Origin of the sequence: Burkholderia sp. RF7-non_BP4, assembly GCF_001521935.1 — a bacterium.
Taxonomy (GTDB): domain Bacteria; phylum Pseudomonadota; class Gammaproteobacteria; order Burkholderiales; family Burkholderiaceae; genus Burkholderia; species Burkholderia diffusa.
This window is the reverse complement of the sequence record NZ_LOTA01000010.1, coordinates 569,678-627,348: the sequence shown is the minus strand read 5'-3', so window position 1 is coordinate 627,348 and position 57,671 is coordinate 569,678. Positions and strand designations below refer to the sequence as shown.

32 protein-coding genes and 1 pseudogene (2 of these 33 running past the window's edge) are annotated in these 57,671 nt (G+C 66.6%); 6 read left to right on the top strand and 27 right to left on the bottom strand.

What is annotated here, in order from left to right; genetic code table 11:
- Positions 1–11,029 carry the 3' portion of an LWXIA domain-containing protein gene (locus tag WS49_RS06465; protein ID WP_059525514.1) on the top strand. It extends 1,310 nt beyond the left edge of the window, so 11,029 of the gene's 12,339 nt are visible here — the last part of the coding sequence; its start codon lies off the left edge, out of view; its stop codon occupies positions 11,027–11,029.
- Positions 11,030–11,078: 49 nt separating this feature from the next.
- On the opposite strand, the pseudogene WS49_RS36475 reads toward WS49_RS06465, so the two are convergent.
- From WS49_RS36475 to tssJ, 18 genes and pseudogenes are all read right to left on the bottom strand, one after another.
- Positions 11,079–11,348: pseudogene (locus WS49_RS36475) on the bottom strand (hypothetical protein); the annotation flags it as partial.
- A 263-nt stretch (positions 11,349–11,611) separates the two neighbouring features.
- Positions 11,612–16,360 carry an RHS repeat-associated core domain-containing protein gene (locus WS49_RS06455; protein ID WP_059525736.1) on the bottom strand — a complete coding sequence of 1,583 codons (4,749 nt, stop codon included), beginning with the start codon at positions 16,358–16,360 and terminating at the stop codon, positions 11,612–11,614.
- Between the two features lie 15 nt (positions 16,361–16,375).
- Positions 16,376–17,641 carry a hypothetical protein gene (locus WS49_RS06450; protein WP_059525512.1) on the bottom strand — a complete coding sequence of 422 codons (1,266 nt, stop codon included), beginning with the start codon at positions 17,639–17,641 and terminating at the stop codon, positions 16,376–16,378.
- 15 nt (positions 17,642–17,656) lie between these two features.
- Positions 17,657–19,861, bottom strand: coding sequence for a type VI secretion system Vgr family protein (gene tssI, locus WS49_RS06445; protein ID WP_059525510.1), 2,205 nt, complete (start codon positions 19,859–19,861; stop codon positions 17,657–17,659).
- Positions 19,858–22,548, bottom strand: coding sequence for a type VI secretion system ATPase TssH (gene tssH / locus WS49_RS06440; RefSeq protein WP_059525508.1), 2,691 nt, complete (start codon positions 22,546–22,548; stop codon positions 19,858–19,860). Before tssH ends, tssI begins: the two co-directional genes overlap by 4 nt.
- 12 nt (positions 22,549–22,560) lie before the next feature.
- On the bottom strand, positions 22,561–23,685 hold the full coding sequence (tssG, locus tag WS49_RS06435; RefSeq protein WP_059525506.1) for a type VI secretion system baseplate subunit TssG: 1,125 nt from the start codon (positions 23,683–23,685) through the stop codon (positions 22,561–22,563).
- Entirely contained in the window at positions 23,682–25,553 is a 1,872-nt protein-coding gene (gene tssF / locus WS49_RS06430; RefSeq protein WP_059525504.1) for a type VI secretion system baseplate subunit TssF, read from the bottom strand. Before tssF ends, tssG begins: the two co-directional genes overlap by 4 nt.
- A gap of 4 nt (positions 25,554–25,557) precedes the next feature.
- Positions 25,558–26,106, bottom strand: a complete 549-nt coding sequence (gene tssE / locus WS49_RS06425; RefSeq protein ID WP_059525734.1) for a type VI secretion system baseplate subunit TssE — start codon at positions 26,104–26,106, stop codon at positions 25,558–25,560.
- Between the two features lie 16 nt (positions 26,107–26,122).
- Complete coding sequence (locus WS49_RS06420) at positions 26,123–26,614, bottom strand: Hcp family type VI secretion system effector (RefSeq protein ID WP_059525502.1); 492 nt, start codon at positions 26,612–26,614, stop codon at positions 26,123–26,125.
- A gap of 59 nt (positions 26,615–26,673) precedes the next feature.
- Positions 26,674–28,191, bottom strand: a complete 1,518-nt coding sequence (tssC, locus tag WS49_RS06415; protein WP_059525500.1) for a type VI secretion system contractile sheath large subunit — start codon at positions 28,189–28,191, stop codon at positions 26,674–26,676.
- On the bottom strand, positions 28,184–28,738 hold the full coding sequence (tssB, locus tag WS49_RS06410) for a type VI secretion system contractile sheath small subunit (protein ID WP_059525499.1): 555 nt from the start codon (positions 28,736–28,738) through the stop codon (positions 28,184–28,186). The genes tssC and tssB overlap by 8 nt, the downstream gene beginning before the upstream one ends.
- A gap of 59 nt (positions 28,739–28,797) precedes the next feature.
- Positions 28,798–29,928: a type VI secretion system protein TssA gene (gene tssA, locus WS49_RS06405; RefSeq protein ID WP_082725470.1), complete on the bottom strand. Its 1,131-nt coding sequence runs from the start codon at positions 29,926–29,928 to the stop codon at positions 28,798–28,800.
- Positions 29,915–32,257 (bottom strand): serine/threonine protein kinase, encoded by a 2,343-nt coding sequence (locus tag WS49_RS06400; protein ID WP_059525497.1) that lies wholly within the window; start codon positions 32,255–32,257, stop codon positions 29,915–29,917. Before WS49_RS06400 ends, tssA begins: the two co-directional genes overlap by 14 nt.
- 65 nt (positions 32,258–32,322) lie before the next feature.
- A complete protein-coding gene (gene tagF, locus WS49_RS06395; RefSeq protein WP_156437139.1) occupies positions 32,323–33,018 on the bottom strand; it encodes a type VI secretion system-associated protein TagF in 696 nt (231 codons plus the stop codon).
- Positions 33,000–36,629, bottom strand: coding sequence for a type VI secretion system membrane subunit TssM (tssM, locus tag WS49_RS06390; RefSeq protein WP_059525492.1), 3,630 nt, complete (start codon positions 36,627–36,629; stop codon positions 33,000–33,002). The genes tagF and tssM overlap by 19 nt, the downstream gene beginning before the upstream one ends.
- Before the next feature lies 1 nt (position 36,630).
- The gene (locus WS49_RS06385; RefSeq protein ID WP_059525491.1) at positions 36,631–37,950 is read right to left on the bottom strand and encodes a DotU family type VI secretion system protein; all 1,320 of its coding nucleotides are present in this window, start codon (positions 37,948–37,950) and stop codon (positions 36,631–36,633) included.
- A gap of 15 nt (positions 37,951–37,965) precedes the next feature.
- On the bottom strand, positions 37,966–39,348 hold the full coding sequence (gene tssK / locus WS49_RS06380) for a type VI secretion system baseplate subunit TssK (RefSeq protein ID WP_059525489.1): 1,383 nt from the start codon (positions 39,346–39,348) through the stop codon (positions 37,966–37,968).
- On the bottom strand, positions 39,345–39,860 hold the full coding sequence (tssJ, locus tag WS49_RS06375) for a type VI secretion system lipoprotein TssJ (protein WP_059525486.1): 516 nt from the start codon (positions 39,858–39,860) through the stop codon (positions 39,345–39,347). The genes tssK and tssJ overlap by 4 nt, the downstream gene beginning before the upstream one ends.
- 631 nt (positions 39,861–40,491) lie before the next feature.
- Between tssJ and WS49_RS06370 the strand changes: the two genes are divergently transcribed.
- Both WS49_RS06370 and tagH read left to right on the top strand, forming a co-directional pair.
- Positions 40,492–40,878, top strand: a complete 387-nt coding sequence (locus tag WS49_RS06370; RefSeq protein WP_059525484.1) for a TssQ family T6SS-associated lipoprotein — start codon at positions 40,492–40,494, stop codon at positions 40,876–40,878.
- 47 nt (positions 40,879–40,925) lie between these two features.
- Positions 40,926–42,338: a type VI secretion system-associated FHA domain protein TagH gene (gene tagH / locus WS49_RS06365; RefSeq protein WP_059525482.1), complete on the top strand. Its 1,413-nt coding sequence runs from the start codon at positions 40,926–40,928 to the stop codon at positions 42,336–42,338.
- A 168-nt stretch (positions 42,339–42,506) separates the two neighbouring features.
- On the opposite strand, the gene WS49_RS06360 is transcribed toward tagH, so the two are convergent.
- From WS49_RS06360 to WS49_RS06320, 9 genes are all read right to left on the bottom strand, one after another.
- Entirely contained in the window at positions 42,507–43,952 is a 1,446-nt protein-coding gene (locus WS49_RS06360) for an NAD-dependent succinate-semialdehyde dehydrogenase (protein ID WP_059525480.1), read from the bottom strand.
- 161 nt (positions 43,953–44,113) lie between these two features.
- Positions 44,114–45,433 carry a c-type cytochrome gene (locus WS49_RS06355; protein WP_059525477.1) on the bottom strand — a complete coding sequence of 440 codons (1,320 nt, stop codon included), beginning with the start codon at positions 45,431–45,433 and terminating at the stop codon, positions 44,114–44,116.
- Positions 45,434–45,448: 15 nt separating this feature from the next.
- Positions 45,449–47,671, bottom strand: a complete 2,223-nt coding sequence (locus tag WS49_RS06350) for a xanthine dehydrogenase family protein molybdopterin-binding subunit (RefSeq protein WP_059525475.1) — start codon at positions 47,669–47,671, stop codon at positions 45,449–45,451.
- A 1-nt stretch (position 47,672) separates the two neighbouring features.
- Positions 47,673–48,128 carry a (2Fe-2S)-binding protein gene (locus tag WS49_RS06345; RefSeq protein ID WP_059525474.1) on the bottom strand — a complete coding sequence of 152 codons (456 nt, stop codon included), beginning with the start codon at positions 48,126–48,128 and terminating at the stop codon, positions 47,673–47,675.
- 136 nt (positions 48,129–48,264) lie between these two features.
- Positions 48,265–48,564, bottom strand: a complete 300-nt coding sequence (locus tag WS49_RS06340; protein ID WP_059525472.1) for a putative quinol monooxygenase — start codon at positions 48,562–48,564, stop codon at positions 48,265–48,267.
- A 93-nt stretch (positions 48,565–48,657) separates the two neighbouring features.
- Positions 48,658–49,716, bottom strand: coding sequence for an NADP-dependent oxidoreductase (locus WS49_RS06335; RefSeq protein ID WP_059525470.1), 1,059 nt, complete (start codon positions 49,714–49,716; stop codon positions 48,658–48,660).
- Positions 49,717–49,919: 203 nt separating this feature from the next.
- On the bottom strand, positions 49,920–50,540 hold the full coding sequence (locus tag WS49_RS06330; protein WP_059525468.1) for a TetR/AcrR family transcriptional regulator: 621 nt from the start codon (positions 50,538–50,540) through the stop codon (positions 49,920–49,922).
- Between the two features lie 123 nt (positions 50,541–50,663).
- A complete protein-coding gene (locus tag WS49_RS06325) occupies positions 50,664–51,674 on the bottom strand; it encodes a DNA-binding protein (RefSeq protein ID WP_059525466.1) in 1,011 nt (336 codons plus the stop codon).
- A 380-nt stretch (positions 51,675–52,054) separates the two neighbouring features.
- Positions 52,055–52,726, bottom strand: a complete 672-nt coding sequence (locus WS49_RS06320) for a TetR/AcrR family transcriptional regulator (protein WP_179949246.1) — start codon at positions 52,724–52,726, stop codon at positions 52,055–52,057.
- A 514-nt stretch (positions 52,727–53,240) separates the two neighbouring features.
- Here WS49_RS06320 and WS49_RS06315 point away from each other — a divergent pair.
- The 3 genes in view from WS49_RS06315 to WS49_RS06305 are tightly spaced (each overlapping or abutting the next) and all read left to right on the top strand, a layout consistent with a single transcriptional unit that may run on beyond the window.
- Positions 53,241–54,362 carry an efflux RND transporter periplasmic adaptor subunit gene (locus tag WS49_RS06315; RefSeq protein ID WP_257127653.1) on the top strand — a complete coding sequence of 374 codons (1,122 nt, stop codon included), beginning with the start codon at positions 53,241–53,243 and terminating at the stop codon, positions 54,360–54,362.
- Positions 54,359–57,523, top strand: coding sequence for an efflux RND transporter permease subunit (locus WS49_RS06310; RefSeq protein ID WP_059525461.1), 3,165 nt, complete (start codon positions 54,359–54,361; stop codon positions 57,521–57,523). Before WS49_RS06315 ends, WS49_RS06310 begins: the two co-directional genes overlap by 4 nt.
- A protein-coding gene (locus WS49_RS06305) for an efflux transporter outer membrane subunit (protein WP_059525730.1) crosses the window boundary here: on the top strand, positions 57,523–57,671 show its 5' portion. Its footprint extends 1,318 nt past the window's final position; only the first 149 of its 1,467 coding nucleotides appear in the window; it begins with the start codon at positions 57,523–57,525; its stop codon lies beyond the right edge, outside the window. Before WS49_RS06310 ends, WS49_RS06305 begins: the two co-directional genes overlap by 1 nt.

The following is a 57,671-nucleotide window of genomic DNA, read 5'->3' as shown; positions in this document are numbered from 1 at the left end:
GCGGCTGCAGTACACGAAGCAGCAGGTCGCGCGGCTGATGGAGAATCCGGGCAGCAATCCGGGCGCGGCGCTTCAGGTGCTGAAGACCAACATGAACGCGTCGTTCTCGCTGGACGAACGCCAGACGCTGTGGACGCAGGCGGGCCAGCCGCATTTCAACGCGAACTTCATCCATTCGCAGATCGATCCGCTGATGCAGAAGCCCGATTCGCAAGCGACGGACCAGGCCAGCATGCAGGCACGTGTCGACGGCCGGATGAATGCCGACAAGGCCGGCAAGTGGATGCAGGACATCCTCGCCAATGCGCCGCCGGAATTCGCGGGCGTCGTGCTCGATACCGTCGAGAAGGATTTCGGCAACAAGTGGACGCAGTCGAACACGGGCAGGCCGCAGCCATACGGCGATGGCATCGAGTTCTACAAGGGCCTCAGCACGGCGGTCGGGCTCGCCGATCAGCAGCCGACCGCGAGCGGCGTGCCGGTGCATCGCGAGGACGACGTCGCGAGCTGGCTGCTCGACGCCAACGGCAACGCGAAGACGATGATCTATACGTTGCGCGGCGGCGACGCCGGCTACGGGTTCGACGGTGTGCGGCAGGCGCTGTCGTCGGGCGTCGACCCGACGTTGTCGAAGGCGCTGCTGTCGAAGATGCAGAACGACGACCGGTTCCGTTCGGGCTTCGCGAACGACTTCCAGCTGCGTTACGACCAGGGCACGAAGAATGCCCAGGACAAGCAGAACAAGGACACCGCCAACGCCAGCTACAAGCTGTTCCAGGCCGATCCGGACAAGCAGTTGAAGGCGTATTTCGACGACTTCCAGAAGCACTTCGACGACAAGTCCTATACGTTCACCACCGGCTCCAATCAGATGACGAACTTCGTCGGCGCCGGGCTCGGGATTCAGCCGGACGACCCGGGCGTGACGCCGACCGACCGGAACGACGTGCCGTCGATGGCGATGCTCGAGCAACTGATCGTCGGCAACGGGCAGTTGCCGAGCGGCACGGCGGTTAACAGTCAGTCGCTGTACGCGAGGAATTCGGCCGCGACGCAGATGATCCAGACCGTCGTCGATCAGATCCGCAAGGTCGGCGGCGACCACGCGGTCGTGTCGCTGGTGCCGATCTACTACGTGTCGAAGGGGACCGGCACCGCGCCGAGCGCGCTGTTCAAGGTGCAGGTGGAGGGGCATCCGGACCAGTACAAGCTGATCGACGATCGCGGCTGGAAGTACGACTCCGTCGACGACTACCAGCACAACAACGCGCTGTCCGACGACGGCAAGCTGTACGTGCCGAAAAGCCTGACGAACGGTCCGGCATCCGGCGGTTTCTCGCAATACCAGCCGATCGACGCGCACAAGACGGAGTGGTACCAGCACGCCGAACACATCCTCGAAATGGGCGCCGGCATTCTTGCCGCGGCCGGCGGCGTAGTGCTGGTCGCGAGCGGCATCGGGGCGCCGGTCGGCGGCCTGATGCTCGGCGCCGCGTGGACGGCCGTCGGCGCGGGCATGGCCGTCGGCGTGCCTGCCGCGATCGGCGACCTGAAGAACCTGAGCGATCACGGCCAGTCGATCGGCTTCGGCAACGAACAGGCGCGCGGCGACTGGATCAGCCTGATCGGCAGCGGCGCGGGCATCGCCGGCGGCGGGCTCGGCGTGGCGGCGAAGTCGCTCGCGGAGGCATCGTCGCTGCTGCGCACGACGGGGCGGGTCTCCGACCTGTTGACGGTCGCATCGCGCGGCGACGGCGCCGCGGCCGACGTGGCAGGCCTCGGCCGTTTCACGCAGGAAGCCGACGCGTTCCAGTCGCTCGCGCAGACGACGGGCAAGACCGCCGGCGTATTCAATGTCACGGGCGGCGTGATCGGCGGCTACCAGATGGCCGACCAGGGCGTGTCGCTGGTCAAGAACTGGGACGCGATGTCCGATTCCGATCGCGCGCAGCAATTGCTCAACCTCGGCATCGGCATCGCGCAGATGGGGCTCGGCTCGCACACATTGATGGAGCGGCCGATTCGCGCGATCACGAAGACGCCCGCACCGTCGACGATGTCGCGGCCGGTCGCGATCAACGTCGTCGATACGTTGTACGGCAACGGGCTGGCGAACCAGCGTCTCGCGGTCGGCGAGATCGGCAATCCGTGGCAGCACGCGGAGGAGCAGGCGAACAGCTTCGGCGAACCGATCGACGACGGCGGCGCGGTCGCGCCGGCCGACAAGGGGCTGCGGGCGCGTATCGCGTCGTGGTTTCGCGCGCACCGCATGCAGGGCACGCCGGACGACGCCGCGATCGTGCCGCGGCTCGCGCCCGACGGCGAAGCGACGCCGGCCGTCGCCGATGCGCTGGCTGGCGACGCCGCGTCGACGGCCAGGGCCGGCATGCCGGCAAACGGCGCGCATCCTGCGTCCTGGGAAATCCCCGCGCATGTGGCGGCCGATCCGGCGATGCTGAGCGAGGTGGTCGGTGGAATCATCGAGAGCGGCAACCGGCTCGAGGACGTCGAGTACTACGTGTACGCGCTGGAGGACCCGGAAGGTAACGTACGCAACCCCGAGGAACACGGGCTGCCCGCGACCGAAAAGGGCAACATCGTCGACGACCTGAGCGCGGCGCGGGCGGACCAGCGGCGCGCGAACGCGGCCGACGATGCAAAGGCGCGGGCGGCGGTTGCACCCGACGAAGGCGGCACGATCGGCGTGACGCGCTACACGACGTATCACGACGCGCTGATGGTCGGCGCCGACGGCGTGGCGGGCGGCCGCTACCGGATCGCGCTGGTCGATCACGGGGCGCTCGCCGCGGACGGCTCGGTGCCGCCCGAAGCGGTGGTCGGCCACGTCGGGCTGACCGACGCCGGCGATGCGTTCATGCTGTCGATGAACGATGCGTACGACCGCACGCTGCGTGTCGTGTACCCGCGCGGCTTCGATCCGCAGAAGCCGTTGATTCGCTACGAGGGCGGTCGGCGCGTCGACGTGATCAACGCGCCATTCGGCATGCGCGAAACGCAGTGGGCCGCGTATCCGCGCCGCGAAGCCGACCTCGCGATCTATTCGGACAACCCGAGCCAGCCCGAGAACCGGCTGCCGGCGGGCGAGCGGCCGTTGATGCCGGTGCCGCCCGGCTACTTCGCCGTGTACGCGCATGCATGGGCCGACGCCTTCGCGAGCGCGACCGGCAAGGCGATGAGCGCCGAAGACATGGCCGCGCTGATTCGCCAGAGCGGCTGGGACGGCAAGTCGCCGGTCATTCTTTATGCGTGCGGCGCCGGCACGCGGGTGAGTCCGCTCGCGCAATTGCTCGCGAACGTGCTGGGCGTGGACGTGTACGGCGCAAGCGGTTTCGTCGCATGGCGTTCGCCGCGCTATCGGGCCGACGGCAGCCCCGACTCCGGCTATACGGGCGGTATCCTGATCGAGCCCGGCGCGCCCGATCAGGCCGGCGTGCCGGACCATTCGGTCAGCGGCGAACCGCGTACGTACCGGTTCTCGCCGGCGCTGGCGGTCATCGACCAGGGGGCGCATCCGGTCAACTGGAGCAGCGTCGCGCCGCGGCCGGTATCGAACCAGTGGGGCGGCAGCGCCACCACGGGCGATGCGCGCGTGCCGATCGGCGTGTACGTGTGGCGCCTGCTGACGAAGCGCGGCTCGATCATCAATCCGCGCAGCGGCCGGTCGGCCAGCGCGCTCGAGATGACGCATGCGCTGGAAGAGCTGGCGTGGAAAGGCTATACGCCGGGCACGCCGATCGCGCTGGAGGGGCCGCACAGCGGCGCCAATCCCGAGTTGCTGCAGGAATTCGCGGATCTGATCCAGGCGCCGGTATTCGGCCGACTGGGCGACGACGACGCGGCCGGATGGCGGCGCGCGCTCCCCAATCCGGGCCGCCGGCTTGCGCGCTTCGAGATCGAGCCCGACGTGAACGGGAAGTTTTCGCCGGGCGGCGCGCAGCCGGTCCGGATCAATCCTCTGGAACTGCGGCCCGTGCCGGGTTCGAGCATCGTGAACCTGCTTGGCCATGCGACCGCACGCCAGTTCCTGAAGGTGTCGGGGTTCGACATCGCCGAGTCGCACGGCACGGCGCCGCGCGACGTGACGCTGGACAGCGCGGCCGCCGTCACGGAAGGCGGCAAGACGATTTCGCCGCGGCAATTCGCGCGCAAGCTGCTCGACGATCCGGCCTATACGGAAGGCAACGGCGTGCTGCTGACGGGCTGCTATCTCGGCGCCGGCGGTTATTCGTTCGCGCAGGAGCTCGCGTACGAACTGCAGGTGCCCGTGATCGCATCGATCACGTCCAACTCCGTGCGCGGCACCGGTGCGCTGGAACTGCATCCGATCGACGACAAGATCATCCTGCCGGCAAACGATCCCGACGTCGCGACGCGGCTTTATCTGCATCTACCCGAGGCGCCCGACGCGAGCGATCCGCCGATGGTGTTCGCCCAGCGCGGCGAACCGGCGGCGCGCACGGCCGCGCATGGCGATGCACCGGTCGAGCCCGTGCGGCCGATCGACGCGCAGATCGATCCGGACTCGGACAGCGGCCGCCGCGGCGTCGGCGGTCCGCAAGGCGATGGCGGACGCCGGGGCGTGACGCCGGGCGGGCCCGCGCATCCGCGGCTCGCTCCGGATGCGGAACCCGGCGAACCGCCCGTCTACGAGACGACTCCGCTCGTCGAAGTCGGGCCGGGGCAGATCTTCACGGCGGACGAATGGGCCGCGCGCGTCGAGCAGGTCGCCGAAGCCGAGGCCGACGACGGCCTGTCGGGGAAAACGCAGAAAATCTATCCGAAGACCAGCCGCGTCTATACGGACCGCCGGATCGCCAACGACGGCGTCGTCACGACGACGGTTCATGGTCAGTCGGTGCTGCAGCCCGGGTTCGACGACGTGACCGGCGTCGACGCGACGCAACACCCCGAGTTCCTGCGTCCGGCCGATACGCTGCTGATGCCGCCCGACGATCCGCTCCATCCGATCGGCGCGCGCGGGCTGATGTCGCCGCCCGGCCATCACGTCGTGTTCGGCCACGGGATATCGGCGGACGCGATGCTGGGCCCCGAAGGCCGTCCGCTCACGCCGGACGAGGTGGCCGAGCGCGTGGCGCCGCGTCTCGAACCGGGGCAGGACGTCACGCTGTATTCGTGCTTCGGCGGATCGAACAAGCACGATCCGTTGCGCATCGCGCCCGGGCAAGTACGGGCGGCCAGCACGACCTTCGCGGCGGCACTCGCGCAGCGCCTGTCCGAGCTGACCGGACGGCCGACATCGGTCTGGGCGCCGCCGGACATCCTGCTCGTCGAGCCCGACGGTTCGACCACGGTACGCGGCACGCGACTGACCGGCCAGGTCGACAAGGATCGGCTGCCGATGCAAAGCTTCCGCGGCGATCCGGCACGCGCGGGCCGGCCGGCGCTCCCCGCTGGCCGCGACGCGGAGCCGGCCGCGACGACCGCCCGTACCGCGTCGCGCCCGCTCGGCGATCCGCCGCCGCGCCCGACGGTGCCGCGCGTGGCCGATCCGACGTTTGCCGATCCCGACTACGATTTCACCGCGATTCCGGACGACACGTTCGAATCGGTCACGCTCGATCATCCGTTCCGCACCGCGCTGGCCGACCGGCCCGGCGTGATCGGCGACGCGGCGCGCGTGACGCAACCCGGCGGCACGGTGAGCCAGCGCTGGCCGAGCTACTTCCTCGACGGCCCCGAGCCGACCCGCGTGATCGACGGGGTGATGCAGGCGTTCGACGCGGCCGGGCTGACCCACCTGCGCGTGGAATTCGTGACGCACGACGGCAGCATCGAACTCGGCAGCGGCACCGATTTCGGCGCGCTCGATCCCGAGGACGGCTGGTTCCGGTTCAGCGGCACGGTGCCCGATGCACCGGCTACCGCAGCCACGCACGCGCCGGCCCGTTCGGCGGCCGATGCCCGGCTCGCGTTGCCGGAAGGCGCGCGGACGGTCGCGCACGACGATCTCGGACAGGCAATCGATGCCGCGCATACCGGCCCCCGGAACCACGCCTACGTGCAAACCGACGCGTTGCCGGACGGCACCGCGTTCGCACGGGGCGACCTGACGCCGCAGGAACGCGTCGCGGCCGGCGCAGCCGCGAACCTCGCCGCGGTCGAGGGCGCGGCACCGACCGACGTGGTGCTGCTGTCGGCGCTCGGCCACGATCCGGCTCGCGCGCTGCGCATCACCACGCCCGATGGCGGCGAACTGGTCAAGCCGGCCGGCGTCGACATGTACGTCGTGCGCACCCGCGACGCGGCGACCGGCGAGGTGTCGTACCGGCTCGTCGGCATCGATCGCTCGGGCTTGCCGGAAGGCTATACGGCCGTCCACGCGGGCGGCATGCGTGCGGTCGGGGCGACCGACGGCCGCCCGACCTGGCCGACGATCGGCCACGCGGGGCCGGCGGCCGGCCGCCTTGCGGGTACGGCCGGCGAATCGTCCGGCGCGGCGGCGCCTGCCGCCGTATCCGGTCATGCAAACCCGCCGGCCGTGCCGGAGGGCGCCGCGGTGGCCGAAGCGAGCGATCCGCAGGCCGTTGCCGCGACGTGGCTCGACAGCCTCGGCCGGCGCACGCTCACGCGCGTCGACGGCCGGCACGCGCCGACGCTCGACGGGTTGGGGCGCCAGCTCGGCCCGAACGCGCACGTGCTGATCACCGAGCATACCGACGCGCCCGCCGCCGACGCCGAACACGCGGCGCCGGCGTTCGTCGCGGTGCTCGAGACGGACGAGCACGGCGCGCTCGGCCCCGTGCGGATGCTGGACGGCAAGCGCGTGCCGCGCGCGCTGCGCAAGGCGCTCGTGAAGACCGGCAGCAGCGGGCGCACGGCGCGCCGTCAGTTCGATTTCTTCGTGTCGCCGGTCGCGCACGACGAGCTGATGCAGTTCGGCGGCGCGTCGAAGATCGAGACGCGGGACGGCAAGTCGTCGTGGTCCGTGACCGCGTCGGGGCATCCGGTCGATACCGCGCTCGCCGCGGACGTGGCGAAACTGCACGACGCACCGGGTTTCAAGCGGCCGCGTCAGGCCGTGCGTGCCGTCGAGGGAGAGCAGCGCTGGATTCACGTGGTCGAGGACGAGACGGGCAAGGTGCTCGGCTACGCGGAGCGCAACACGAACCACGAATGGAAGTACTACGAGAAGGCGCCGCTCGGCGATACCGAGATTCCCGAGCAGGATCTGCGCACGGTGTTCCGGCGACGGCGCAGGGGCGGCATTCCGGTCCTGCGCTCACCGCGACGCGGCATCCGGTTCGTCGTCAGCGACGTCAAGCCGGAAACCGTCGATCGAATCGGCGGCTTCCGGCCGGCGAAGGAAGCCACCGCGGCAGAGAAACCGCCGCACCGTTCGCTCGGCGATCTTTTCCAGTCGAAGGTGCCGCTTCGCCGGCCGCTCACACAGGCGGAGCAGGGGAGTGAAAGCAACACGGCAACGCGGCCGCCGGTCGATCCGCATTTGCTGCCGTCGAGCACATCCGCGCTCAACGCGGTCGATTTCAGCGGCAACAGCGTGCCGCACCTGCTGACCGCGATCCGGAACGGTGCGGTCGACGGCAACCAGCACGTGATCTACGTGTTCAGGACGGACGGCGCCGTGGCCGAGGCGCTCGACGATCCGGTCGGCGTGATCGCCGCGCGCAACGGCGAGATGCGGTGGTTCGACGCGGTCCGGCACGCCAACAACCCGAATCATCAGGGCGTGCCGCTCGACGAAATGCCGATCGGCAACGACCGGTTCGGCACGGACGTGCATTTCCTGCTCACGCAACTGCCGCCGCGCGCGTTCATGCGGAGTGCGCGGCCGACGCGTGTCGCGGCGCTCGAGGCGCGCGCGAAGGCGCTGCGCGAGCAGTTGACCGACGCGGAAGCGCGTGGCCAGCATTCGGCGCCGTTCAGGGCGCTCGCGGCCCGGACGCGGCACGGTTACAACGAGGTGCTGAACGACTTGCAGCGCTTGCGGCGCAGCGGCACCGCACCCGCGCCGCTGTCGATCGAGCCGTACCAGCCCGGGCTGTCGTCGTCGACCGTCGTCGCGTTCAACCTGCGCAACGGTGCCGCGAAGACCGAGCACTATTTCGCGACGCACGATCAGATCGAGGCCTACAACAAGCAGGCGCAGCGCGCCGGCAACGTGAATCTCGTGCTGAAGGGCGAGCCGCAGGCCGTGATGGTCGATCCGGGCATGTGGCGCACGCTGCTCAACAAGCTGTATGTCGGGCGCGACGTGTCGACATCGGCGTCGCGCTTCCTGCCGGTGCCGGGCAAGCTGCGCGCGCGCACCCGGCGCTTGGGCGCGGCCACCGTCGCCGATCAGCGGATCCGGTATTTCTTCACGCGCTCGAGCGAAGCGTTGCAGGACCGCATGGTGCCGATGGCACGTTCGCTGTCGCTGAGCGACGATCCGGCGCTGATGCGCAAGATCGTCGAGCAATACGGCGGTGTGACGCCGGTCGTCACGCTCGTGGTCGATCCGCATCTGCTCGCGGCCGTGCTCGGCAAGGCGCACGATCCGGATTTCCTGCGCGCGGTGAAGGCGCTCGGCGACCAGAAGCACGCCGTGTTCGACGGCGAGAACGGGATGATTCATCCGGCGCCCGGCACGGACGGGACGGCGCTCGCGCTCGATCACCTCGCACACCTGAATCGCTGGCTCGACGAGGCGGCGCGCACCGGCTTCGCGATCCGACTCGAAACGGCGCCGTCGCGCGCGCTCGTGTCCGGCACCGACTACCGGTACCAGTCGGGCACCAACGACGCATACCACGACTACGTGCGCGTCATGACGGCGCTCGAGAAATGGTCGAACGAACATCCCGACACGACGGCGCCCAATGTGATGGTCACGTTTCACGGCTGGGACGCGGTGCCCGAATCGGTGCCGGGCGCAGGGCACGAGAAGCTGTTGCGCGCCGTGCTCGAGCGCGAGGGGCTCGAATGGGTCCACGTCGGGCTGTCGCTCGGCACGCACGGCGCCGACTTCATCGGCAACCAGGACCTGACCGGCGCGCTCGCGAAACTGATCGTCGAGAACCGCGCGCGACCGGAAATCATCGATCGCCTGCACGGTGCCGATGCGCTCACGCGCGTGTTCGAGCGCGTCGACCGGCAGACGCTGGCGAACCAGCATCAGCTGCTGTTCGCGGAGGTCGAGCGGATCGGTGCCGCGCAAGGGATGACGCCCGCCGAAGTGGCCGCGCTGCGCAAGAAGCTCTACGAAGGCAACACGACCGTGTGGCTGAACCAGGCGCGCAAGGCGACGATCGAGCATGCGACCGAACACTGGAAGGGCGACGGCAACGGGCCCGGCAACAAGACGGAGAAGGGCGCGCGCACGTTCGCCGCACGCTGGCTGAAGCAATACGGCGACAGCGTGCCCGACCGCGTGACCACGCGCGCGCAGCCATCCGCCGCGGACCCGGCCGAACACTGGCGCGCGGTCGTGCGCGATCCCGCGCTGATCAACGATGGCACCAAGCCGATCGGTACAAGCCGGCGGGAGACCGCACAGCTCGCCAAGGTCGAGATTCCCGACGCGAAGCGCGCGCAGGCGGAGCTGCACGCACTGCGCGTGCACGACGAGCCGATCGGCACGACCCGACGCCCGCCGTCGCGACGGCGGATTGCCGGCGAAATGACCACGGCCACGCTGACCGGCGGGACCGCCGCGGGTGCGCTCGTCGCGACGGGCAACGAGTTCGTGGGCACCGCGACGAATTCGCTGTACGCCGGCCTGCGGGTCGGTCGCGTGTTCCAGGCGCTGCATCACGGCGCGGTCGCCAGCCTGAAGAACGGCGATCCGCGCGCGTTCGATCGGGCCGTCGACCGCCTCGTGCGCGGGCTGCAGAAGCAACTCAAGGCGAACGGGTTCGACGCCGCCGCGCGCGGCACGCAGCTCGAACAGATTGCACACGAAGGCAAGGCCGCCGCCGCGCAGCTGCGCGCGCTCAACGAGGACGGGACGCTGTCGTTCGACGAAACCGCGACGCACACGCAGGCGATCGCTGCCGACATGCTCGCGCAGATGCAGGGCGTGGTCGGCGGGACGTCGCTGAAACTGCTGCACCATGGCAGCCCGCGGCACTCGGTCGGCCGAGTCGGGCGGCTGCTCGCCCTGGGAGGGTACGGCGGCTCGATCACGATCAACGGCGCCAAGTTCCTCCATGGCGACGGGCTGGCCGGCGGGCAGGCCTTGGGCGGGATCATCAGCGCCATCTCTACCGGTATCGTCTACAAGGGTGGTTCGCGCGGCGTGAATGCGGAGAATCGCAGTCAGCTGGCGCGGATCGCGAGCGCGACCGGCGACTATGTGACATCGGCCGTTGGTCTGGCAAGCGGTATTCACGGCGCAATGGCCGCGCATACATTCGGCGAGGGGATGACCGGCATGCTCGGTGCAATGTCCGGTGCGTTGCTGGGCGCCGGGCGTCTGCATACGCAATTCCCGAATGCCACGCCGTGGCTCGCGCGCTTGCCGACCGGCATCGCGCTGTTCCCGGTGGCGATCTTCGGGATCATGCAGGGGTACGGCGTGATCTCGGCGTGGACGGGATCGGACGATAAGAACAAGCATCCTGGTTCCGGTCCGTCGCCGACGCCTTCGGGTTCCAGCAGCACGACGCCGACGCCCGGGGCCTCGCTCTCACCGACGCCCGGGGCGACGACGGCGCCGGCGGCTCAGCCGAGTCCGTCCGCGTCATCGACGCCGAATGCGCAGCCGTCGGGGACACCGTCCTCACCGGCGCAGCCGTCGACGGGTTCGCCGAGCCCGACGCCAACACCGCTGACGGTGAACGTCGTCGCCGGCGATTCGTTGTGGACCATTGCGGAAACTCACGAAGGATCGTTGCTTGCGGCCGCTCGCATACCGGCCGACGAACAGCAGCGGATGTCGGACGGTCAGCGGATCAACGTCGCGTTGAACGAGATCCTGCAGCTCAACCGGAACCTGGCAAGCAATCCGGGGGAGATCAATCCGGGGCAGCAGGTGATTGTCGGGTGAAGGGGCGGATGGAACGCGGGTGGTGTCTTGCCGTCGCACGGCGCATATGCGGGCGCTGTCGACGTGGGAGCCACAAGCCAGCCTCCGTCATCAGATTCCTGACCGTTTCCTTGGCGAGCCGGATGTCGTGGCATTCGTACAGTTTCTCGCAGGCCAGCGTCGGGCCGAAGTCCGCGTAGGGATCGCGGATGATCGTCAGCGCTCGTTGGGCCAACTCCGAATCCAGCCGCTCGATCTGCCGGACCGTCAGGCCTTCAAACGGTCGAGTTCTCGCGTGTTCAATGTCACCAGAGCTTGTTCGGTGCATCGCCAGCTCCATGATCTGACGGGGAGCCGGCAAGCTTACAATGAGTCGAAAAGCGGACATTTGAACTTGGCTAGAAGCGGACATTACAACTTAGCCACTACAACAAAATTTATCGATAATTCACGTTATGTAAAATTAAATAACACTGCATCGTATTGTGGTAAGTCCGGTACGTCAGATCAGCCGCCGTACGGCTCCCGCCTGAGTACTTTCGAGTCCTGCGTCTCTCAACCTCTTTGATTTGACCGCTCTCCGCTTAAAAAAATCGACACATTTCAGGAGGGGCCAAGCTTTTCATAAAAACCGCGTTCGACGAACCAAGCCAACTGATCGCGGGCCGCACAACGTCCTCGTACCATTTTGTAGTTTTTAGTTTCTTCAGAAATTCGTTCTATGACGCTTTTATTGATTGCTACCATCTTTTTGTGGGCCTCTTGCAGTGCTTCTCCCGGCACAGTTATAATCCCCCGCAACTCGTGAGATGTGATTTGGGGAAACTCCACCTCTCGCGCATCCAATTCGCTAAGTGAATGAAAGATCGCGGGCCTGCATACCATTGTGCAAACCCCTGTAGCCAACCATTCTTCTGTTCTATCGCCGTTTTTCTTCGAGCCTTTTCCATAAAATCCTTCAATATCTTCAAATCTGACTGTGTTTTTTGGAATTTGATTTGAATGATTTGCCATTCCAACTAACTCGGCATGTTCTTCTGAATTCAAACTTTCGTAAGTTCCCCCAGATATTGACGCTCCTCCGGGACTTAGAATAGAGATCGTTGCTTTTACTTTATTCGGGGGTGATGAGTATCCATCTTCCCATGGCGTCAATCCCAAAGGGTCAACCCAGTTGAGGGTACTTGGAGAAAATGCGTACAGGTTTACCCCCCCCAATAGCCGAATCGGATCCTGGGATATAAATGCGCCTTGGTCTGGGTCATAGTAACGATGTAGGTTGTAGTGAAGCCCATTTTCAGGATCGAAATATTGGCCCTGCAAGCGTAACGGCTGCTCCAGGTTTCCCCGTTGATCATGGGTTTGCCCCCAGGCAGCGTATTTCGTTTCCCACAGGATATCGCCGAAATCGCTTACGACTCGCAAAGGTGCACCATTGCAATCGTTATAGAAGAAATGAGATAACTCTTCCAAAATGGATAGCTTTCCAGTTGGCATCGACAGATTATGCGGCAATGTTGAGAGTTGCCGTGCATGAATGGTATAAGGGCAGCGAATCCATATGAACGGCCTATGCGATGTCGGATAGTAAACCCACTCTCTAGCTTCGCCCGAGACAATACTGCGTGTCGGCGATGGGATATCCTGAACTTTGAGAGAGCGCTCGGCCAAGAGCACCTCGCCGTCCCAAAAAAAACGACTGGAACACATAAGCCGCCAATCTCTAGTTTGTATGCGATTGTTCGTTATATCGGAATTGGGTTCATACGTGAGCTTACCTATTCGTCTTCGCAACGGATCATAAATATATTCCGCGCGAACTGTAGATGTCACCCCTTGGGAGGCAAGCGAATTTGCACTCGTTGCAATTGTTTCGGTGAGCAGTTCATCACTATTCCATCGAAGCGTCATATCGAATGTGTCATTGCATTTGCGCACCATGTTGCCATTTCGATTAAATGTACACCTCCAGAAGGAGGATATTTTTTTTCGTTCCCACGCAGAAATTGGAGCACTCGGTGATGTAATCTCATTTGGATTGACGGGGTTGCTCCCGATTTGTAATAAATTCCCGCAGAAGTCGTAGTGAAATCGATGAATTTTTCCCAGTGAGTCGAGATGCGTCGACAACCTTCGCATCGGATCATACTCGAAGCGCTCTATAGCAAGACCTGCATCCCGTTTTTCAATTACATCGCGATTATTGTCATAGGAATATTCTGTTGTGAACATGCTTCCAGACTCAGCAAACAATGCTTGCTTGACCAGCAATCCATCGGATGAATATGATTGCTCTCGTCTTAACGTGGCGCCGAGTTGCTCTACAATTTGGTGTCCGTCGGCACTTTGCTCGATAGTTATTGGCGCACCGTGATCAACTTGGATAGTCTTAAAATTTCCTTTTTCGTCATAACCGTAACGAACTGAATGAGCAATGACCTTATCTCCAAGGTCGAGGCGTGTTCGACGCAAAATTCGATTCCCGGCAGAATCATATGTATTTTTTATCGTAAAATCGCCCCCCTGCCTTTCCTCAATAATTCGCCCGACTGAATCACGGATAATTTCGATTCGGATATCGGAATTCTCTGCGGCAACCAAATTTCCGGTGATGTCGAATTCGAAAATTTCGACCTTTAATTCGTCACCCTCCAGCGGCCCGATAATCTGTTTTTTTATCACGCGATTGAATGGATCGGTTTCGTACTTTACTTCGTCTCCGGATGGGCAAATACTTTTTGTTATTGCCCCTCCGGGGCTATATTCGTAAGTCGTACACTGCCCCCAGTAGTCTATTTCCTTTACAATTTTACCTAATGCATCGCGCTGCAGTTGATATGACTCATCACATTCGTTGCTTACGCTAATTAATTGAGCCTCCGTGTCGTAGTTGTAATTTATGGCGCTGCCGTCGGGCATGATGAATTTACTTATTTTTCCAGCTGCGGTGTATTCGAATTTGGTGGTTTTTCCTGACGGATCGCGAAACATTATCAGGTTATCGTCAACGTCGTAGCCAAAAAATACTTCACGACCACTGGATTCAATTATTCTCAGGATGTTTCCGTTTGCGTCGCGCTGGTAGGATTTCATCCTGCCATTAGCATCGGAGACTTGCAGTACATTTCCGAATTCATCACATTGATATTCAAATCTGTTTTTTAGATGATCTACGATGGCAGATACATTTCCGTTTTTATCATATTCAAAACTGGTAACTGCCCCGCCTGGACCTCGATATGCTACGAGTTGACCAGTTGCGTCGTATTCGTAACGTGAAACGGAACCCGAAGGATCTTTTATGGTGCGTAGATTTATAAATTCATCCCACTCGTAATGCCATTTCCGTTTGTCAGGATATTCTACGCACATTGACCTTCCGTCGGCGCGAATGCCACAACGAATGCCGCTGCCATCCACCAAGGTTCTTTCTAATAGGCGACCTTGCCGATCATATTTCCACATATTTATTCGCCCAGCCGGATCAATTTCTGCACTCGTGCGCCATTGAGCATCGTATCGATAGCTTGTTATTCCTCCAAGTGCATCGATCTGAGCCAAAGGAATTTCGCGATCATTCATTTGTAGTATGGTCAAGTATCCAAGTGAATCAGTTACTCTTGTTTCCATTAGCGCCCGATCATAAGTAAAGTTATAATCCAAAAGCCCATCATCACCCCAGGCTCGATCGACACGCCAAACATTGTCATCGCCTCGTCGGTAACTGTAATTGAAAGAAATTCCTGCGGCACTAGTGTGGCGAATCATTCGATTTTCGTCGGTGTATTCGAATTCGCGTGAATGCGCCATTGCATCAACAGTGGCAACCAGATTTCTGGCGCTGTCATATTGATAGCTTGCAAGTAAGTATGCTTTGCCATCCCCGACATTAAATATTAGTGATTCGATTAAATTTTCATTAAATTTTGTGCATGAATTACAGCGAATCCATCGCTTTGTTGGGGCGCCATTCGCCCACTCGATAATGCGCGCGAGTTTATCATTCCGTTGCCGCTCAAATTCCCATGCATTACCATTTAGATCTGAAATGCGAGAAATCGGTGACGTCAATATTGGATCATCGGTTGATTCTTTGATAAGGGTGGGAGGTTTTTTTCTGCAAACAAATTCATATTCGATTCCATCTTGTTTTCTCAGTACAAATCGATCTTCGAGGTAATAGAGTGCATCCCCCCGTTGCCAATCGTAGACTCGTGCCGACCAGCCATGATTATCAGGCAATGTGTCAAAAGCAGATGTGCAATCAGTGAAATGAACAACCGCCCCAATCCCAGTCTCCTGCCTGATTAGATCGAGTCGGATGTCGGCAGGTGTTTGCCAACGAGCACCGATGACTCCGACACGTTGCGCATGACTCGCGTAATGTCTATCCCAGGACAATGACAGTCGTCCCTTTATTACAAAATCGCATTGTTGAACTACAACCTCACCCGTCGTTACTTGAACTGGTTCCGCCTTCAACACATTGCATCGCAAAAACCCCGGCTTCAATTTCAGCTTATCCGCCAGCGCCTTCGCCCACTTCGATCCCTGAAACGCCTTGAACAAGCCCTTCGCCGCAGCGGCCATATTCATGATCGGCGGCCCGCCCACAAAAACCGGCCGCCCTGCCGGAATCGGCAACATCACCGAACTCGGCATCGACGGATAAGTCCGATCGGTATGCGCGCTGTTATGCGGCGGCGGCTCCATTCCGACCGACCAGCAACTCAACGCCTCTAGCGCCATGTACGACATCGGATCGTTGTTGGCGAGCACCGTCTTGCTGCCCATGAACGATTCCCCGTCGTTCGACGGTTCAACTTTGTCGGGCGGCGCAAACGATTCCCCGAGAGGAAAATGCAACCCGGGAACGTGATACACATGCGTCCCGGCCGTGGCCCGCATCATCCCGTTCACAAAAATCGGCCTGCCGCTGCTTCCCCCCGCCCCGACGTTCGAACCAAGATCATCGCTTATGCGGTTCTTGATCTTGTTGACCTCGTTCGCCAGCCGCATCCCCTCAGCGACGTTGGGGTCGTCCTTGAAGTCCGGCAGCTTGCCGCCACCCATCAAGTCGTTGACCTGCTGGTTCGCCTCATTGGCCAGATGCGCCAGCTTCTCCACATCTTCGGGATGATCTTCGATGTATTCGGTCACTTTCTCCTGCACGATCATCATTGCAATGCAGCCAACCACGGCCTTTGCAGCTTGAACGTACTCACGCAGATCGAGCATGAACCCGACATGAGGGTGCGGCAGGAACACGGGGGGCGTACCGGGCGTGACCAGTACCGAGTGAACGTCGACGCCAACGACTGGATCGAGATGCTTGACGGCGAGAAGTGCCATGGTTTCGGCCTCCGCTCAACGCCCGCCACGCAACGCCACGACCTTCTCGCTCAACGCGTTACGTCGCCGGTCACGCACATCCAGCTGCGATACCATCCACTCGACGACCATCGGCAGATTGCTGTTCGCCCGCATCGGCTCGTCGATCATCAACCCTGCATCGAGCGCATTGAACCCGGCCTCCAGCGCATGCTCGCGCTCCCCTGCCCGCGCCCAGCACACGGCACTCATCCGCCACGCCTCGACCGTCATCAGTCCATCCTTCGCCGCCGTGGTCGACGCGACCGCACGCTCGTAGCAATAAGCCGAGTGCGCATAGTCCTTATGCGTCAAATGCACGCTCGCCTCGCCGAACAATCCGTTCGCGACGAGCTTGTGTCCGGCCGGATGCCCAGCCTCGACTGCGCGCATCCCGCTGCTAGCCGCGCTCCGATACGCGTCGATCGCCCGCTCCCGATCCCGCCACTTCAGATACGCGGCCCCCGCAATCAGGTGCACGACAACGCATTGATCAAACCACTGCTCGCGCTCAGCAACCTTCAGCGCAGCCGCGCGCAATTCCTCCAGCCGAGTCGGATTGCCGCGTTCGATCATCTCGGTCAGCAACACGAAATGCCGTCGAAATTCACCGCTCGGCCCGCGCTCGCCCGATTCCGCCAGCAATTCGCGCGGCACGCTCGCCATCGAGTACTTGCCGTGCACGACCCGCACCGCGGCACGATGCCGTTGCATCAACGCAGCAAACGGCGCGATATCCGTACGCGGCACGACAAAACGCACGCGCTCGGCAAGCTGCGGCGCGACCGCAATGATCGACAGCAAATCGTCGAGCCATCGCACCCATGCCGTGTCATCCCGCACTTTGGCCGGTTCCAGCACGAATACCATCGCCGGAAAAACGTCCGGATGGTGCTGCATCAGGCTGTCGGCAACCGCGAACAGATACAGCAACGGATCCTTGTCATCGTCGTACGGCGCTTGCCAATCGGCCCGCACCCCATGCGCATCGGATCCTTCACGCCGGCTGTCATAGAACGCAATGAGTTCGTCCGTCAGCGCCTTCGCATAACTCGCTTCATGGACGAACGACGCGCGCATCGTCCTGACCGCACATGACGTCTCGTCCTGAACCTGAAAATAGAGCCGCACGAGTTCCGCATCCGTCTCGTCGGTCTGCCAGATCATCAATCGCGCATCCTGCTCTTTTGCGAAACTCATCCAGTCCGTATGCGCATCCATGAACCTGCGCTCCACCGGATTGGTCGGCTGCCAGTTCTGCATTCGTGCGAGCCTCCGTTATGGATTCAGTTTCAGGATCGTCCCTTCGACCGTATGCTCGACCGACGCAGACGACGTCACCTTCTTGCTGTTGACGGTATGGCTTTCGGTGCCAGCCGACGCGACGTTGACGCCCTGGATCGTGATCGTGCCGTCGCGCTTCATCACGATGCTGGACATTCCGCAGACGAGCGAAAGCTGATCGCCGGCGTTGACGAGCACCTGATGCTGCACGTTCGTCGTATGGTTCGCGCCGACGTTGACGGTGTGCTCACCGCCGACCGTGTGCGTATGGGCGTTGGCAATCGTCGATGTACGTGCACCGATTTCCTCGGTATGCGACGACGCAACCAGCGTCTTCATGTCCTTCGACGTCGTTTGATACATCTGTCCGACATTCAGCGTCTTGCCTTCGCCGATCGTTTCAGTCTTGGCTTTCGCAACCGTCTCGGTATGTATTCCACCAATGGTCGCATCGCGATTCGCGGCGATCGTCACGGTTTCGTTCTTGCCGACCGTTCGCGTCCGGTTTCCCCCCACCCCATGCGTCTCGTCCACCCCGATCTGCGCGACCCGGTTCTGCCCGATATTCACTGTCTCGTTCTTCCCGACGCTCCGTTGCCGGTTGTTCTTCACCTGCATCGTTTCGTCGTTCCCGACGGTATGCGTATGGTTGTTCCCGACGGAAAGTGTGTGATCGGCCTCCGTCTCCGCGTCGAAATTGCGCTCGGCATGCATCCACAGCTGCTCGGCGCCCTTCTTGTCCTCGAACCGGAACGCGTTCGCATGGTCGGTCGTCCCGCCCGGTGACGAACGCGACAGCAACCCGCTTTGGGTCGCACTGCCTGGCAGCCCCCACGGCGGCATCTTCTCGCCGTTGTAAACGCGCCCCGTCACGATCGGCTCATCCGGATCGCCGTTGAGAAAATCGACGACCACCTCATCGCCGACACGCGGAATCTGCACGCCTCCGAATCCACCCCCGGCCCAAGGACTCGACACTCGAACCCAGCATGACGAATCCTGATTGCTCTGCCCGTATCGGTCCCACCGGAACTGCAACTTCACCCGCCCATACTGATCGGTCCAGATTTCCTCCCCCGGCGGCCCGACCACGGTAGCCGTCTGCGGCCCGTTCGTCCGTGGCCGCGGCGTTTCACGCGGCGATCGGTAAGGCAGACTCGACGGCTGCACGAGCATCATCGTCTGATGCACCACAGCCTCCGCGCCCTGATCGCTCGCATACGCGTTCTCCTGGAAACGGTACTGACACCGCACGATCAGGTACTCGCGGTTCTGATCGGCACGCGGGCAATGCGCAAGCGTGAACAGATAGCCCGGCGCGGCGCCGCGCACGTCGGTATCAGCACTTGCCCGCTCATGTTCGGCCTGCTGCTCCTCGAGCCGCACGCGGCTGTAATGCGCACCAGGCGCATCGTCGCGATACCCGCCCGGCCATTCGAACGACGCGAAGCTGTCGTGATCATGACCGCGCGGATCGACCTTCTGCGCGGAAAGATCGGCGCGCGGCTTCGTATAGTCGTAGTCGGTCGTCTGATGCTTGCCGACGCTCACCGCCTGCGCGGGCAGCCAGCCGTCGATGTGCTCCTCGTCGGCGATCGCGGTGCGATCCTGCGCGATGTACGGGATCGCTTCGTAGCCGGGCAACGCGACGTGCGACGACATCGCGTCGCACAGCACGAGCGTGTGATTGTCGGCCGCGTGCCGGAAATAAAAATAGATGCCCTCGAACTCCATCAATCGCATCACGAACGCGGCGTCGGTCTCGTTGTATTGCACGCAGAACTCACGCGGCACGTACGCATCGGTCAGCTTGTTTTCGATGGGGAAGCCGTAAGGCGCGAGCACTTCCTGCACGATGTCGGGCACGGTGCGGTTCTGGAAGATCCGGCAATCTGAGCGACGCGTCGCGAGCCACAGCCACGGCCGCACGACCAGTTCGTAACCGTAGTGCCGCTCGGCACGCCGGCCGGCCAGCGTCGCGCGCGCGACGATCCCGTTCAGATAGCGCGTCGACAGGTCCTGCTGCTCGATCCGCACGGTCACGGGCTTGCCGAGCATGTCCTTCAGCGACAGGCTGTGGCTGTCCGCCAGCGCCTCGATCCGGAATTCGAACAGGCGGCCGAGTTCGTCGCTGCCGTCGAGCGTGTGGAACTTCAGGTCGTCGCCGTGCGGGCTGTCGAGTGTGAATACGCGATTCACGTCGTTCCCTCCTCGTCGAACCGGTAAGCGAATTCGCCGCCGGTCGCGCTCACCTCGATCGACGTCAGCGCGCGACCTTCGAGCGTGGCCTCGAGGATCGCGCGGCCGATCCGCGGCATCACGGTATGCGTGAGGATCGCGTCGACCATGCGGCCGCCGGATTCGATCGTCCGGCAGCGCTCGACGATCAGCGCGGTCGCCGAATCGGTGCAGCGCAGCCGGATTCCGTGATGTTGGTCGATCCGCTTCTCGAAGCGCCGCAACTGCAACTCGACGATGCGCGCGAGCGTTGCATCGGTCAGCGGGTAGTACGGCACGACGGTCAGCCGGCCGAGCAGCGCGGCGGGGAACACGTCGAGCAGCGGCGCGCGCAGCGCATCGGCAAGCGTCTGCATGTCGGGCAGGCGCTCGGGGTCGCGGCACAGCTGCATCACGCGATCGGCGCCGACGTTCGACGTCAGCAAAATCACGGTATGCCTGAAGTCGATGTCGCGTCCTTCGCCATCTTCCATCCAGCCCTTGTCGAACACCTGGAAGAAAATCTCGTGCACGTCGCGATGCGCCTTCTCGATCTCGTCGAGCAGCACGACGCTGTACGGCCGCCGGCGCACGGCCTCGGTGAGCACCCCGCCCTGCCCGTAGCCGACGTAGCCGGGCGGCGCGCCCTTCAGCGTCGATACCGTGTGCGCCTCCTGGAATTCGCTCATGTTGATCGTGATCGCGTTGCGCTCGCCGCCGTACAACGTGTCGGCCAGCGCGAGCGCGGTCTCGGTCTTGCCGACGCCGGACGGCCCGCACAGCAGGAACACGCCGTGCGGTTTGGTCGGGTCGTCGAGCTTCGCACGTGCGGTCTGAATCCGTTCGGCGATCAGTTCGACCGCATGGTGCTGGCCGACGACGCGTTCGCCGAGCGTCTCGGCGAGCTTGAGCACGGCCTGCGTCTCGTCGCGCACCATCCGGCCGAGCGGGATGCCGGTCCAGTCGGCGACGACGGCGGCGACCGCATGCGTGTCGACGGCGGGCAGCACGAGCGGTGCGTCGCCCTGCATCTCGGCGAGCGCCTGCTGCGCGGCGGCGAGGCGCGACAGGACATCGGCGCGTGCGTCGCCGGTGAGCGCGCGCGACGGCGCGTCGTCGAGCAGCGCGGCGCGCGATTCGACGATCGAGGCCAATGCGTCGCGCTCGGCTTGCCAGCGCGTATCGAGCCGATCGAGCTCCGTCTGCACGGCGGCAAGCTCGGCATCGATCGCGTCGCGCCGCGCGGTGTCGCCGGTGCCGAGCGCGCACTCGCGCGCGATCCGTTCCCGCTCGACGCGCAGGCCGTCGATGCGTCGGCGCGCATCCTCGATCGGCGCGGGCACCGCGTGCTGGCTGACCGCAACGCGCGCGCAGGCCGTGTCGAGCAGGCTGATCGCCTTGTCCGGCAACTGCCGCGCGGGAATATACCGATGCGACAACGTCACGGCGGCCTGCAGCGCATCGTCGAGCACCAGCACGCGGTGGTGGGCTTCGAGCTTCGCGGCGAGGCCGCGCAGCATCGTCACGGCGGCGGCCTCCTCGGGTTCGAGCACGTGGACGAGCTGGAAGCGCCGCGTCAGCGCGGGATCCTTCTCGATGTACTGCTTGTACTCGGACCAGGTGGTCGCGCCGATGGTGCGCAGCAGGCCGCGCGCGAGCGCCGGTTTCAGCAGGTTCGCGGCGTCGCCGGTGCCGGCCGCCCCGCCCGCGCCGACGAGCGTATGGACTTCGTCGACGAAGAGGATCGTCGGCCGCTCGGACGACATCGCTTCGTCGATCACGTCGCGCAGGCGGCTCTCGAATTCGCCCTTCACGCTCGCGCCGGCCTGCAGCAGCCCGATGTCGAGCAGGTACAGCGCGACGTCTCGCAGAGACGGCGGCACGTCGCCGGCGGCGATGCGCAGCGCGAAGCCTTCCGCGACGGCGGTCTTGCCGACGCCGGCCTCGCCGACCAGCAGCGGGTTGTTCTGCCGGCGCCGCAGCAGGATGTCGACGATCTGGCGGATCTCCGCGTCGCGCCCGACGACGGGGTCGATCTCGCCTGCCCGCGCACGGGCGGTCAGGTCGACGGCGAAGCGCGCCAGGGCCGCGCCTTCCGCGCCTTCCGCGCCTTCCGCGACTGGCGCACCGCGCATCGCGGCGTCGCCGGAGCCGGCGCCCGAGCCCGGATCGGCACGCGCAGTCGGTTGCGCCTCGGGCGAACCGTCGACGATCGATGCGAGTTCGTCGGCGAGCACGTCGGGCACGATGCGCTCGAACTCGCGTGCGATCGCATACAACACGTTGCGCAACTGCGGCGTCTTCAGGATCGCGAGCAACAGGACCGCGCCGCGAATCCGCGTCGCGTCGTATTTCAAGGTCGCATAGACCCACGCGCGTTCGACCGCGTCGTCGATGTGCACGGACAGGTCCGACACCGATCCCGCGCCACGCGGCAGCCGATCGAGCGACGCGACGAGCCCGCGCTCGATCGCGGCCTCGTCGATCTCGAACCGGCGCAGCACGCGCTGCAGGTCGCCGTCGGGCCGCTGCAGGAGCTGCTTGATCCAGTGCGCGAGCTCCACGTATGGATTGCCGCGCAGCCGGCAGAATCCGGTCGCCTGCTCGAGCGTTTCGTAGAGGAGCGGGTTGAGCTTTCCGAACAGGTTGACGCGGCCGATATCGGACATGACGGTTCCCGTTTAGGCGGTTTCGCGATGAGGGACGGCGCCGGTGCGCGGCGTCCCGCCACGGCGCGCGTCGTAACGGACGACGAGATCGCGCGCGGGCCCCGCGTCGAGCCGCTGCCCGAGCCACGCGGTACGGCCGAGGCCCTGCGGCGCGCCGAGCGCGATCGCGGGCACCGCGTCGGCCGCCAGTTCGAGCTGGACGTCCCAGTCGAACTCGATGCCGACGTATTCGCGCACCCAGTGCGCGAGCTGCCGCGCGTGCGGACCGCCCGGCAGGAAGCGCCGGTACGCGTCGAGCGACAGCGGCCCGAGCACGATCCGGAAATGAGACTGCGCGTCGCGCACCGCGATGCCGAGCGCGACGCCGCCGACGCGCAGGGTCGGCCGCGTCGCACGGATCACGCAGCGCTGCGAGCGCTCGATCGCGACCCAGCGCGGCACGTGCTCGACGATGCGCGCGTCGACGCCGAAATGGCTGCTCAGGATCTGCACGAGCCCTTCCGGGTTGCGCGTGTGCCGCACGAGATGACCCGCGTGGAAATAAAGCGCATGCGGCGCGAGCGTGTCGGCGGCCGTGCGTTCCGCATCGGCCTGCGCGGCCGGCCTGTCGTCATGCGCGGCGCGCCCGATGAGGCTCGCGACATACGCGTCGAACCGTGCGCGCCCGGGACGATCGAGGCTCGCCGTCGGTTGCGCGTCGGCCCATGCGCGGTAGAACAGCAGGATCAGCCGGTGATGAAACAGGTCCGCGAATGCGGCGAACGTCGGGTCGTCGTGCTGGGCCGCGCGCTCGTGCGCGTATTCGGTCAGGTGGGTCGGCAGCGGACCGTTCGGTCCGAACAACCCGAAACCGTGGATCGCGATGCGCGGCCGCGTGGCGCCGCCGTCCCCATCGTATGCGCCGGCCACCATCGACGCCGCGAACGCGAGCGACGGCTGTTGCCCGAGCCGCACCGGTTCGTCGCGCGGCCGCGCGGCATGGCCGAGCGGTGCGCGGCCGGACGACAGCGCGTCGAGCCAACGCAACGCCTGGAACAGGTCGTAGCCATGCGGCGCGGCGCGCAGTCGCGCCCACCACGCATCGCGGCGGGCGGATTCGACGGCCGATCGAGCGCCGGGTGGCGTGTCGTGCTTCATATCGCGGGCCGCCGGCCGATGCGCGCGGGCCAGTGCGCGAGCGTGCCGCGCTGCACGCTGGTCAGCACGCATTCGGCGAACGCATTGATCGAAACATGCCGCGTGAAGAACTGTTCGAGCACCGCGCCGAGCAGGAACGGGCTGTCGCCGGAAAACGCATGATCGTCGACGGTCACGTCGACCTGCACGCCGCGTCCGAACATCAGCGGGCCGAGCGCCGGCAGCCGCCGGAACACCGGCGAGAACGCGACGCGCCGCACGCCGTCGATCTGCCGGCGCATCGCGGCATCGGCCGGGTCGGCGTGCAGGCCGAGCAGCTCGCGTAGTGCATGTGCGCCTTCGTCGTCGTCGAGATCGGTCAGCGTTTGCCGGGCGAGCCCGAGATGGCGGACGAGCCGCCAGGCCGTCTGCGCATCGGCGATCGGCGGGCGCGGGCGCGACGGGCCGCGAATCGCGACGATGCGCTCGACGGGCGCCGAAATGCGCAGCGTGAACGCGTTCGCATCGCCCGGCGGCAGCAGCAGCGCGAGGTCGCGGTTCGTGCACAGCGTGTCGACGGACAGGTAGCGCATCGTCTCGTCGTACGGCGCGCACTGGCTGTCGACGAGCGACACATAGGTTTCGCTGCCGACGTAGCCGGTGCGCGTGCCGTTCGCGCGTGCCTGCGCGGACACCAGCCGAGCCTCGCGCCGTACCGTGTAGTACGCGCCGTAGTTGCCGTCGTCGCGCGCGAACGACGCATGAAACGGCCGGAATTCGCGCGACTGGCCATCGTCGCGCTGCTCGCTCGCGAGCCGCTGCACGGCATAGACCTCGTGATCGAGCGGCCGGCTGCGGTCGACGACGACATGATGCTCGCGCGCGCCCGGCTGCAACAGGATCCGGTCGCCGCGACGTGCGAACAGGTTCACGGCCGGTGTGCAGTTCAGCGCCAGATGCCGCGCATCGACGGCCGCTTCGAGCGCGGCGTCGTGGCGATCGAACAGCACGGTCAGCTCGCATTCGTCGCCGGTGGCGCGCGCGAGCGCGGCGCGCAGCCCGCCGATACTGAAGAACAGGAAGCGCGCCGGAAACGCGAAATACTCGCGCAGCAGCCGGTAGCCGTGGAAACTGCGCCCGTCGTCGGGCAGGACCGCCTGCGCCGGATCGAAACCCTCATGGACGATCGCATCGGCGTCGAGCGTATGCAGCCAGCGCGGCGGCTGCCCCGGGTCGTGGCAGACAGCGCCGAGCGCATGCGCGGCGATCAGTTCGAGCAGGTGCAGCGCGTCGCGTTCCGGGCCCGCGAGATGAAAGGTCAGCCGCTCGAGCGGCAGTTGCGACAGCCTGGCGCCGCCACGCGCCTTGAGCCGGATGCGCAGCGCGCCGCGCACGTCCTGGCGCGCAGCCACGGCGCCGCGCGGCAACCATGACGGCGCGCCGGTGACGGCCGCATCGGTCAGCTCGAGCGGCCACAGCGTCAGGTCGTGCGCGGTACGGAATTCGCACGCGGTCTGCTCGGACGCGGCGGGCCGCGCGCGCAGCGCGGTGCCGGCCGGCAGCCGCCAGCCCTGTGCGAGGCTGCCTTCGTTGAGCATCGGCGCGAACCGCACGATCGCCATCGACGGCAATGGCGCGAGATAGCCCGGATACACCGCGTCCAGCAGCGCCTGCGTGAAGCGCGGAAACTCGGCGTCCATCTTCAGCTGCACGCGCGCGGTGAGGAAACTGAAGCCTTCGAGCAGCCGTTCGACGTACGGATCGGGCGGCCCGGATTCGGTGAGCCGCAGCCGCGCGGCGACCTTCGGAAACTGCTGCGCGAATTCGTCGCCGAGCTCGCGCAGGTACGCGAGTTCGCGGTTGTAGTAGTCGAGCAGGCGCGTATCCATCGTGTCAGTTTCCCGCCGCGGACCGCAGCGACATCGCACCCGTCTCGAGATCGAGGTCGGAGCGCAGCACGAATTCGACCGGATGCGGGATCGACCACAGCGTGCCGCGAATCTCGAACAGCAGCACGTTGTGACGCCGTTCGCCGGCACGCCCGTCCGATGCATCGGCGACGCTGCGGACCTCGACGCTGTCCGGTGCGATGCGTGGCTCGAAGCGCACGATCGCGTCGCGGATCGACGCCTCGACCGACATCCGCTCGACGCCCGACATCGGCTTGCCGACGAGCGGCCGCATCCCGTAGTTGAGCACCGAGGCCTGCGCATGCGCGAATGCGGCCCAGTCGACGAAGCCGTCCTCGGCATTGCGCGTATTGAGCAGCCACGCGAGATCGCGCAGCACGGCCGCACGCAGGCGCTCGGCGCCGATCCCTTGCGTGCCGGGCGGATCGGCCGTGCGCTGCGGCGCGTCGTCGGTCAGCCGGTCGAGCAGCGCGGGCTGCAGCCGGTCGCGCACTCCGGCGTGCCGGCCGGCGCGGGCTTGCGGGTCGTCCATCGTCATCGCTCCGCCGTCACATCTCGGTGTTTTCCTTGATGTTCCAGCCGACCGACACCTCGGCGCCCTTGCCGCCGTTGTCGTTCTGCTGCCAGTACTGCTTCTTCACCTTCGCGGCCTGGAAGCCGTAGTGCATCATCAGCCGGTCGGCCGCGTCGCCGGGGTCGATGCCCGCGACCTGCGCGGACGTGACGAGCACTTCCTGCAACGTCACGCGCATGAACTCGACCTGCGTGCCGCCGGTCTTGCACGCGGAGATCTCGACCTTCGGCAAGTGCTTGCCGCTCGCGCAGTTCTTGACGATCGCGGGCGCGCCCTTGTCCATGTATGCGGCCACGACGAGATCGTTGAAACTCGCCTTGCCCGCGTTGCCGCCGCTGCCGCTCGCCATCGCGCCCGGCTGGCTCGCGCCCCACGTGAACGATTCGATGTCGGTCCAGCCCTTGTGCTGCGCGTCCGCCGATTCGCCGGTCACGCCGTCCACCTTCATAAACATTGCCACGCCCATTGCCGTCTCCGTTTCGGTGCGAAATCACGTTGAATGCCGTATCGAATGCCGCGTGCCGCTCACTCGTTCGCCGCCTTCGCCGAAGGCAACCGCGAGATGAGCCGCAGCGACACGGTGAGCCCTTCGAGCTGGTAATGCGGTCGCAGGAAGAATTTCGACGTGTAGTAGCCGGGGTTGTCCTCGACCTCGTCGACGACCACCTGCGCGGCCGCCAGCGGCTTGCGCGCCTTGGTTTCCTGGGACGAGTTCACGGGGTCGCCGTCGACGTAGTTCATGATCCAGTCGTTGAGCCAGCGCTCCATGTCGTCGCGCTCGCGGAACGAGCCGATCTTGTCGCGCACGATGCATTTCAGGTAGTGCGCGAAGCGGCAGCACGCGAACAGGTAAGGCAGGCGGCCGGACAACCGCGCGTTCGCGGTCGCGTCGGGGTCGTGATACTCGGCCGGCTGGTACAGCGACTGCGCGCCGATGAACGCCGCGAAATCCGAGTTCTTCCGGTGCACGAACGGCATGAAGCCGTTCTTCGCGAGCTCGGCTTCGCGGCGGTCGCTGATGGCGATCTCGGTCGGGCATTTCTGGTCGACGCCGCCGTCGTCGGTCGGGAACGTATGGCTCGGCAGCCCTTCGACCGCCCCACCCGACTCGACGCCGCGAATCGACGAGCACCAGCCGTACAACTTGAACGAGCGGTTGATGTTCGCGGCCATCGCGTAAGCCGAGTTTGCCCACGTGTAGCGGTCGTGATTCGCGGCGTCGGTGTCTTCCTCGAAGTCGAATTCGTCGACGGGATTGGTGCGCGCGCCATACGGCAGCCGCGCGAGAAAACGCGGCATCGCGAGGCCGACGTAGCGCGAATCCTCCGACTGCCGCAGGCTGCGCCAGCCCGCGTATTCGGTGTTCTGGAAGATCTTGGTGAGGTCGCGCGGATTCGACAGCTCCTGCCACGAATCCATCTGCATCAGTTCCGGCGACGCGCCCGCGATGAACGGCGCGTGCGCGGCCGCCGCGATCTTCGACAGCTCGCCGAGCATCTCGACGTCCGGCGGGCTGTGATTGAAATAGAAGTCGCCGACGAGGCAGCCGAACGGCTCGCCGCCGAACTGCCCGTATTCCTCCTCGTAGATCTTGCGGAACAGCGGGCTCTGGTCCCACGCGACGCCCTTGTAGCGCTTGAGCATCCGCGCGACCTCGTTGCGCGACGCCGGCAGGGCCTTGATCTTCAGCAGCTCGTCGGTCTCGGTGTGCGTGACGAGGTAATGCAGGCCGCGCCATGCACCTTCGAGCGTCTGGAATTCGTCGTGATGCAGGATCTGGTTGATCTGCTCGGACAGCTTCCGGTCGATTTCCGCGATGATCTGCTTCACGCTGCCGTATGCGTCGGTCGTCATGCCGACCGTATGTTCGAGCGCCTGTTGCGCGAGCGTGCGCACCGCGCGCTCGACCGATTCGCGCGCCTCGGCGGTCTTCGGCTTGAACTCCTTCTGCAGCAGCGCGGCGAACTCGCCGTGCGCGACGGCCGGCTGCGCGGCGTCGCGGGTGTTGCGAGCTTCTGCGCGGGACTGGACGGGGTCATTCATCGCGGGCCTCCGGTTGGGTCGCGTCGCCGGCCTGCGCATCAGCGCGCGGTTCGCGCACGAGCGTCTTCAGCAGGTCGGGATCGTTGATCGCGCGCTCGATCAGTTGCTCGGCGCCGTGCTTGCCGTCCATGTACGACAGCAGGTTCGACAGCTCGGTGCGCGCATCCAGCAGCCGGCGCAGCGCGTCGACGTTGCGCGCGATCGCCGCCGGCGAGAAATCGTCGATCTGCTCGAACGTCATGTCGACGTTGAGCATCCCTTCGCCCGTCAGCGTGTTGGGCACCTGGAACGCGACGCGCGGCGCGACCGACTTCATCCGTTCGTCGAAGTTGTCGACGTCGATCTCGAGGAATTTGCGCTCCGGCAAATCGGGCAGCGGCTCGGCACGCTTGCCCGCCAGGTCCGCGATGACGCCCATCACGAACGGCAGCTGCACCTTGCGCTCGGCGCCGTAGGTCTCGACGTCGTACTCGATCTGCACGCGCGGCGCCCGATTGCGCGCGATGAACTTCTGTCCGCTGCCTGCCGCCTTGGTTCTGTCCGTCATCGTCCGCTCCTTCACATCGATCAGATTGCGTGTACGTCGCCGCCGCCGGGCGGCTTGCCTCATTCGCTCCGCTCGCCGCTCAGCAGGTCCAGCTTCGGCAGGCTCTCCGGAGCGAGATCCCGGATGATTTCGTAGAAGTCGAGCGCGAGCAGCCGCTGCGCACGCCGCAGCAGCAGCGGCGCCGGGTGGCTCGGCTCGTGCAGTTCGAAATAGCGGCACATCTTGTCGATGCCGAGCCGCACGTCGTCGCGGCTCGCGACCTCGGCATCGCGCCAGGCCTGCCCGTTCGGCAACGCCGCCGGCGTGGACGCGGCGTGCGCGGCGCCGGATGCGGCCGGCGCCGCCGGAATCGAACCGTCCGCCGGCCGTGCCGCGTGCATCGGCTCCGGCTCCGGCTCCGGCATTTCGTGCACGATGCGTTGCAACGCCTTTTCCGTGTCGCTTGCATCGGGCGACCATTCGCTGCCGAGCCGGTCCGTGACGTGCGCGCGGATCGCGTCCAGCGCACCCAGCACCGCGCGCACCGCGTCGATCGGCACGCGGCCGTCGTCGCCTGCGGTCGACAGCGCGGCAACCAGGCCGTCGCGGCTGACTGCGGCCGGGCCGCCCGTTTCGTCGCGGCCGTCGAGCGCGCGTTCGGCGTCGCGCACGCTCGGGCCGCCGTCGAACAGCGGCTGGCGCCGCGCCGCGCGCGCGCATTCGTGCGCGCCGGCGACATCGGCGAGCGCGTTCATCCGCAATGTCGGATCCGGTTCGCCATCGGCGTCGAGGCGCGGATGCAAATCGTCCCACCAGCGCCCGATCAGGCCGGCGACGACCGCGAGCCCGTCCGCGTAGCCCGGGATGCCGTGCTGCTCGGTCCAGCTGCGCGCGAGATACGCGGCGACACGCAAGTCCTTCGTCCGCTCGCCCAGCGCGAGCGCAAGGCGCTCGACCGCACGCCAATCGGGCGTCTCGGCCGGAATCACGGTGTCGCCGTATTGCTGCTCGGCGCGCGGTGTCGCCCGCTCCTGAAGCTGCAGGAAGTCGGCGTCGTATTCGAGGTTCGGACCGCACGGGGCTTCGGGCGAGACCTCCGCCAGCAGCCGGCCGATCAACTCGGCGCGCGGCGTCGCCGCCAGCAGGCCGGGCGACGGCGAGGACAATGCGGCGGCAGCCAGCGCCGCCTGGCTGACGTCATTCGAATGCATAGTCGATGTTGACCGGTTTGCTGCCGAAGTCGATCGCCACGGTGCGGTGCAACGGCGGCAGCGAGCCGTTGCGGATCTCGATCTGATAGACGCCCGGCGTCAGCGACACCGAGCGCAGCGGCGGGCTCGCGCCGCGCCGTGCGCCGTTCACGTACACGTCGCCCCACGGACGCACGTTGAAACGGACCTGGACGGTCTCCTGTTTCGGCGGGCGCTGCTCGACGGCCGGCGCGTTGATCGCGGCAACGGCCGTCGCCGCTTCCGATGGCGACGCCGGCGCGGGCGCCGGTGCGGTCGACGGCGGCGCAGCGGCCTCCGACGGCGGCACGTTGACGACGCGCTCCGATGTGTCGAGGCTGCCGGCCGGTGCGATGGTCGCGCTCGAACCGGCTTGCGACGGCGTGACGCCGGCGATGTCCGTGGCGGTCGTCGCGACCTGCGGCGCGGGAACGGCCGCCCCCGCAGCGGGCGTGCTGGCCGGCGCGGCGGCCAGCGAGGGAGGCGGCACCTGCGCGGACGATCCGGCCGGCAGGCTCGACGGCGGCACGACGATCGGCGTCGGGCCGCGCTGCGCGAGCATCGCGTCCGACGCCGCGCCCGAGGACGCAACGCCCGCCAGCGGCTGGCTTGCGCCCGCTTCCGGTTCGCCCGCGACTTTCGCGGGACGCGACAGATAGGTCGCGGCGATGCCAACGACGATCAGGGCTGCCAGCGCGCCACCCACGTAGGTCTTCGTGCGCCGGTTGCCCGCCGCGATGAACGATGGGCGGCGCGGCGAGTGGATCGGAGGCGATGCACCCGGCGACGGCGTGGATGTGGAGGCGCCAGCAGCGCCAGCAGCGCCAGCAGCGCCAGCAGCGCCAGCAATTGGCACTGCCGTTCCGTTCAGGTTTCCTGTATCCGTTGCACGGCCCTGCCCGCTGTCCGCCCCGGCGCTTCCCGATCGCACGCCGGCATCCTCACGCGCCTCGGGCGTCGAAGCCGACCGCTCGTCGTTCGCCTCTTCCTTTGCACGCCCCTCATCACCTTCACGCCCGTCGGATCGCCCGGTTTTCGCGGAAGTCGACGCCTGCGATACGGATGACGAAGCAGTTGCAGACGTGGGCGAAGTCGATGAATGCAGGGCTTGCGCAGCCGCCGTCGACGCCAAAGGCCCGCGATCGTTCGGCTTGTCGCCAGCCCCGGCGGACGCGGTAGACGGCGTATCGGAAGTGCTCGTCGGGCCTTCAGGCCGCTCAGGTTGCGACGACCGCACACCCGGTGTTGCATCGCCCGACGCCGCTGCCGCCCCCAAAACACCGGAAGCCACCTTCCCTGCTCCGCCGCCGCCGGCATCGGCGGCCGGCGACACAACTGCCGCACCATACCCGCCGCCCGTGCGGTCGAGATCGCGCAACCCGAGTTCCGCCGCGAACGCCGCGACCGACTCCGGCCGATCCGGGATCCGCAACTGCAACGCGTGATCGATCGCCGCGAGGAACGCCGGGCTGTACACCTCGCCGGCCGGCAACTCGCGCGACGCGAGCGGCCGGTACGTGTCCTTGATGCTGCGCACGACGGCCGCGGGCGGCAGTTCACCTGTGATCAACGCGTGCATCACCGCGCCGAGCGCGTAGAGATCGGTCCACGGCCCCTGGCTGAACGCGGGGTCGTCGGTGTATTGCTCGATCGGCGCGTAACCGGGCTTGATCATCATCGCGCCGTCGTCGACGAGATCGCCGATCCGCTTGCGCGCCGCGCCGAAGTCGAGCAGGATCGCGCTGCCGTTCGGGCGGATCAGCACGTTGTCGAGCGCGACGTCGCGATGGAAGCACTGCGCGCGATGCAGCGTGTCGAGCGCGCCGAGCAGCGCGCCGACGATGTTGCGCAATTGCGTCTCGCTCATCCGCACACCGCCGTCGAGCAGCTGCTTGAGCGTGCGCCCCTCGTAGAACGGCATCACCATGTATGCGGTGCCGTGGCTCTCCCAGAAATGCAGCACCTTCACGAGCCCCGGATGGTCGAATTGCGCGAGCAAGCGCGCCTCGTTGAGGAACGCGCCGCGTCCCGCGTCGAACGCCTGGGCGAACCGCTCGGAGCGCAGCGACACCGTGTAGTCGCCGCCGCGCGTCGCGAGCATCGACGGCATGTATTCCTTGATCGCGACCGCGCGCCGCAACGTGCGGTCGAACGCGCGATAGACGATGCCGAAACCGCCGATGCCCAGCACCTCGTCGAGCTGCAGCTCGCCCAGGCGATGACCGAGCGGCAGCGGCCGCACCGTGAATTCGGGCGCGTCGCCGCGGGTCGCCGTGTCGTGCTCGTTGTCTCTCGATGAAGGGTCCTTCATGTCTACCTCGCGATACCGCATCCGTATTGCCTGCGTTGCCAGCCTCCGACCGCCGACCGGCACCGTCAGCTACCGCCGAACAGCGTCAGGAACAGCGCGTTGTCGGGTGCACCTGTATGCGCATGCGTGCGCAGCGGCGAGCCGTCGGCGCGATTGGTCCACCAGAAGCTCGTCCCGCCGTGGGGATCGAAATAACCGGACAGCCCGGGCCACGCGGCGAGCGCCGGTCGTTCGGGCAGCGTTGCCGGCATCCCGTCGACAACTTCCGCCGGCGGCCCGCCGCCCGGCGCGAGCCGCACGCGGTCAAGCGTCTCCTCGAGGTCGACTGGCGCGCGCGCATGCCGAATCGCGTCGAGCAGCGCGTGGCCGATCTGCCAGTAGAACGCGTCGGCGGCGTCCGGCAGCCCGTTCCAGTAGTCGGCCGCCGGCATCGGCAGCGTGACGATCACCGGGTAGTAGCGCCCGACGCGGTCGCAGCTCGGCGCGAGACAACCTGCCTGCACGCACGACGCGCCGGCGCCCGCCGGCACCAGGAAATTCCAGACCGGCGCGACCGTGTAGTGGCGCGCGATCTCGTCCGGGCCACGCTGGCGCATCGCGGCCATCCCCTGCTGAAGCCAGCGTTCCCACCACTGCGCGAGCGCATGCGGCAGCCGGCTGTTCACGAAGTCGCCGGCGCCGGGGATCTTTCCGTACCAGGCCGGGGCGTCGCCATCGGCGCGCGTGAGCGGCGGCAGGCGGCTCATTGCTTCGGAGGGCATGTAAAGGACTCCATCTGGGGCAGCCTGAACGGATTGCGGACACTGCCCGCATTCACCTGCAGCACGAGCGGTTTGCCGTCGACGGTGAAGCGCGCGACCATCTGGTCCGACCCGCGCCCGGCCGACACGGCCGCGCGGTCGAACAGCCGGTGCAGCGCCCACGGCCCGTTGGTCGTGAAGCCGTCGGTCGCGCCGGCCTGCCCCGACACCTGCAGGCGCACCTGGTTGCTGCCGCGCGTGCCCGGCCAGTCCACCGCGCTCTGCACGAGCGGGCCGTGCGCATAACGGACGATCTGGCCGTCGACGTCGAGCACCATCTCCGTGAGCGACGGGTCCATTTCGAGCGGCTGGATCTGCACCTTCAGTTGCGCCGTGCGTGCGCCGCCGCCGAAATAGGCGTCGCGAATCACCGCGGCCTTCTCGAACGACGAAAGCATCGCGGCCGCCGCCGGATCGGCGTCCGCGTTGCGGTTCGCGAAACGCCACGGATGCGACGTCGTATCGACGATCGACTGCAGGTTCTTCTGGAAGAAATCGTCCATCAGGCCGCCCGGCGCGAACATCTGCGCGAAATCCGCCGGTGCGACGTCGCGCGACGATCCGCGCGCGAACGGATAGCGGCCCGCGATCGCCTGCCGGCAGAAATCGCCGACGTTCGCGCCGGCCCGCTGCGCGACGCTGCGCTGCTCGACGGTCGCGACGCTGCCGTTCGCGACGTTCGACAGGTCGTCGAGCACTTCGCGGAACGGCGTGGGCAGCCGACCGGCCTGCGCGCGCAGTCGCGCGGGCGCGTCGGACGGCGGCGGCTGGGCGCCGCTGCGCAGCGCATCGTCGGTGGCCGTCAGGTACGTATAGAGCGCGTCGATCGACTTCAGCACCGCGTCGAACGCCTGCGCCTGGTCACCGCTGCCCGGCGCGAACGCGCGCAGCCCGGCGAAGTGGCTGTCGACCACCTGCTCGGGGCTCGCGGGCGCCACCGCTGACGGATTCGCGTCGCTCGCGCCCTGCCCCGCGAAGATCTGCGACAGCGAACTGCGCGCCTCGTCGACCTTGTCCTGCGCGCGCGACGCGAGATTGCGCGCGCCGCCCGGCGCGTCGCCGAGCGCCGTGTCGCGTGCGAGTGCGATCATCAGCCGGGTGAGCGGCGAATCCGCCGACGACAGCGCGCGCGCGACCTGGATGCTCTGCGCGAGCGTCGCCGTGCGCTGCAGCTTGATGTCGGCGAGATGGTCGTCCCAGATCTTCAGATAGTCGTTCAGGTACAGCTGGCGGATGTCGCGCGCCCATGCGGCGGCGTCGTTCGGCCCGGGGATCTCGGACAGCCCGAGATTCAGCACCCACACCTCCTCGCGCCCGTATGCGTCGACCTCGCCCGCGAGGCGCGGCGCGAACACGTTCCGATAGCCGTTGCGCGTATACAGGCCCGGCACGCCTTCCGACAGCGGCTTGCCGCTCTGGCGGCGGAACACGAGCGACGCGTCGGGCCCCACCGCGCGCGCGACGCTGAAATCGAACGCGGACGTCGCCGGCCGCAGCGTGCGCGTGAGCTGGCGATACAGCCGCTGCGAGAACGGCACCTGCCGCAGCCGGTCGCGCACGTCGGCCACGAGCCGCTCGTTCATCGGATACGGCGACACGGCCACCCGGTTGCCGAACAGCGCGGCGAGATGCGCGCGCAGCGCCGAGCGTTCGGCCGGCGAGAAATCGGGCGGCAACGAGCGCTCCATTTCCAGATCGACGACGGCCTGCACGAACGCGGGATCGTAATGCGCGCTGTCGTACAGCATCAGGTAGGCCTTCAGCGCCGCATACGCGTAGTCGGTTTCGTCCGGCCGCGCATCGCTCAGCGCGGCCTCCATCCGGCGCGCGGCGATCGGCAGCAGCACGTCGTCGAGCGCGCGCCGGTACACGGCGTCGACGGCCTCGTCGATCTTCTCGCCCTGAAACAGCCCCCAGCGGTACGCGAGCGGCGGATGCGAGCGGTCGACGCCGCCGGCATTCGCGAGCCCGCCGAGCGCATCGAGCACCGGCAGCAGCCGCGCGATGTCGGCCGCATCCGAGAACTTCGCACCGGCGATCTGCGCATCGACGGCGGGCACCTGCTGCGCGATCCGGTCGAGATACGCGCGATTGTTCGCATAGCTGCGCAGCCAGGCGGCCAGCACGACCACGCTCGCGAGCGCGAGGAGCGCATAGCCGGCGATCTGCAACACGCGCCGCTTCTGATGCCAGCGCAGGTCGCTGCCGGCGAGCGCGGCTTCGCGGAAGATGTGCTCCTGCAGCAACGACTTCAAGAAGAAGCTGCGCCCGGTCGAGCCGACCTGGGCAACCGGCGGCACGCCCTCGATCTTCAGGAAGCGCTTGATGCCGCTCATCACGCGGTCGAACGCGGTGCCTTCCTGCGTGCCGCTCGTCAGGTACACGCCGCGCAACATCGGCATCGGCTCGAAGCTCGACACGGAAAACACTTCGGCGACGAACTGGCCGAGCATGTCCTGCAAGTCGGCGACCTGCTGCGGCAGCAGGTACGCCATCTCGCGCTGGCGCGCGTCGGTCTGTGTGGCGAGCAGCTCGGGCAGCCCGTCGTTCAGCCGCTGGTGCAGCAGCCGGTATTCGCGGTCGAAGTCGGCACGCAGGTCGAAGCCCGGCGCCTCGCTTTGCGCGAGCGGGAACGTGAAACCCCACACCTGCGCGCATTCCGCGCGGCCGAAGCCGCCGAAATACTCGGCGAAGCCGGCCAGCAGGTCGGCCTTCGTCACGAGCAGGTAGACGGGAAACCGGATGCCGAGCTGCGCCCGCAGCTCGAGCAGCCGCTTGCGCAGCACCATCGCGTGCTGCGTGCGCTCGGCTTCCGACGCGCCGACCAGGTCGGCGACGCTGATCGTCAGCATCGCGCCGTTCAGCGGCTGGCGCGTGCGGTACTTCTTCAGCAGTTCGACGAAGCCTTTCCACTCGGCTTCGTCGAGTGCGCGGTTGCCTTCATGGGTCGTGTAGCGGCCGGCCGTGTCGATCAGCACCGCGTCGTTCGTGAACCACCAGTCGCAGTGCCGGGTGCCGCCCACACCGCGAATCGCGGCACGGCCGAACTGCTCGGCGAGCGGAAAACTGAGCCCGGAATTGACGAGCGCGGTCGTCTTGCCCGAGCCTGGCGCGCCGATGAACACGTACCACGGCAACTGGTACAGATACTGGCGCGACATCCGGTCGAACCAACGCGCCAACCCCTTGCGCGCGGTGTCCGCCTGCCCGAAGCGGACCTTCTTCAGCAGCGCCGCGGCCTCGTCGAAGCGGCTGCGCAGCTCGTCGAGCTGGGCCTTGGCCGGGTCGTCGGCGTTCGCCGGCCCGGGCGCGGCCTCGCGCAACTGGTTCAGCAACTGCGCGTTCAAGCGGCTTGCGTGCCAGCTTCGCCACGCCACGCGTGCGCCCCACGCGGCGAACAGCACCGCGATCGTCGCCGCGCGCGCCCAGCCGCTTTCGAGCGGGCGGATCTCGGCGAACGCGAACAGCGGCCCGGCGAGCCACACGAAACACGCGAGCACGACGAGACCGGCGAAGGTCCAGATCTCCCGCGACGGCAACGGCCGGACGAAACGCGCGACAGCCTGGTTCATGTCAGTGCGCTCCCTGCGTCGCGCCGACGGCGGCACTGCCGGGCGCCGGCAGCAGCGTGATCTCGACGCGCCGGTTCAGCGCGCGGTTCGCGGGCGTATCGTTCGGCGCGACCGGATCGAGCGTGCCGCGCCCCTCGGCCGCGAGTCGCTCCGGATGGTCGAGGCGCGCGGCGATCATGCCGCGCACGGCCTCCGCGCGCTCGCGCGACAAGTCCCAGTTCGACGCGAAGCGTGCCGTGTGCACCGGCGTGTCGTCGGTATAGCCGGTCACACGCACGTTGCCGGGCACCTGGTTGAGCGCATCCGCGACGCGTGCGAGCACCGGCGCGTAACGGTCGATCACCGACGTCGAGCCGGACTTGAACAGCCCGTCGCCGCGCAGCACGATCACGCTGCGATCGGCGTCGTCGCGCACCGACACGAGGCCGGCCGCGATCTCCGGCGCCAGGAACTTGGCGACGCGCGGCGCCGCCGCCGGGCGCGGCGGTGCCTGAGCAGGCTGCAGCTTCGGCACGTGCAGCGCGTCGATCGACGCGAACAGCCGGTCCGAATGCCCGGCCAGCGCGATGCGCAGCCCGACGAACACGCCGAAGCCGATCAGCAGCGCAAGCGCCACACAGACCCAGAGCGGCACGACGAAGCGACGCGACACGTCGCGCGTGACGACGTCGCGCCAGTGCGGCGACAGCGCGGGCTCGAATTCGCCGCGCACCGAGCGGATCGTGTGAGCCAGTTGCCAGCGCAGCGCGTCGAGCTCCGCATGACCGTTGTCGAGCACCCGATAGCGGCCCTCGAAGCCGAGCGCGAGACAGAAATACAGCAGCTCCAGCAGGTCGAGGTGCTGGCGCGGCTGCTGGGACAGGCGTTCGAGCAGGTGGAAGAACTTCTCGCCGCCCCAGGTTTCGTTGTGGAACGACACGAGCAGGCTGTGCGACGACCACACGCTGCCGCCCCACGGCGTCAGCGCGGCTGCTTCGTCGAGCGCCGTGCACAGGCAGTAGCGCGCGCCGATGATCGCCTCGGACGGCACGCCGGCTTCCTGCGCGCGAGCCTCGAACTGACGGATCTCGACGACGAGGTGCTCGCGCAGCCATGCCGGATTCGGATGATGGACGGTCGAGCGGATCTGGGGCACGAGATTGAGCAGCGGGTTGGCTGCCGCGACGAGCGGATTCGTGCCGCTGGCGGCCCAGCGGCCGGGGCGCGGCTGCGTGGCCGTCGGCCCGGCCGCGCCGGACGCGGCCGATGGATGCATGCCGCCCGGATTCGGCGGCACGAACCCGCCTGCGCCGGCGGAAATCGAATCGGAGGAAGAATTCATCGCGCTGCCCCGCCCTCACCCGCGAATCGCCCAGAACTCCATCGAGAGCCCCGGAAATTCGCCGGCGAAATGAAATGCGAGACCGCCGGAGCGCGCCAGCTGCTTCCACAGGTCGCTGCCCTTGTCGATCTCGAAGTACGTATGACCCGCGTGATACGGGATCTGCCGCGGCGCGACCGGCAACTGGCGCATCGTGATGCCCGGCAGCTGCAACTGCACCAGGTCGCGGATCCGCTCAACCGGGCCGAGCTTCGCCTGCGCCGGAAACCGCGCGCGCAGGCTGTCGGCCGGCACGTCCGCGCGCACGGCCAGCACGAAGCCGGCCGTGTCGCGCAGCGCGGGATCGGCGAGCGTCGCGACCCGGATGCCGTTGCCCGCGTCGCGCAGCTCGATCTGGATCGCGTTTTGCTCCAGCACCGTCGACAGCGACCGGCGCAGCTCCGTCATCAATTCGGCGAAGCTCGTGCGCAGGTCGTCGTGCACGTAGACCGCGAGCGATTGCGGGCGCCGGCCGGCCGCCGTGAACGTGCTGAGGTCGCATGCGAGCTTCAGCCAGTCGCGGAACAGCGCCTCCGGATGCGTCGCGACGTCCTGTTGCGCGTGCCAGGTCAGCGCCAGATAGCGGTTCACCAGTTGCAGCAGCAGGAAATCCGCGACTTCCGATACGCCGCCGCGCCCCGGCTCCGACAGGCGCTCGGCCAGCGCGTCGCTGCGCTGCGTCAGCAATCCGTGCAGCTCGCGCGTGTATGCCAGCAACGCCGCGTCGTGCTGCGCGACCAGACGCGGCGGAATGTAGCCGTCGTCGACGAGCAGTCGCGCGTCGGTGCGCCGCTCGACGATCCGCACGACGCCGAGCGCATGCCAGTCGCCGGTCAGCTCGGTGTCCAGCATCAGCCGGACGTTCAGGCGCCCCGTTTGCAGCAGTGCGGGGCCGAGCGCGACCGCGTTCGCATCGGCCACTTCGTATTCGCGAACGACGTAGCGCGCGACGTCCGCGCCGCCGTTGCCGCTTGCGTTCCCGCCGAACGACACCTCCTCGCCGCCGCCGCGCCACAACGGCAGCGCGAGCACGACGAGCTGGTCCTTCGCATCCGGTGGCACGTCGAGCGGCTCGGGCAGATCGTCGGGATGCGACAGGTCGAACGGCGTGCCGTCGCGCATCACGCCCGCCGCCGCGCGTAGCGCGACCTTGCCGAGCGCGAGCTGCTCCCGGTCGATCTCGAGCGTGTCGAAGCCCCAGTAGAAGCCCTGCAGCGGCAGGCAGCGCAGCGCGACGTAGCGCTCCCAGTGCCGTTCGAGCTGCTGGAAATGCTGCGGCCGAAGGAACATCCCTTCGGTCCACACCACGCGCTGGCGCAGTGCGGCGACCGGCGTCGCGGACATCGTCGGTTCGGTCATGGGCGCCCCCGCGTGTCGTTCAGCGCGAGACCGCCGTTCCTCACCGCGATCGACAGCTTCAGCTCGCCGGGCGACGTCTGCCAGAACTTGTATACGTTGAGCTGCTTCGCGCGCGGTAGCGGCACCGTGAGGCGCCAGCGGTTCTTGTCGAGCATCCGGTATTCGGCGATCACGCCGACCGCGCCGGCCTCGACGTTGCCGCGGTAATGCAGCGTGCGCGACTCGCCCGGGCGCAGGATCACGCGATCGGTGCCGAGCAGGTCCGCGCCGAGGATGTTCTCGGGCTTGTCCTGCAGCGAGAAGAAGTCGGCGCCGTCGAACGCCGATGCCGCGCGCAGCTGGAACACCTTCAGCACGATCGGCGAAGGCTTGCGGTTGAGGTCCGGATTGACGTCGGGCGCCACGTCGACGGTGATCGCATACGGCACCGCGGCGGCACGCTCGGTGGCGCCGCATCCGGGCAACAGCAATGCACATCCCAATACGATGAACCCGCTCGACCGCCGGCGCATATTTCATCCTCGCAGCGCAATAATTCCCCCGTCGATTTCCGTACGCGAAACCGACACCTCTAATTAAAAGGGGACAATTAATTGACCGGTAATTATGTGACTTGCATATCCTTCCGCTTAAATTTCACTCGGCAATTTATTCTTGCAAAAAGACGGGTCAAATCGCCAATTGCTGAACGAGATCGAAATTGGGGAAATGGCAATGAATTGGATTGATTTCTGTCATTTTGAAAAGGCGCGTTAATCCGACCGGTTCGCCACGGCGGCCCGGTTCTATTGCAGGTTCACTTGCGGTATGGACGTTGAACCCAAGCCTGACGGCCGTCGGCGGTCGGTGGCTACGCCCTGCGGGTCGTGTCACGCTGTTTGCGTTGCCCGAACGGAGGGCCGGCTTTTCCGATCATTGACCGGTGCCGGGCAAACAACTGACGAATCCCAAAAAGCACAGCGAACTATAGAATCGATTTTATGGATTAACAAGTCGAAAACCCGGAATCGATTTGAGTGGAAACTCGGGCGCAATTTCCAAAATGAAACAAAACGTAACGGCGACATCGCCCGCCCTGATTGGCACTAGAATCCAACAGCGCTTGTGCACCACCCTCCAATAACGCAAATATTTCATTTCAGAATGAAAGGCCGCTCATCGATCGTGATTTTCCTCGGCGCCTTGCTGCTGGGAATCGGCGGGTGCAGCACGTCCCCCACGCAATCGGCGGCGCGCGCCGCGGTCGACAGCGCGCGCGCGGCGTACGGCGCCGGCGACTACGGACGCACGATCGCGGTCCTGAGCCGAGCGAAGGAGATCGACGGGGCCGATACCGACACGCAGGTCACCGCGCACAAGCTGCTCGCGTTCAGCTATTGCGTGACGAACCGCATCGCGCAGTGCCGCGCCGAGTTCTCGAAGATTCTCGACCTCAACCCGCGCTTCGACTTGTCCCCCGCCGAGAAGGGACATCCGATCTGGGGGCCCGCGTTCGAGTTCGCGCGTCGCAGGCATGCGTCGTCATCTTGACCGAACCGGAATCCCCGCCAGCGTTTCCTTACCGAGCGACGTATGACATGCAACTGATCGTGATCGAACATGCCGGCGAGCCGGTCGAAAGCGACACCTACGACGCCGTCGTGTTCCACCCGCCCGGCGGCACCATCGGCCGGGCAACCGACAACCATCTCGTGCTGCGCGACGACACCCGGCAGATTTCCCGGCTGCAGGCCCTGCTGCAGGTCGGTGACGATGCGTGCCTGCTGAAGAACCTGAGCAGCGTGTCGACGATCGAGGTGAACCGCGAGCCCGTCGGCTATGCACAGGAGCGCCCGCTCAATACCGGCGACATCATCCGCATCGGGCCGTACGTGCTGCGTGCCGAGCGTGACGACGGACATGACGCGCCGGTCGTCGACATGCCGACCGCCTCCAGCGCGAGCGCCGACCCGCGAGGCACGTCGGGAACCGCCGCACACGCGCACGTCGACGCGAAGACGACCGGCAACCGGTTGTGGGGCCTGCTGCAGGATCGCCTCGCTCCACGCGGCAAGGCAGCGGACGCCGGCACGCGATCCGGCACGACGGCGCGCAGGGAGGCGGCGCAGCCCGCGAGCCGCGCCGCGCCGGCCGCGCCGTCGCCACGCGACCTGAATCAGTTGTCGACCGACCCGCTCGACTTGTTTGTGCAGTCGTCGCCCGATATCGGTGGATCGGGTTCGGCGTCTCCGTCCGAACGCGGCGAGGCGGATCGCGGCGCGTCGTCGTCCGCGACACAAGCCGATCATGCGCCCGAGTGGACGCAGCACGTGCGTGTGCAACCGGCGACGGCGCATGCCGAGCCACGTCCCGTCGATGAGCCTGCACCGCAGGCGAACCGCGTGCCGACGCCCGATGAATTGCTGAATGCGTTCTTCGAAGGCGCCGGACTCGATACCGCCGCCGAGTCGCATCAATGGTCGGCCGAACAGCTGTACATCGCGGGGCAGTTGCTGGCGCTGTTCGCGAACGGCACGGTCGAGCTGCTGTCGTCGCGCAGCATCCTGAAGCGGGAGGTGAAGGCGCACATGACGATGCTGCTCGATCGCGAGAACAATCCGCTGAAGCTGCTGCCGGACGGCGGCGCCGTGCTGCGCCAGATGTTCGGGCTGCCGCTGCCGGGCTTCATGTCGCCGCAGAGCGCGGTCAGCGACGCGTTCCAGGATCTGCACGCGCACCAGATCGGCATGGTCGCCGGCATGCGCGCCGCGCTGATGGACCTGCTGACGCGCTTTTCGCCGCAACGGCTGCGCGAGCGCGACGATGCGATGCGCTGGTACGAGAAGCACGTGCCCGCGCTGTACAAGGCGAGGATGTGGGACCGCTACGCGGCGACGCATCGCGACACGGTGTTCGCGATCGAAGACGATTTCGCGTCGGTGTTCGGCAAGGCGTTTCTCGCCGCGTACGACGCGGAGGTGGAAAGCTATCGCGGCAGCAGCCGGCATTGAGCGGCGGGCATCGTATGCCCAGTGGTCGGCGGGAACGACCGCCATTCCCGGGCGAAGCCGACCGCCAGCGACGCAGAAACAACAAGGCCGGGCAGAACGCCCGGCCTTCGGCAACGCTACCCGCGTGCGCACCGCACAACCGCCGGCAAGCGCGTGGTCGAACGGTCGTCAGACCGCCATCACCGTCACCGACTTCGTGACGAGATACGGCTCCAGCGCTTCCGGCCCGCCTTCCGACCCGTAGCCGGAATCCTTCACGCCGCCGAACGGCATTTCCGGCCACGGCGTCGCGGGCTGGTTGATCCACAGCATCCCGACTTCGAGACGCTGCGTCAGCAGGTGCACGTTCGCGAACGAGCGCGTGAACGCATAGCCGGCCAGCCCGAACGGCAGACGGTTCGCTTCGGCGATCGCGTCCTCGAGCTTGTCGAAACCGCGGATCGCCGCGACCGGGCCGAACGGCTCGTTGTTGAACACGTCCGCTTCGAGCGGCACGTTCGCGATCACGGTCGGCGCGAAGAAGTTGCCTTCCGAGCCGATCCGTTCGCCGCCGGTCTCGATGCTCGCGCCGACCTTGCGCGCGTTCTCGACGACCGACGCCATCGCGGTCAGCCGGCGCGGATTCGCCAGCGCGCCGAGCGTCGTGCCTTCCTCGAGGCCGTTGCCGATCTTCAGCCCCTGCGCATGCTGGACCAGCGCGCGCGTGAATTCGTCGCGAATGCTGTTGTGCACGAGGAAACGCGTCGGCGAAATGCACACCTGGCCGGCGTTGCGGAACTTCGCGCCACCGGCGGCCTTCACCGCCAGCGCGACGTCCGCGTCCTCGGCGACGATCACCGGCGCGTGGCCGCCCAGTTCCATCGTCGCGCGCTTCATGTGCTGGCCCGCGAGCGCCGCGAGCTGCTTGCCGACCGGCGTCGAGCCCGTGAACGTCACCTTGCGGATCACCGGGTGCGGAATCAGGTACGACGAGATTTCCGCCGGATCGCCGTACACGAGACCGATCACACCGGCCGGCACGCCCGCGTCGACGAACGCGCGCAGCAGCGCGGCCGGCGACGCCGGGGTTTCTTCCGGCGCCTTCACGAGGAACGAGCAGCCGGTCGTGAGCGCGGCGCTCAGTTTGCGCACGACCTGGTTGACCGGGAAATTCCACGGCGTGAACGCCGCGACCGGACCGACCGGCTCCTTCACGACGGTCTGCTGCGCGCCGAGATTGCGCGGCGGGACGATCCGGCCGTACACGCGGCGGCCTTCGTCCGCGAACCATTCGATGATGTCGGCTGCCGACAGCACTTCGACACGCGCTTCCGTCAGCGGCTTGCCCTGCTCCTGCGTCATCAGCTGCGCGATCGTGTCGGCGCGCTCGCGCACCAGCGCGGCCGCCTTGCGCATCGTCGCCGCGCGCTCGTGCGCGGGCACCTTGCGCCATGCTTCGAAACCGCGCTGCGCCGCGGCCAGCGCGCGGTCGAGATCGGCGATGCCCGCGTGGGCCACCTTGCCGATCGTCTTGCCGGTCGCCGGGTTCACGACGTCGATCGTCTTGCCGTTCGCGGCGTCGACCCACTCGCCGTCGATCAGCAGTTGTGTATCCGTATAAGTCACGTTAGCCATCCAGACACCCCAGTTTTGCGTCGATAAAACGCGCGCTGCCGCGTACGGCCGCACGCCGGTTGACAGAAAGCACCATGTTGCCGGGCGCCCTGCCCCCGGCAACCTTCGACGACGCGCACGCGGCACGCATGCCCGTCGTCATCCGCCACGTTCGGCCGCGCTCAGCGCGCGGCCGCCGTCGCCTTGCGGAGTTTCGCGACGTCCGCCGCCTGCACGGCCGGCGCGCCGTTGTTCCAGCCGGCGCGCATGAACGTCAGCACGTCGGCGATCTGCTGGTCGTTCAGCTGGTTCGCGAACGCCGGCATCGGATACGCGGACGGCACGCCGCCGATCACGAGCGACTCGCTGCCGTTCAACGTCACGTTGATCAGCGACGATGCATCGGCCTCGAGCACGTTCGGATTGCCCGCGAGCGGCGCGAGCAGCGGCGCGTAGCCGCGACCGTCCGCGCCATGGCAATTCATGCAGAAAGCGTTATACACCTTTGCGCCCGGATCGTTCGCCGGCCGGCCCAACGCGACCTGCGTCGGTTTCGGGTCGTAACGGTAAGGCGGCGCGCCCGTGCCACCCGCCGCCGGCAGCGATTTCAAATAGCGCGAGATCGCCGCGAGATCCTCGTCGGTCAGCTCCTGCGTGCTGTGGTTGATCACGCTGACCATCGAGCCGAACGCGGTCGCATGCTGGTTCGCGCCGGTCTTCAGGAACTGCGCGACATCCGCATCGTTCCAGCGGCCGAGCCCGGTGTTGTGCTCGCCGGTCAGGTTCGACGCGAACCAGTTGTCGATCGGCGCGCCCGACAGGAACGCCGCCCCGCTTTCGTCCAGCGCCTTCTCCTGGAAGCCGACGCCGCGCGGCGTATGGCACGACCCGCAATGCCCGAGCCCCTGCACGAGGTACGCGCCGCGGTTCCACGTCGCGTCTTTCGCCGGCTTGTCGGTATACGGCGTCGTGTCGAGGAACACCGCGTTCCACAGCGCCAGCGGCCAGCGCATGTTGAGCGGCCACGGAATGTCGGACGCGCGGTTCGCCTGCTTCACCGGCTCGACGCCGTGCATGAAGTACGCGTAAAGCGCCTTCACGTCGTCGTCGCGCAGCTTTGCGTACGACGCATACGGCATCGCCGGATACAGGTGATGGCCGTCCTTCGCGACACCCGAGCGCAGCGCGCCCGCGAACTCGGCCTCCGTATAGCCGCCGATGCCCGTGTCCGGGTCGGGCGTGATGTTCGTCGTGTAGATCGCGCCCATCGGCGTGACCATCTTCAGGCCGCCGGCGAACGGCGCGCCGCGCGGCGCGGTGTGGCACGCCACGCAATCGCCGGCCTTCGCGAGATACGCGCCGCGTGCGACCAGCGCGTTGTCGGCGGGCGTCGTTTGCGCGGCATGCGCCGTCGTGCCGGCCATCAACGCGGACAGCGCGATCAACGATGCGCCGAGCGTGCGAGCGGCGCGATTCAGGCTGTTCGGGGTGAGGTTTCGCATGGTGTGTGTCTCCCCTCAAGCCGTCTTCAGCTGGTTGCCGACCGGAAGCTTGCGCAGCCGCGTGCCGGTCGCCGCGAAGATCGCGTTCGACAGTGCCGCCGCGGTCGCGGCGGTGCCCGGTTCGCCGATTCCGCCCGGCGCCTCGGCGCTCTTCACGAGATGCACGTCGATCGGCGGCGTCTCGTTGATGCGCATCATCCGGTAGTCGGTGAAGTTGCTCTGCACGACGCGGCCGTCCTCGATCGTGATCTCGCCATACAGCGCGCCCGTGATCCCGAAGATGATGCCGCCCTGCACTTGCGCCTCGATCGTGCCCGGATTCACGGCCATCCCGCAGTCGACCGCGCACACGGCACGCTTGACCTGCACTTCGCCGCCCTCCACCGCGACGTCGATGACGATCGAGAAGAAGCTGCCGAACGCGTGCATCACCGACACGCCGCGGCCTTGCCCCTTCGGCAGCGGCGAGCCCCATCCGGCGGCCTTCGTCGCGACGTCGAGCACGTTCAGCGCGCGCGGCGTCTTGCCGAGCAGCGCGCGGCGGTACTGCACGGGATCGGTCTTGGTCTGCGCGGCGAGTTCGTCGATGAAGCTCTCGACGACGAAGGTGCTGCGCGTCGGGCCGACGCCGCGCCAGAACGCCGTCGGCACGTGACGCGGCTCCTGCCGCACGTAATCGATCAACTGGTTCGGCAGGTCGTACGGCAGGTCGGTCGCGACTTCGACCGCGTCGGGATCGACGCCGTCCTTGAACGCGGGCGGTGCGAAGCGCGCGAGGATCGACGAACCGACGATCCGGTGCTGCCACGCGACCGGCTTGCCGTTCGCGTCGAGGCCGGCCGAAATCCGGTCGTAGTAATACGGCCGATACATGTCGTGCTGGATGTCTTCCTCGCGGGTCCACACGACCTTCACCGGCGCATTGACCTGCTTGGCGATCTTCACGGCCTGGCCGATCATGTCCGTTTCGAGCCGCCGGCCGAAGCCGCCGCCGAGCAGATGGTTGTGCACGACGATCTTTTCCGGCGGAAAGCCCGTGAGCTGCTGCACCGTGTCGCGCGCGCGCGTCGGCACCTGCGTGCCGACCCAGATCTCGCAGCCGTCGGCGCGCACGTGCACCGTGCAATTCACCGGCTCCATCGTTGCGTGCGCAAGGAGCGGCTGTTCGTAGACGGCGTCGATGCGCGTCTTCGCATTCGCGAACGCGTGGCCGACGTCGCCGTCCTTGCGCGCGACCGCGCCCTTCCCGTTCGCGGCGGCCTGCGCGAGATCGGCGACGATGTCCCTGGTCGACACCTTCGCGCCCGCACCTTCGTTCCACTTCACGACGAGCGCCGACGCGCCGCGCTTCGCGGCCCATGTGTGATCGCCGACCACCGCGACCGCGTTGTCCGCGCGCACGATCTGGCGTACGCCCGGAATCTTCCGCGCGGCCGACTCGTCGACGCTCGCGACCGTGCCGCCGAACACCGGGCTGTTCACGATCACCGCGTACAGCATGCCGGGCAGACGCACGTCGAGCCCGAACTGCGCGGTGCCGTCGACCTTCTCGGGCGAATCGAGCCGCTTCACCGGCTTGCCGATCAGCTTGAAATCGGCCGGCTGCTTCAGCGCGACGTCCTTCGGCACCGGCAGCTTCGACGCGGCGTCCGCGAGCTGGCCGTACGATGCGCGCCGGCCGCTCGGGGGGTGCCGCACTTCGCCGTTTTCCGCCCGGCAGGTGGCCGGATCGACGTTCCATTGCTTCGCCGCCGCGGAAACCAGCAGCGTGCGCGCGGTCGCGCCCGCGCGGCGCAGCGGTTCCCACGCGTAGCGCACCGACGTCGAGCCGCCCGTCAACTGGCCGCCGAGCAGCGGATCGAGGAACAGCTTCTCGTTGGGCGGCGCGTGGTCGAGCGTGACGTTCGACAGCGGCACTTCGAGTTCCTCGGCGATCAGCATCGGCAGCGCCGTGTAGACGCCTTGCCCCATCTCGACCTTCGGCATCACCAGCGTGACCTTGCCGCTGCGGTCGATCTGCACGAATGCGTTCGGCGCGAATACGCCGGCGCGCGCACTTTCGTCCGCATCGCCGCCGATCACCGAGCGCCGTGCGTCATCGCCCGCCGCCGGCAGGCTGAAACCGAGCAGCAAGCCGCCGCCCGCCGCCGCGCCGAGCGACATGCCCGCCTTCAGAAACGAACGGCGCGACACGCCCGCGCCGACGGCCTTCCCTGCTTCGATGAGTCCTCGCGACATGTCACGCCCCCTTCGCAGCTTGCTTGACGGCCGCGCGAATCCGGTTGTACGTGCCGCAGCGGCAGATGTTGCCGGCCATCGCCGCGTCGATGTCGGCGTCGCTCGGGTTCGGATTCGACGCGATCAGCGCCGTGGCCGCCATCACCTGCCCGGACTGGCAGTAGCCGCACTGGACGACGTCGAGCTCGCGCCACGCTTCCTGAACCTTCTGCCCGGCCGGGGTCGCGCCGACGGCTTCGATCGTCGTGATCCTGCGGCCCGCGACGGCCGCGACCGGCAGCACGCACGAGCGCGCGGCGACGCCGTCGAGATGGACGGTGCACGCGCCGCATTGCGCGATCCCGCAGCCGAATTTCGTGCCGGTCAGACCCACGACGTCACGCAGGACCCACAGCAGGGGCATGTCGTCGGGGGCGTCGACCGTGCGGTTCTCGCCGTTGATATTGAGGGTGACCATTCAGACTCCGGGGCCGATGTATTGGGGAAGCGGCGCGAACGATGCACCGCGTTGTCGTTGTCATTGCCGTCGCGTCATGCGTGACGGCTGCCGCGCGGCCGGGGCGGGAGCGAGCCGCGACGACGGTGCTGCGTCGTTACTCGGCCACGTCGATGCCCGACAGCACCTTGATGACGGGCGGCGCCGCGAACCAGTCGGCCGACTTCACGCGGAATTCGGCGAAATACGGGCTGGCGAGGTGCGCGTCGAACGCGGCCTGGTCGTCGTAGATTTCGTACAGGTGCAGGTTCGGCGAACCGTCCTGCTCGCGGAACAGGTCGTAGCGCCGGTTGCCCGGTTCGACGCGCGTCTTGGCGACCATGCTGCGCAATTCGGCCTCGGCGGCCTGCGCGTGTTCGGGTTTCAGGAACAGGGAAGCAATCACGTGAAGCGCCATCTTGTCACTCCTTTCGAAACGGAATCGAGCATGCCACAAGCCGGCGTCTCGCGACGCCAGCGTGCAATCGTCGTGTGTCGTCCTGCGCCGGTGTCAGGACAGTTCGTCCGGGCCCACGCGCACGACGACCTTGCCGAAATTCTTGCCGGCGAGCAAGCCGATCAGTGCTTGCGGTGCGTCAGCCAGGTCGGGGACCACATCCTCGAGCGTCTTCACCTTGCCCTGCGCGACCCACTCAGTCATCTCCTTCAGGAACGACGCATAACCGGTCGCATAGTGATCCAGAATGATGAACCCCTGCATCCGGATGCGCTTGCGCAGGATCGTGCCCATCAACGCCGGCACGCGGTCGCGGCCGCCCGATACCGCGGTGTCGTCGTACGCCGCGTCGTTGTAATGCGCGATGATTCCGCACACCGGCACGCGCGCATGATCGTTGAGCAGCGGCCACACCGCATCGAACACGGCACCGCCGACGTTCTCGAAATAGACGTCGATGCCGTTCGGGCAAGCGTCCTTCAGCCGGGCGGCAAATTGCGGATCGCGGTGATCGACGCACTCGTCGAAGCCGAGCGTGCCCTTCACGTACGCGACCTTGTCGGCGCCACCCGCGACGCCGACCACGCGGCAGCCCTTCAGCTTCGCGATCTGGCCGACCACCGCGCCGACGGCCCCGCTCGCGGCGGCCACGACCACGGTTTCGCCGGCCTTCGGCTCGCCGATCGTCAGCAGTCCGGTGTATGCGGTGAACCCCGGCATGCCGAGCACGCCGAGCGCATGCGACGGATGCGGGAAGTCGCGGCCGAGCGGAATGAGATCGCTGCCGTCGGACAGCGAATAGTCCTGCCAGCCGCCGCCGGCAACGACCAGGTCGCCTTCGCGATACGCGGGCAGGTTCGACGCCACGACACGGCTGATCGTGCCGCCGACCATCACGTCGCCGAGTTCGACCGGCGGTGCATACGACGGCGCGTCGCTCATCCGGCCGCGCATGTACGGGTCGAGCGACAGCCAGACCGTGCGCAACAGCACCTGGCCTGCGCCGGGCGCCGGCACGTCGCCGGTCTCGGTACGGAAGTCGTTCGGGGTGGGCGCGCCGACCGGGCGCGCGTTCAGGATGATTCTGCGGTTTGCTGCCTTGCTTTGCGGCATGGGAACCTCCGTCAACAGGAAGGGACGTGCACCGGGCACGATCGGATCAACTTGGACAACCGTGATGCGTGAGGCCGCGGGCCGTGCCGGCCAATCGACCGGCGGCGCCGCAGCCTCGCGGGTAAGGCAACGGGACTTCAGTGTAAGTAGACCAGTCGTCTAGCGTTCATTCAAAAAACAAGGCGCGCCTGCGCGCGCCCACGTTACGACTGCGCTCCATCTGGCTCGAAGGACGGCAGGTTCAGCATCCGCCGTGTTTCGAGCATCGCGCGTTCAAGCGGTTTGCGGTTGCGGTGAATCTTCTCCAGCAGCGTCGCACCCAGCCACAGCTCGTAAAGGATCGCGGCCGTATGCGCCGGATCGTCGACACCGCTCAGCGAGCCGTCGGCCAGCCCGGCCTCGATCCCGCCCGCGAGCCGCTCGATGATCTGGCCGGTGCCGCGCCGTAGCACCGCGCGCATCGCCTCCGACAGATCGGACACTTCCGCGCCGAGCTTCACCGCGAGGCACTTGCCTTCCGGATCGTCCGCGCACTGCGTGTGCAGCCAGTTGCCCCAGTACGTCATCAAGCGCTGCGCGCCCGTGCCGGCCTGATGGCCGAGCAGGTTGTCGAGATGCGCGAGATAGCCTTCGAAATACGATTCGAGCAGCGCCTCGCCGAACGCCTCTTTCGAGCCGAAGTAATGGTAGAACGAGCCCTTCGGGATGCCCGCCGCGGCGAGAATCTCGTTCAGACCGACCGCCGAGAACCCCTTGTGGAGCATGATCGGCTTCGCGATATTCAGGATGTGCTGGCGGACTTCCGCGCCTGAAGATGCATTCATGATGGCGTATCTTAGCAACGATTAGACCGGTCGTCTAGTAACGTCGAGCCGGCAAGTTGAGCGGCACTTTACCCGAATCGCGCCGCGCCGCGGATGCGTTGTCGCCGCACCGTGGCGTCCATGTCACGCGGGTTTGGGAATGCGCTTCCTGGCGACCGGTTTCGCCGCGCGCAGGCTGCCACCCGCCGGCCGACCGGGCGCCCTGCGCACGGGCGGGCGTGATGCGCGTTCGGCACGCAATGCGTCGAGCTCGCCGACATACGCGACATTGGCCGCGCGGGCGCCGTCGAGCTGACCTTCGAGCACGCCGCAGCGGTGCTGTGCGTCGGCCAATTGCGCCTGCAGCGCCGCGAGATCCTTGCGGTGCTGCATATCGCGCTGTTCAGTGCGCGTCGCGGCCGCGTCGAGTTCCTTTTGAACGCGCGCGGCCGCGAGCCGTTCGCGGTCGATCTCCTGAAGCGCCCGCTTCTCCGATGCACGCAAGCGTTCCTCCGCCCGGCCCGCGTCGTCGCGCAACCGGTCGAGCTGCGACGTGAAATCGGCGCGCGCCTGCGCCAGCGCACGATCGGCGTCCGCATTGTCGGACTTCAACCGTTCGACTTCCGCCTGCAGCGCGCGGCGCGATGCTTCGTCGGCCGCCCTTGCCTGCTCGAGCTCCTGGATGCGCACCTGGGCCGCCAGCAACGCGCTCGTGCGGTGCTCCAGCGCGGTTTCGGTGCGGGACAGGTCGGCCTGCGATGCGGCGACTTCCGCCTTCGCCGCCGCCCGTTCAGCTTCGACATCGGCGCGCAGTGCATCGAGCGCTGCGGCGGCATCGGTCGTCGAGCGGCTCCACAACGCGGCGACGAGCTCGCCGGCCGCAGCCTGCAGGTCGACCGGCAGGTCGGGATGCTCGATGCGCACCCGGCTCTTCTCCCGCAACTCCGCCCAGAACTCGCCGAGAACCGCCGTCGGCGTGCTCATGCTGCCCTTGCGCACGAGCTGGTACAGGCGGTTCGCGGTGGGCGTGATGCCGAAGCGGAAGAACATCAATGCGCAGACCTCGCGATACAGCTCGCGGGTTTTCGGGAAATCGGCCTTCAGGCGGTCGATTTCGGCGATCAGGCGGGAGTCGTCGGTGGTGAGGTCGGGCATGGCGGGTTGAGTCGGTAGTTTCGTGAATAATATAACGTAAACCGTTAAATATCCAATCATTGGCCTCTTCTAGTTTGACATTATTTCTATAATGTTGATGTTTTGCGGACGCGCTTCGTTATTTCCGAATGTCGCCTGGATGGCGCCATCAATTTTCTGGCGAGCCTGCGCCGCGGATGCTCTGCTTTGATTACGGCGGGGACTGGGGAGCTACTGGTCGACCTGCTCACCGACGTACTGATTGGGTGGCAGGCTTGCCATCTTGGAGAAGCGTCGTGAGATCACCACAAAATGGAAGCGCATTACCGCGAACACGGCGGATGACATCACGCACTCCATGACGCACGCGCGAGCGGTATCGTGCGGAACGTGACAAACATCTATCGTTGCTGCGACGGCAAGGTTGAGCTTTCAGGCGAGGCGGATTCTCTTGTCTGATGGGCGAAGTCGCCGGGCGGCAATGGTCGGTTCGCCACGTCAAGTGCCTCGGCGCATGTCAGGCCGAACGTCTGCAATACCATCGCCGCGGCCCGCTCGGGGAACCTGCCCTCGTCCCCCATCGGCTTTCGCGCCGCGCCCGCAGCCGCGTCGGCCGCGTAGGACTCCGCCGCGATCACCGCCAGGATCGTTCCCATCGTCGCAAGCACGCTCATGAACGGATCGCCGACGACAAAGCGGCGTGCCGAGATTCCTCGCTCGCCGTCCCGCCGCAAACGCTGGCCCAGCCCCTGGCCAAGCGCGCGCGCCGAAAATCCTTCCCGCATCAGGAACCGCGCCCAGAGCCGCTCGCGGCGCGCGCGCATCAGCGTGTGACGCACGCAAACGGAAACGACCTCGGCAGGATCCGACAATCCGCTCGTCAGACGCTCGAGCCCGTCCGCGAAATCGTCGAACACCCACTCCGTCAGCGCGGCGAAGATGCCGTCCTTCGATTCGAAGTGGTAGTAAAACGAGCCGAACCCCACATCCGCCGCCTCGGTGATCTCGCTGATCGCCACATTGTCCCTGCCCTTTTCCGCCATCAGGCCGAACGCCGCCTGCAGCAAGCGCATGCGCGTCTCCTGCTTGCGCCGGGCGCCGCGCGGCTGGCGATGTTCCGCTTCGCCCGCTGATGCGTTCGAGCAGCGGGGCCGGACCGGTGCATCGCCCATGAGCGCGCCTCCCTTCTTCGAAAGAATTTTCTGCATGTCGCAATTCTAGATTTTTCTCTCATACTTGACAATATTATCAGTTATGAGTCTAATCTCGGAAATCGCAGAACCGGTTCCGGCCCAGACGCCGTCCGCCCCTCGCTAGCGAGCGTTGGCGACGGGTATGGCCACGTCGGCGTAAGCGCGTCTATCGCCAGGCGGCGCCGCGTCATGTTGGCAAATGGAATGGTCTGCACCCGGAACATTGGAGTCCTGATTGATCGTCCGGCGTACCGCCGCGGAGACGCTCGCGTACGTCTGCATAAACCAGGGCGGCCCGTCGTGGTCGCCGAACGCTTCTTAGTTGACCCTCACTTGTCTTGGAAACATCGTGAAATCACCCGGTCCTGACGCGCGGACTTCAACGCGCCCGTTTCTGACACGCTTCGCATCGCCGGTTCGGCGAGCCCCAATCGCGTTCGCGTGCTGTGCGATTCTCCTCACGGCCTGCCACTCGCACGAGGCCCCCGCGCCCGAACTGCAGCCGGTGGTCGCGCTGCCGGTTCATGCGGACGACGGCGCGGTGCAGCGTGCGCTACCCGCACAGGTTCAGGCGCGATATTCGACGCCGCTGTCGTTTCGGGTCGGCGGCAAGCTCGTCGAGCGGCGCGTGCGCATCGGCGACACCGTCAAGGCCGGCCAGATCCTCGCAATGCTCGATCCGGCGGATCTGCACAACACGCTGCTGAACGCACGCGCCCAGCTCGATGCCGCCGAGCATCGCGTTGCCTATGCGAAGCAGCAGCTGGATCGCGACCGCGCCCAGGCTCAGGCCAACCTGATCGCACCCGCGCAACTCGAGACGACGCAGGACGCGTATGCATCGGCGGTCGCGCAACGCGATTCCGCCCTTGCGCAAATGGCGCTCGCGGGCGATCACCTGCGCTACGCGACGCTGATTGCGGATCACGACGGCGTCATCACGTCGGAAGACGCGGATACCGGGCAGAACGTCGAACCCGGCCAGGCGGTGTTTCATCTGGACTGGAGCGGGGACCTCGACATCGTCTGTGACGTCTCTGAGCGCGACCTGCGCGATCTCACGGTCGGCCGCACCGCACACGTCAGCCTGACGGCATTGCCGGGCAAGGTGCTGGACGCACGCGTGCGCGAAGTCGCGGCGGCCGCCGATCCGCAAAGCCGCACCTGGCGCGTGAAGCTTACGCTGCTCGCACCGGGGCCGGACGTGCGCTCCGGGATGACCGCCAGCATCACGTTCGACGGCGCCGCCGACATCGCCGCGGACCACGCGATCACGCTGCCGGCCACCGCGCTCTTTCATCGCGGCGACGCGCCGGCCGTCTGGGTCGTCCGCAAGGGCAGCGACACGCTGGAGCTGCGGCCGGTGTCGGTCGGACGCTACGACGAACGCACGATCACCGTCACGTCGGGGCTCGCGGACAACGAACGCGTCGTGATGCAAGGCGTTCATACGGTCAGTACCGGCCAGCACGTCCGCGTCGTGCCGCCGCTGCATGCGGAGGACTTCGCGTCATGAATGCTCCGGAACATCGCCCCTCGACCGACGGCGCGCTCGGAACCGGCGCGGCATCGCACGACGACGGCCGTTTCAACCTCTCCGCATGGGCGCTGAAGCATCAGCAACTGGTGATCTTCCTCATCGGCCTCGCGACGATCTTCGGCGTGATCGGCTATACGCGCCTCGCACAATCGGAGGACCCGCCGTTCACGTTCCGCACCATGGTGATCCAGACCTACTGGCCCGGCGCCACGGCGCGCGAGGTGCAGGAACAGGTCACCGACCGGATCGGCCGCCAGCTCCAGGCCGCGCCGTACGTCGACAACATCAAGAGTTATTCGCGGCCCGGCGAGTCGATGATCTTCTTCGCGATGAAGGATTCGGCGCCGGTCGACCAGGTGCCGGAAACCTGGTACCAGGTACGCAAGAAAGTCGGCGACATCCGTGCAACGCTGCCCAAGGGCGTCGTCGGCCCGTTCTTCAACGACGAATTCGGTGACGTCTACACCAACATCTATGCGCTCGAAGGCGACGGCTACTCGCCTGCGCAACTGCACGACTACGCGGACAAGCTGCGCACCGTGCTGCTGCGCGTGCCGGGCGTCGCGAAGGTCGACTACTTCGGCGATCCCGCCGAGCACGTGTTCGTCGAAATCTCGAATGCGCAGCTGACACGCCTCGCCATCACACCGCAGCAGCTCGCGCAGGCCATCGACGCGCAAAACGCCGTCGCCCCGGTAGGCACGGTCACGACGGCCGACGATCGCGTGTTCGTGCGACCGAGCGGTGCATTCAAGGACACGCAGGCGCTCGCCGACATGCTCGTCACGGTGAACGGCCGGACCTTCCGGCTCGGCGACGTCGCAAAGGTTACGCGCGGTTACGACGATCCGCCCGTCACGCAGATGCGTACGAACGGTCACGCGGTGCTCGGCATCGGTGTGACGATGCAGAAAGGCGGTGACGTGATCGACCTCGGCAAGGCACTCGATGCGAAGGCGGCCGAGTTGCAGGCCGGCTTGCCGGCCGGTCTGAAGCTGACCGCGGTGTCGAGCATGCCGCATGCGGTCAAGCATTCGGTGGACGACTTCGTCGAAGCGGTCGGCGAAGCCGTCGCGATCGTGCTCGTCGTCAGCCTCGTGTCGCTCGGCTTGCGCACCGGCATGGTCGTCGTCATCACGATTCCGATCGTGCTCGCCGTGACGGCGCTGTGCATGCACGCGTTCGGCATCGGCCTCGACAAGGTGTCGCTCGGCACGCTGGTCCTCGCGCTCGGGCTGCTCGTGGACGATGCGATCATCGCCGTCGAGATGATGGCGGTGAAACTCGAGCAGGGCTGGAGCCGTGCACGCGCCGCGGCATTCGCGTACACGAGCACGGCGTTCCCGATGCTCACGGGGACGCTCGTCACCGTGTCGGGCTTCCTGCCGATCGCACTCGCGAAATCGAGCACCGGCGAATACACGCGCTCGATCTTCGAGGTATCGGCGATCTCGCTGATCGTGTCCTGGTTCGCGGCCGTCGTGCTGGTGCCGCTGCTCGGCTACCACATGCTGCCCGAGCACGCGCATCGCGACGGTCACGCGCATGGCGACGAGGTGTACGACACGGGCTTCTACCGCCGGATGTCCGGCTGGATTTCGGTCTGCATCGAGCGCCGCTGGGTGGTGCTCGGCGTCACCGCCGTGCTGTTCGCGATCGCGATGGCCGCGTTCTCGCGCGTGCCGCAACAGTTCTTCCCGAATTCCGAGCGGCCCGAACTGCTCGTCGACATGCGCTTGCCGGAAGGCGCGTCGTTCGATGCGACGCTACGTGAAGCAAAGCGGCTCGAAAAGGTGCTCGACGGCCGGCCTGAAATCGGCCATGTCGTCGACTTCGTCGGCACCGGTGCGCCGCGCTTCTATCTGCCGCTCGATCAACAGCTCCAGCAGCCGAACTTCGCTCAATTCGTGATCACGGCCAAGGATGTCGAGGCGCGCGAGCGGCTGTCGCACTGGCTCGAAACGACGCTCGCAAGCCGCTTCCCGACCGTGCGCACGCGCGTCGCGCGGCTCGAGAACGGGCCGCCCGTCGGCTTCCCGATCAAGTTCCGGGTGAGCGGCGACGACATCGCCACCGTCCGCGGCATCGCCGAAAAAGTGGCGGACAAGGTCCGCGCCGACGCCCGCACACGCAACGTGCAATTCGACTGGGACGAACCGGCCGAGCGGTCGGTCTCGTTCGAGATCGACCAGCTCAAGGCACGCCAGCTCGGCGTGACGTCGGAGGACGTGTCGGGTTTCCTTGCGATGACGCTGTCCGGCTACACCGTCACGCAGTATCGCGAGCGCGACAAGCTCATCGACGTCGATCTGCGCGCGCCGAGGAGCGAACGCATCGATCCGTCGAGGCTCGCCGGCCTGGCGATCCCGACGCCGCACGGTCCGGTTCCGCTCGGCACGATCGGCCATGTGCGCGACACGCTCGAATATGGCGTGATCTGGGAGCGCGACCGTCAGCCGACGGTCACCGTGCAAGCTGACGTGCGCGGCGAAGCGCCGAGCATCGGCGTGACGCGCGACCTCGACGCCGCGCTGGCGACGCTGCGCGCCACGCTGCCGGCCGGTTACCGGATCGAGGTCGGCGGCGCGGCCGAGGAAAGCATGAAGGGCCAGACGTCGATCAATGCGCAGATGCCGCTCATGATCGTCGCGGTGCTGACGCTGCTGATGATCCAGCTCAAGCGCTTCTCGCGCACCTTCATCGTCGTGCTGACGGCACCGCTCGGCCTGATCGGCGTCGTGGCCGCACTGCTGCTGTTCGGCAAGCCGTTCGGCTTCGTCGCGCTGCTCGGCGTGATCGCGATGTTCGGGATCATCATGCGCAACTCAGTGATCCTGATCGATCAGATCGACCAGGACATCGCAGCCGGGCAGCCACGCTTCGCCGCGATCGTGGGTGCGACCGTGCGCCGCTTCCGGCCGATCATGCTGACCGCCGCCGCCGCCGTGTTCGCGCTGATTCCGCTGTTGCGTTCCGGCTTCTTCGGTCCGATGGCCACCGCGCTGATGGGCGGCATCACGATCGCGACGGTGTTGACCATCTTCTTCCTGCCGGCGCTCTACGCGACCTGCTTCAAGGTGCGCGCCGACGAACGCGAGTCGCGCGCAATGGACGTCGCGTCCTCGGAGACATGCTGATGAAACTCTCTCGTATCACATCGGTGCTGGCCGCCAGCGCGGCGCTTGGCCTGGGCGGCTGTGCGATGGCCCCGGACAGCACGCCGCCCGCGATGCCGTCGCCGGCGCACTACGGTGCGACGCCTCAGGCGCCGCGCACCGCCGAGGC

Coding starts and splice junctions, on each gene's coding strand:
- WS49_RS06455 (WP_059525736.1), bottom strand. CDS start 16,360: ATGGCACTTCTCGCCGTCAAGCATCTCGATCCAGTCGTTGGCGTCGAC.
- WS49_RS06450 (WP_059525512.1), bottom strand. CDS start 17,641: ATGCAGAACTGGCAGCCGACCAATCCGGTGGAGCGCAGGTTCATGGAT.
- tssH (WP_059525508.1), bottom strand. CDS start 22,548: ATGTCCGATATCGGCCGCGTCAACCTGTTCGGAAAGCTCAACCCGCTC.
- tssG (WP_059525506.1), bottom strand. CDS start 23,685: ATGAAGCACGACACGCCACCCGGCGCTCGATCGGCCGTCGAATCCGCC.
- tssF (WP_059525504.1), bottom strand. CDS start 25,553: ATGGATACGCGCCTGCTCGACTACTACAACCGCGAACTCGCGTACCTG.
- tssE (WP_059525734.1), bottom strand. CDS start 26,106: ATGGACGACCCGCAAGCCCGCGCCGGCCGGCACGCCGGAGTGCGCGAC.
- WS49_RS06420 (WP_059525502.1), bottom strand. CDS start 26,614: ATGGGCGTGGCAATGTTTATGAAGGTGGACGGCGTGACCGGCGAATCG.
- tssC (WP_059525500.1), bottom strand. CDS start 28,191: ATGAATGACCCCGTCCAGTCCCGCGCAGAAGCTCGCAACACCCGCGAC.
- tssB (WP_059525499.1), bottom strand. CDS start 28,738: ATGACGGACAGAACCAAGGCGGCAGGCAGCGGACAGAAGTTCATCGCG.
- tssA (WP_082725470.1), bottom strand. CDS start 29,928: ATGCATTCGAATGACGTCAGCCAGGCGGCGCTGGCTGCCGCCGCATTG.
- WS49_RS06400 (WP_059525497.1), bottom strand. CDS start 32,257: ATGAAGGACCCTTCATCGAGAGACAACGAGCACGACACGGCGACCCGC.
- tagF (WP_156437139.1), bottom strand. CDS start 33,018: ATGCCCTCCGAAGCAATGAGCCGCCTGCCGCCGCTCACGCGCGCCGAT.
- tssM (WP_059525492.1), bottom strand. CDS start 36,629: ATGAACCAGGCTGTCGCGCGTTTCGTCCGGCCGTTGCCGTCGCGGGAG.
- WS49_RS06385 (WP_059525491.1), bottom strand. CDS start 37,950: ATGAATTCTTCCTCCGATTCGATTTCCGCCGGCGCAGGCGGGTTCGTG.
- tssK (WP_059525489.1), bottom strand. CDS start 39,348: ATGACCGAACCGACGATGTCCGCGACGCCGGTCGCCGCACTGCGCCAG.
- tssJ (WP_059525486.1), bottom strand. CDS start 39,860: ATGCGCCGGCGGTCGAGCGGGTTCATCGTATTGGGATGTGCATTGCTG.
- WS49_RS06370 (WP_059525484.1), top strand. CDS start 40,492: ATGAAAGGCCGCTCATCGATCGTGATTTTCCTCGGCGCCTTGCTGCTG.
- tagH (WP_059525482.1), top strand. CDS start 40,926: ATGCAACTGATCGTGATCGAACATGCCGGCGAGCCGGTCGAAAGCGAC.
- WS49_RS06360 (WP_059525480.1), bottom strand. CDS start 43,952: ATGGCTAACGTGACTTATACGGATACACAACTGCTGATCGACGGCGAG.
- WS49_RS06355 (WP_059525477.1), bottom strand. CDS start 45,433: ATGCGAAACCTCACCCCGAACAGCCTGAATCGCGCCGCTCGCACGCTC.
- WS49_RS06350 (WP_059525475.1), bottom strand. CDS start 47,671: ATGTCGCGAGGACTCATCGAAGCAGGGAAGGCCGTCGGCGCGGGCGTG.
- WS49_RS06345 (WP_059525474.1), bottom strand. CDS start 48,128: ATGGTCACCCTCAATATCAACGGCGAGAACCGCACGGTCGACGCCCCC.
- WS49_RS06340 (WP_059525472.1), bottom strand. CDS start 48,564: ATGGCGCTTCACGTGATTGCTTCCCTGTTCCTGAAACCCGAACACGCG.
- WS49_RS06335 (WP_059525470.1), bottom strand. CDS start 49,716: ATGCCGCAAAGCAAGGCAGCAAACCGCAGAATCATCCTGAACGCGCGC.
- WS49_RS06330 (WP_059525468.1), bottom strand. CDS start 50,540: ATGAATGCATCTTCAGGCGCGGAAGTCCGCCAGCACATCCTGAATATC.
- WS49_RS06325 (WP_059525466.1), bottom strand. CDS start 51,674: ATGCCCGACCTCACCACCGACGACTCCCGCCTGATCGCCGAAATCGAC.
- WS49_RS06320 (WP_179949246.1), bottom strand. CDS start 52,726: ATGCGCTTGCTGCAGGCGGCGTTCGGCCTGATGGCGGAAAAGGGCAGG.
- WS49_RS06310 (WP_059525461.1), top strand. CDS start 54,359: ATGAATGCTCCGGAACATCGCCCCTCGACCGACGGCGCGCTCGGAACC.